This is a genomic window from Collinsella sp. 1033st1_E11_1033SCRN_220408, from assembly GCF_039062465.1.
Lineage (GTDB): Bacteria > Actinomycetota > Coriobacteriia > Coriobacteriales > Atopobiaceae > Parolsenella.
In genome coordinates this window covers 284,533-342,203 of record NZ_JBCLNF010000002.1, presented here as the reverse complement: position 1 = coordinate 342,203, position 57,671 = coordinate 284,533, and the positions used below count along the sequence as shown (strand labels likewise).

At 62.7% G+C, this 57,671-nt stretch carries 41 protein-coding genes and 4 tRNA genes (1 of these 45 running past the window's edge); 42 read left to right on the top strand and 3 right to left on the bottom strand.

From position 1 onward, the window contains the following. From dnaN to gyrA, 5 genes are all read left to right on the top strand, one after another. Positions 1-173 carry the 3' end of a DNA polymerase III subunit beta gene (dnaN, locus tag ABCN07_RS03495; protein WP_293814876.1) on the top strand. Its footprint begins 931 nt before the window's first position, so the window shows 173 of its 1,104 coding nt (coding positions 932-1,104); the start codon falls outside the window, past its left edge; the stop codon is at positions 171-173. A gap of 3 nt (positions 174-176) precedes the next feature. Beyond that, positions 177-1,262, top strand: a complete 1,086-nt coding sequence (gene recF / locus ABCN07_RS03490) for a DNA replication and repair protein RecF (RefSeq protein WP_343005384.1) — start codon at positions 177-179, stop codon at positions 1,260-1,262. Next, positions 1,252-1,857, top strand: coding sequence for a hypothetical protein (locus tag ABCN07_RS03485; protein WP_343005383.1), 606 nt, complete (start codon positions 1,252-1,254; stop codon positions 1,855-1,857). Before recF ends, ABCN07_RS03485 begins: the two co-directional genes overlap by 11 nt. Before the next feature lie 123 nt (positions 1,858-1,980). Then, positions 1,981-4,017: a DNA topoisomerase (ATP-hydrolyzing) subunit B gene (gyrB, locus tag ABCN07_RS03480; protein WP_320678531.1), complete on the top strand. Its 2,037-nt coding sequence runs from the start codon at positions 1,981-1,983 to the stop codon at positions 4,015-4,017. Positions 4,018-4,031: 14 nt separating this feature from the next. Beyond that, positions 4,032-6,764: a DNA gyrase subunit A gene (gyrA, locus tag ABCN07_RS03475; RefSeq protein WP_343005382.1), complete on the top strand. Its 2,733-nt coding sequence runs from the start codon at positions 4,032-4,034 to the stop codon at positions 6,762-6,764. A 262-nt stretch (positions 6,765-7,026) separates the two neighbouring features. On the opposite strand, the gene ABCN07_RS03470 is transcribed toward gyrA, so the two are convergent. Further along, positions 7,027-7,599, bottom strand: a complete 573-nt coding sequence (locus ABCN07_RS03470) for a bifunctional nuclease family protein (RefSeq protein WP_343005381.1) — start codon at positions 7,597-7,599, stop codon at positions 7,027-7,029. 167 nt (positions 7,600-7,766) lie between these two features. Here ABCN07_RS03470 and ABCN07_RS03465 point away from each other — a divergent pair. The 20 genes from ABCN07_RS03465 to ABCN07_RS03370 all read left to right on the top strand — a co-directional run bounded on the left by ABCN07_RS03465 (position 7,767) and on the right by ABCN07_RS03370 (position 33,301). Continuing rightward, a tRNA-Ile gene (locus tag ABCN07_RS03465) sits at positions 7,767-7,843 on the top strand. Positions 7,844-7,905: 62 nt separating this feature from the next. Then, a tRNA-Ala gene (locus tag ABCN07_RS03460) sits at positions 7,906-7,981 on the top strand. 241 nt (positions 7,982-8,222) lie between these two features. Further along, positions 8,223-9,695: a hypothetical protein gene (locus ABCN07_RS03455; protein ID WP_343005380.1), complete on the top strand. Its 1,473-nt coding sequence runs from the start codon at positions 8,223-8,225 to the stop codon at positions 9,693-9,695. A 268-nt stretch (positions 9,696-9,963) separates the two neighbouring features. Then, positions 9,964-17,382 carry an FctA domain-containing protein gene (locus tag ABCN07_RS03450; protein WP_343005379.1) on the top strand — a complete coding sequence of 2,473 codons (7,419 nt, stop codon included), beginning with the start codon at positions 9,964-9,966 and terminating at the stop codon, positions 17,380-17,382. 241 nt (positions 17,383-17,623) lie between these two features. Continuing rightward, complete coding sequence (locus ABCN07_RS03445; protein ID WP_343005378.1) at positions 17,624-18,076, top strand: hypothetical protein; 453 nt, start codon at positions 17,624-17,626, stop codon at positions 18,074-18,076. A gap of 234 nt (positions 18,077-18,310) precedes the next feature. Continuing rightward, complete coding sequence (gene typA, locus ABCN07_RS03440; RefSeq protein ID WP_343005377.1) at positions 18,311-20,149, top strand: translational GTPase TypA; 1,839 nt, start codon at positions 18,311-18,313, stop codon at positions 20,147-20,149. A 95-nt stretch (positions 20,150-20,244) separates the two neighbouring features. Beyond that, positions 20,245-20,335, top strand: a tRNA-Ser gene (locus ABCN07_RS03435). A 43-nt stretch (positions 20,336-20,378) separates the two neighbouring features. Beyond that, positions 20,379-20,469: transfer RNA gene (locus ABCN07_RS03430), tRNA-Ser, on the top strand. Between the two features lie 98 nt (positions 20,470-20,567). Then, positions 20,568-21,884 (top strand): DUF4013 domain-containing protein, encoded by a 1,317-nt coding sequence (locus ABCN07_RS03425; protein WP_343005376.1) that lies wholly within the window; start codon positions 20,568-20,570, stop codon positions 21,882-21,884. Between the two features lie 387 nt (positions 21,885-22,271). Next, the gene (rpsF, locus tag ABCN07_RS03420) at positions 22,272-22,565 is read left to right on the top strand and encodes a 30S ribosomal protein S6 (protein ID WP_293814859.1); all 294 of its coding nucleotides are present in this window, start codon (positions 22,272-22,274) and stop codon (positions 22,563-22,565) included. Positions 22,566-22,616: 51 nt separating this feature from the next. Next, a complete protein-coding gene (gene ssb / locus ABCN07_RS03415) occupies positions 22,617-23,105 on the top strand; it encodes a single-stranded DNA-binding protein (protein ID WP_317286319.1) in 489 nt (162 codons plus the stop codon). Between the two features lie 124 nt (positions 23,106-23,229). After that, positions 23,230-23,496, top strand: coding sequence for a 30S ribosomal protein S18 (rpsR, locus tag ABCN07_RS03410; RefSeq protein ID WP_293814857.1), 267 nt, complete (start codon positions 23,230-23,232; stop codon positions 23,494-23,496). 13 nt (positions 23,497-23,509) lie between these two features. After that, positions 23,510-24,049, top strand: coding sequence for a 50S ribosomal protein L9 (rplI, locus tag ABCN07_RS03405; RefSeq protein WP_343005375.1), 540 nt, complete (start codon positions 23,510-23,512; stop codon positions 24,047-24,049). Between the two features lie 522 nt (positions 24,050-24,571). Continuing rightward, entirely contained in the window at positions 24,572-25,972 is a 1,401-nt protein-coding gene (gene dnaB, locus ABCN07_RS03400) for a replicative DNA helicase (protein ID WP_293814854.1), read from the top strand. 80 nt (positions 25,973-26,052) lie between these two features. After that, a complete protein-coding gene (locus ABCN07_RS03395) occupies positions 26,053-27,339 on the top strand; it encodes an adenylosuccinate synthase (RefSeq protein ID WP_343005374.1) in 1,287 nt (428 codons plus the stop codon). 113 nt (positions 27,340-27,452) lie between these two features. Beyond that, positions 27,453-28,325, top strand: a complete 873-nt coding sequence (locus ABCN07_RS03390) for a DegV family protein (RefSeq protein ID WP_343005373.1) — start codon at positions 27,453-27,455, stop codon at positions 28,323-28,325. Between the two features lie 100 nt (positions 28,326-28,425). Beyond that, the gene (gene purD, locus ABCN07_RS03385; RefSeq protein WP_343005372.1) at positions 28,426-29,727 is read left to right on the top strand and encodes a phosphoribosylamine--glycine ligase; all 1,302 of its coding nucleotides are present in this window, start codon (positions 28,426-28,428) and stop codon (positions 29,725-29,727) included. Positions 29,728-29,729: 2 nt separating this feature from the next. Continuing rightward, complete coding sequence (locus ABCN07_RS03380) at positions 29,730-30,428, top strand: NUDIX hydrolase (protein ID WP_293836929.1); 699 nt, start codon at positions 29,730-29,732, stop codon at positions 30,426-30,428. 112 nt (positions 30,429-30,540) lie between these two features. Further along, positions 30,541-32,238 carry an ABC transporter ATP-binding protein gene (locus ABCN07_RS03375; RefSeq protein ID WP_343005417.1) on the top strand — a complete coding sequence of 566 codons (1,698 nt, stop codon included), beginning with the start codon at positions 30,541-30,543 and terminating at the stop codon, positions 32,236-32,238. A 190-nt stretch (positions 32,239-32,428) separates the two neighbouring features. Beyond that, positions 32,429-33,301: a hypothetical protein gene (locus ABCN07_RS03370; RefSeq protein WP_343005371.1), complete on the top strand. Its 873-nt coding sequence runs from the start codon at positions 32,429-32,431 to the stop codon at positions 33,299-33,301. Positions 33,302-33,384: 83 nt separating this feature from the next. On the opposite strand, the gene ABCN07_RS03365 is transcribed toward ABCN07_RS03370, so the two are convergent. Beyond that, positions 33,385-34,263 (bottom strand): PfkB family carbohydrate kinase, encoded by an 879-nt coding sequence (locus ABCN07_RS03365; RefSeq protein ID WP_343005370.1) that lies wholly within the window; start codon positions 34,261-34,263, stop codon positions 33,385-33,387. Positions 34,264-34,436: 173 nt separating this feature from the next. Here ABCN07_RS03365 and purE point away from each other — a divergent pair, with 173 nt between their 5' ends. The 5 genes from purE to purN all read left to right on the top strand — a co-directional run bounded on the left by purE (position 34,437) and on the right by purN (position 39,256). Further along, the gene (purE, locus tag ABCN07_RS03360) at positions 34,437-34,898 is read left to right on the top strand and encodes a 5-(carboxyamino)imidazole ribonucleotide mutase (RefSeq protein WP_320679973.1); all 462 of its coding nucleotides are present in this window, start codon (positions 34,437-34,439) and stop codon (positions 34,896-34,898) included. A gap of 12 nt (positions 34,899-34,910) precedes the next feature. Next, complete coding sequence (gene srtB / locus ABCN07_RS03355; RefSeq protein WP_343005369.1) at positions 34,911-35,852, top strand: class B sortase; 942 nt, start codon at positions 34,911-34,913, stop codon at positions 35,850-35,852. A gap of 108 nt (positions 35,853-35,960) precedes the next feature. After that, entirely contained in the window at positions 35,961-37,475 is a 1,515-nt protein-coding gene (purF, locus tag ABCN07_RS03350) for an amidophosphoribosyltransferase (RefSeq protein WP_343005416.1), read from the top strand. A 75-nt stretch (positions 37,476-37,550) separates the two neighbouring features. Continuing rightward, positions 37,551-38,627 (top strand): phosphoribosylformylglycinamidine cyclo-ligase, encoded by a 1,077-nt coding sequence (gene purM, locus ABCN07_RS03345; protein ID WP_343005368.1) that lies wholly within the window; start codon positions 37,551-37,553, stop codon positions 38,625-38,627. An 8-nt stretch (positions 38,628-38,635) separates the two neighbouring features. Further along, on the top strand, positions 38,636-39,256 hold the full coding sequence (gene purN, locus ABCN07_RS03340; RefSeq protein ID WP_343005367.1) for a phosphoribosylglycinamide formyltransferase: 621 nt from the start codon (positions 38,636-38,638) through the stop codon (positions 39,254-39,256). Positions 39,257-39,453: 197 nt separating this feature from the next. Here purN and rlmD read toward each other — a convergent pair whose 3' ends face one another. Further along, positions 39,454-40,644, bottom strand: coding sequence for a 23S rRNA (uracil(1939)-C(5))-methyltransferase RlmD (gene rlmD / locus ABCN07_RS03335; RefSeq protein ID WP_343005366.1), 1,191 nt, complete (start codon positions 40,642-40,644; stop codon positions 39,454-39,456). A 118-nt stretch (positions 40,645-40,762) separates the two neighbouring features. Here rlmD and ABCN07_RS03330 point away from each other — a divergent pair, with 118 nt between their 5' ends. The 12 genes from ABCN07_RS03330 (at position 40,763) to ABCN07_RS03275 (ending at position 57,568) form a co-directional block, all read left to right on the top strand. Next, on the top strand, positions 40,763-41,737 hold the full coding sequence (locus ABCN07_RS03330) for an L-lactate dehydrogenase (RefSeq protein WP_343005365.1): 975 nt from the start codon (positions 40,763-40,765) through the stop codon (positions 41,735-41,737). 394 nt (positions 41,738-42,131) lie between these two features. Continuing rightward, complete coding sequence (locus ABCN07_RS03325; RefSeq protein ID WP_343005364.1) at positions 42,132-45,047, top strand: FctA domain-containing protein; 2,916 nt, start codon at positions 42,132-42,134, stop codon at positions 45,045-45,047. Between the two features lie 448 nt (positions 45,048-45,495). Continuing rightward, positions 45,496-47,448 (top strand): InlB B-repeat-containing protein, encoded by a 1,953-nt coding sequence (locus ABCN07_RS03320; protein WP_343005363.1) that lies wholly within the window; start codon positions 45,496-45,498, stop codon positions 47,446-47,448. A 72-nt stretch (positions 47,449-47,520) separates the two neighbouring features. Beyond that, positions 47,521-47,817, top strand: a complete 297-nt coding sequence (locus tag ABCN07_RS03315) for a hypothetical protein (protein WP_343005362.1) — start codon at positions 47,521-47,523, stop codon at positions 47,815-47,817. 258 nt (positions 47,818-48,075) lie between these two features. After that, positions 48,076-48,291 carry a helix-turn-helix transcriptional regulator gene (locus ABCN07_RS03310; RefSeq protein WP_293814827.1) on the top strand — a complete coding sequence of 72 codons (216 nt, stop codon included), beginning with the start codon at positions 48,076-48,078 and terminating at the stop codon, positions 48,289-48,291. A gap of 254 nt (positions 48,292-48,545) precedes the next feature. Beyond that, a complete protein-coding gene (locus ABCN07_RS03305; protein ID WP_343005361.1) occupies positions 48,546-50,603 on the top strand; it encodes an elongation factor G in 2,058 nt (685 codons plus the stop codon). A 351-nt stretch (positions 50,604-50,954) separates the two neighbouring features. Then, positions 50,955-52,277: a hemolysin family protein gene (locus ABCN07_RS03300; RefSeq protein ID WP_343005360.1), complete on the top strand. Its 1,323-nt coding sequence runs from the start codon at positions 50,955-50,957 to the stop codon at positions 52,275-52,277. A 331-nt stretch (positions 52,278-52,608) separates the two neighbouring features. After that, positions 52,609-53,277, top strand: a complete 669-nt coding sequence (locus tag ABCN07_RS03295; protein WP_343005359.1) for an RlpA-like double-psi beta-barrel domain-containing protein — start codon at positions 52,609-52,611, stop codon at positions 53,275-53,277. A 153-nt stretch (positions 53,278-53,430) separates the two neighbouring features. Then, positions 53,431-54,027: a hypothetical protein gene (locus tag ABCN07_RS03290; protein ID WP_343005358.1), complete on the top strand. Its 597-nt coding sequence runs from the start codon at positions 53,431-53,433 to the stop codon at positions 54,025-54,027. A 78-nt stretch (positions 54,028-54,105) separates the two neighbouring features. Then, positions 54,106-54,549, top strand: a complete 444-nt coding sequence (locus tag ABCN07_RS03285; protein ID WP_343005357.1) for a YtxH domain-containing protein — start codon at positions 54,106-54,108, stop codon at positions 54,547-54,549. 104 nt (positions 54,550-54,653) lie between these two features. Next, positions 54,654-55,598: a PRC-barrel domain containing protein gene (locus tag ABCN07_RS03280; protein ID WP_343005356.1), complete on the top strand. Its 945-nt coding sequence runs from the start codon at positions 54,654-54,656 to the stop codon at positions 55,596-55,598. A 35-nt stretch (positions 55,599-55,633) separates the two neighbouring features. Further along, complete coding sequence (locus ABCN07_RS03275) at positions 55,634-57,568, top strand: polysaccharide deacetylase family protein (protein WP_343005355.1); 1,935 nt, start codon at positions 55,634-55,636, stop codon at positions 57,566-57,568. The last annotated feature ends 103 nt before the right edge of the window (positions 57,569-57,671 follow it).

The window sequence follows — 57,671 nt, the reverse complement described above, 5'->3', positions numbered from 1 at the left end:
AGGGTCAGTCGAACTCCATTGGCATGAACTACCGCTACGTCGGCGATTGCGTGAGCGCCCTTAACCAGGAGAGTGAGGTCACGCTCGAGCTCCAGGAGAAGATGCGCCCCGGTGTCTTCAAGAGCTACTCGAAGATCAACTACCTGTACCTGCTCATGCCCGTGCGGATGTAGCTCGTGTCTCTCGTTGTCACTCGAATCTCGTTCAGCGGATATAGGAACCTCGACGGGGTCGTGCTTGAGCCTTCGCCCGGCGTGACGGTCCTTGTTGGACCCAATGCCGTTGGAAAGACGAACACCGTCGAGGCGCTCCAATACCTCACCGCGGGGCAATCGTTCCGCCGCCCGTCTCCGGCAGAGCTTGTCGCCCCCGGAGCTCGGGAGGCGCGTGTGTCCGCACGCCTCGAGGGCGATGGGCGAGTGGTTGACGTCGAGCTCGTCGCCGCCGAAGGCTCGCGCAAGTTCCTGAGAAATGGCAAACCCTGTCGCAGCCAGGACCTGCCGGGAACCCTACTCTCGATTCTCTTCTGCCCCGATGACCTGTCGCTCGTGAAGGGTTCGGCCTCGATGCGCAGGGGAGAGCTCGATTCGTTTGGAGCCCAGGCGAACGTTGGGTATCGCAAGGTCCTCTCGGCATACACGCATTCCGTCGAACAGCGAAATCGCCTTCTGAAGGATGGCTGCGACCCCGTTCTTCTCGACGCGTGGGACGAGTCGGTGGCCCTGGGCGGCGCGACGCTCCTTCACCATCGCCTCAACCTCTTCACGCGCCTTTCCTCACTCGTGGGTGAGGTGTACGCGGATGTTGCCTCCGGAGAGGCGCTCGCTTGCCGCTATGTGCCGAGCGTCGCCGGCGCCGAGGCGGGCATGGGACGCGACCAGCTTCGCGATCTCATGCTCCGGCGCATGGAGGAGAGCCGCGACGACGACCTCCGCCGAGGACAGACTCTCGTCGGTCCTCATCGCGACGACATCTCCTTCGAGATCGAGGGGCGCGACGCTCGGGCGTTCGGTAGCCAGGGGCAGCAGCGTACCGTCGCCCTCGCTTGGAAGATGGCGGAGGTGAGGCTCTGCGAAGACCTTCTCGGTGAAAGGCCGCTGCTTTTGCTCGATGACGTCATGAGCGAGCTTGACGAGAACCGCCGAGCTTGCGTGACGAAGTTCGTCGAGGGCGGGATTCAGACGGTCATCACGACGACCAACCTCGGCTACTTCGACGACAGCCTTCTCGAGGGGATGAAGGTGGTCCGTTATGGCGGCTAGGTACTACGGGCACGAGGGTGGCCGGGCCCGCGCCGCGGCGAGGAGCGTCTATGACCCGCTCGACCCCGCCAAGCAGCACGCCGCCGCCACCGCGGCAGACGTGGTCGCCGCCTATGTCGATAAAAGAGTCGCTCGCGGCGCGTCGGACGTGAACAAGGCCCTGCACGCATGGAGGAAGGTTTGTGGCAAGCGCGCTGCCAAGCACACGGTTGCCGTCTGGCTCAATAAGCCCAAAAGCGGCGTGGGCCTGCCGGAGCTCGTCGTCTACCTCGATGGCAACGCGCTCATGGTCGACCTCACTACTAACGCGGAGCTTTTCGTTGACCGTCTCTCGTACGAGGGCCTCGAGGTCGCCCGCGTGAGGTTCAAGCTGAGTAGGAAGGCGGGCGAGCGTGCCGTAGCGCAAGAGGAACCCTCCCGTGTCGAGGAGGAGCTCCCGCCCCTTTCCACTATTGAGGCAGCGCGTATCGCCGATAAGGTTTCGAGGCTTGACCCTCGTCTGCGCGAAAACGCGTCTAAAGCGATGGAATACTCAATTCGTCGCGCGAAGTTGGAAAGTACGCGAGAAATCAAAAGGGACCCGCAGAACCCCTGACAATCCGCCAGAGCCATATTATGCGTAAGGGTTTTCGTCGATTTAGGTTTAGGCTGTGCCAAATAGGACGCCTGTACTAAACTAGTAAAGATTGACTAGAAACCCTAAGGAAAGGACTGTCGGGTGTCAGAGTCTCCCAATGAACATGGCTACGACGGCGGCGAGATCAAGATTCTCGAGGGCCTTGAGGCTGTCCGCAAGCGTCCGGGCATGTATATCGGCTCGACCAGCTCGAGCGGTCTCCACCATCTCGTGTGGGAGATTGTCGACAACTCTGTCGACGAGGCCATGGCCGGATTCTGCAACGAGATTCGCGTCACGGTGCACGCCGACAACTCCATCACCGTCGTCGACAACGGCCGTGGCATCCCCGTTGACCTGCACCCGGTGAAGAAGATCCCGACTCTCGAAGTCGTCATGACGATCCTCCACGCCGGCGGCAAGTTCGATAACAGCGCGTACAAGGTCTCTGGCGGCCTCCACGGCGTGGGCATCTCCGTCGTGAACGCCCTCTCCAAGAGGGTCGTCGTTCAGGTCAAGCGCGACGGCCACATCTATGAGATGGAGTTCTCGCGCGGCAAGACCGTCGAGAAGATGAAGGTCGTTGGCGAATCCACCACCACGGGCACCACGGTCACCTTCTGGCCGGATGACGAGATCTTCGAGACGTGCGTCTATGATTTCGACACCCTCCACAACCGTCTGCAGGAGACGGCCTTCCTCAACAAGAACCTCAAGATCGTCCTGACGGACGAGCGCGAGGTGACGCCGCGCGTCGTCGAGTTCTGCTACGCTGGCGGCATCATTGACTTCGTCAAGTTCCTGAACGAAGGCAAGGACGTCCCCGAGGGCCTCAAGGATCCCATCTACCTCGCCGGCAAGACCGAAGAGGGCACGCCCGTCGAGAAGATGGGCGAGGTCGAGGTCTCCCTCCAGTGGAATACCGGCTACGGCGAGAGCGTGATGTCGTTCGCCAACGACATCTATACGCCCGAGGGCGGCATGCACCTCGAGGGCTTCCGCACCGCGCTTACTCGCGTCATCAATGACTATGCGCGCAAGCAGGGTCTTCTCAAGGAGAAGGAGCCCAACCTCACGGGTGACGACGTTCGCGAGGGCCTCTCCGCCGTCATCTCCGTCAAGCTTCCGGACCCGCAGTTCGAGGGCCAGACCAAGGCCAAGCTTGGCAGCTCCTACATGCGCTCGCTCACCAACAAGGTTGTCGCCGATGGCCTTGCGGAGTACCTCGAGGAACATCCCAAGCAGGCTCGCACCATCGTCAACAAGGCCCAGCAGGCAAGCAAGGCCCGTACTGCCGCCCGCAAGGCTCGCGAGGCGACGCGCCGCAAGAGCCTCCTCGAGAGCGCGGCACTTCCCGGTAAGCTTGCGGACTGCTCGGTCCGCGACGCCGAGCTCACCGAGCTCTTCATCGTCGAGGGCGACTCGGCAGGCGGTTCGGCCAAGGACGGCCGTCGCCGAGACATCCAGGCGATTCTCCCCCTGCGCGGCAAGATCCTGAACGTCGAGCGCGTCGGCGATCACCGCGCCTTCTCGAGTGAAACCATCCAGTCGCTCATCACGGCCATCGGTACCGGTGTGACCACGGGCAATGGTGAGGGCGGCGATTTCGACATCACCAAGGCTCGCTACCACAAGATCATCATCATGACCGATGCAGACGTCGACGGCGCCCACATCCGCATCCTGCTGATGACCTTCTTCTACAAGTACATGCGCCCGCTCATCGACGCCGGCTACATCTATGTCGCCTGCCCGCCGATCTTCGGCGTCAAGGTGCGTAAGAAGATCCACTACGTCTATCCCAACGGCCGTCAGCCGGAGGAAGAGATCCTTCGTGACACCATCCGCTCCCTGGGATTCAGCCCGGATGAGGACGAGGACACCAAGGACGATTCCGGCAAGCTCAAGAAAAAGAAGAAGGGCTATGACGTCCAGCGCTACAAGGGCCTGGGCGAGATGGACCCGAAGCAGCTCGCCTCCACGACCATGGACCCCAAGACCCGCATCCTCCAGCGCGTGACCATCGAGGACGCCGCCGCGGCTGATCGCGCCGTCCGCGAGCTCATGGGTACCGAGGTCGAGTACCGCCGTGACTACATCGAGCGCCACGCCCATGACGCCCGTTACCTGGACGCCTAAGAGAAAGGCCAGAAGTGGCAGACGATAACAACACCAACAACGAGGTTGGGGCAGACCTGCCTGACGACCTCAAGCGCCTGCTTGATCGCGCCTCTGCCGAGGATGACGGCACTGACGTCTACGTTGAGGATGACGGCGAGGCCGAAGAGGAGGATGACGGCGAGCTCGAGGAGGAGTTTGGCGCCGCTGGCCGTGGAACCGACTCTGGCGAGGTGGACGAGCACGGCGGCGCTCTCCAGATCAGCGAATTTGGCCACGAGATGCGTCAGTCCTTCATCGAATATTCGATGTCGGTCATTACCGCTCGTGCTCTGCCGGACGTTCGCGACGGTCTGAAGCCGGTCCACCGCCGCATCCTCTATGCGATGAACGAGAGCGGCATCTTCCCCAACCGCCCACACAAGAAGAGTGCGTGGACGGTCGGCGAAGTTATCGGCAAGTACCACCCGCATGGTGACTCTGCTGTCTATGACACGATGGTCCGCCTGGCCCAGTGGTTCAGCATGCGCACCCCGCTCGTTGACGGCCATGGCAACTTCGGCAACATCGACGGTGACTCCGCGGCCGCTATGCGTTACACGGAGAGCCGTCTCGCCAAGCCCGCCATGGAGCTCCTCCGAGATCTCCAGAAGGACACGGTCGATTGGCAGCCCAACTATGACGAGTCGCTCTCCGAGCCCTCCGTCCTGCCTGCCCGTTTCCCGAACCTCCTGGTCAATGGCTGCAACGGCATCGCGGTTGGCATGGCGACCAATATTCCGCCGCACAACCTCGGCGAGGCCATCGAGGCCACGTGCATGCTCATCGATAACCCGGATGCGACGACCGACGAGCTCATGTCGGTTATGCCCGGCCCGGACTTCCCGACGGGTGCCATAATCATGGGTATCAATGGCATTCGCGACGCCTATGAGACCGGTCGCGGCTCGCTGACCGTTCGCGCCAAGGCCCACGTCGAGACGACGAAGACCGGCCGCGCCCGCCTCATCTTTACCGAGATGCCCTACCAGGTCAACAAGGGCGCGCTCCAGGAGAAGATCGCCCAGCTCGTCAACGAGAAGCGACTCGAGGGCATCTCTGACCTCCGTGACGAGTCGAACCAGAAGGGCATTCGTCTCGTCATCGAGCTCAAGAAGGATGTCATCCCGCAGGTCGTCCTCAACAACCTGTATAAGTTCACCCAGCTCCAGACCACCTTCGGCGTGATCAACCTGGCGCTCGTGAACGGCGTGCCCAAGCTCCTGACACTTCGCCAGATGCTGCAGCACTATATCGACCACCAGGTCGACGTGGTGACCCGCCGCACCCGCTTCGACCTCAAGAAGGCGAAGGCTCGTGCCCACATCCTCGAGGGCTATCTCATGGCTCTCGACCACATCGACGAGGTCATTCACATCATCCGCTCGTCTCAGACCGACACTGAGGCTTCCCAGCGCCTTATCGAGCGCTTTGGCTTCTCTCCTGAGCAGACCCAGGCCATTCTCGAGATGCGCCTCCGCCGTCTCACCGGCCTCTCTCGCGATCAGATCCAGGAGGAGCTCGACGGCCTTCGCAAGGCGATCGCCTACTACGAGGACCTGCTTGCCAACCCGGAGAAGATCCTCGCCGTCATCAAGGACGAAATGCGCGAGATCGAGCGCAAGTTCGCCGACAAGCGCCGTACCGAGATTTCCGTCCAGGGCACCAAGGAGCTCAACGTCGAGGACCTCATCGCCGACGAGGACATGGTCATCACCGTGACGCACGCCGGCTACGTAAAGCGCACCCCGGTTGCCACCTACCGTGCCCAGAAGCGCGGCGGCAAGGGCGTCCAGGGAGTGAGCCTCAAGGACGAGGACTTCGTCGAGGACCTCTTCGTCGCGAGCACGCATGACTATGTGCTGTTCTTCTCGAACAAGGGTAAGGTCTATCGTCTCAAGGTCCACGAGCTGCCGATTGGCCAGCGCACGGCCCGCGGCACCGCGATCGTCAACCTCGTGCCGTTCAGTGAGGGCGAGCGCGCCACGGCCGTCATTACCTGCCGCACCTTCCCCGAGGACGAATACCTGATGTTCGCGACGGCGAACGGCACGGTGAAGAAGACCGCCATGAGCGCGTATGACCGCACGCGCCACGATGGCATCATCGCCATCAACCTGCGTGACGGTGACGAGCTCGTGAACGTTCGTCGCGTGCGTGAGGGTGACAAGGTCATCCTCGTCTCGACTGACGGCAAGGCCATCATGTTCCCGGAGAGCGATGTCCGTCCGATGGGTCGCGATACCTCTGGCGTCCGCGGCATCACCCTCAAGGGTGACGCGAAGATGCTCGGCATGGAGATCACCAACGGCAACGGCGACCTCTTCGTCATCACTGAGAAGGGTTACGGTAAGCGCACACCCGTTGCTGAGTATCCCGAGCACAAGCGTGGCGGCCAGGGTGTCTACACGATCACTATGACTGACAAGAAGGGCAACCTTGCGGCCTGCCGCGTCGTTGGTCCGCAGCATGAGCTCATGATTGTCTCCACGGATGGTGTCGTTATCCGCGTGAAGGTGAAGGATATCTCGAAGCTCGGACGCTCGACGCAGGGCGTGAAGGTTATGAGCGTGGGCGATAGTGACTCTGTCTGCGCGCTCGCTCGCATGAGGGTCGCCAAGGACGAGCCCGACCAGAACGCGGGCGGCGAGGAATCCTCCGCCTCTAACGAGGACGACAAGGTCGATATCGGTGACGAGGAGATGGACGAGAGCCTGATCGACGAGTAGGCACATCGCCCTAATCAACCTGACGGGCGCCGGCCTCGCGGGTGCACGCAAACATCTCAACGCGCGGTGCGCGTTTCGAAAATGTTTGCTTAGCACCCACGGGGCCGGCGCCCTGTTGTTTACGTTGTCGGGATGTGCACGTCGCTCAGGACTGGGGCGTCCTGAGCTGCTTTCTGCCCACGGAGCTGACGCCCTGTTGTTGACGTTGGGGCGGTGTGCTGCCGTCCAGGACTGGGGCGTCCTGGGCTGCTTTCAGATCGGGCTAGGGCTCGCGGGGAGATTCGAAGTCGGAGGGGGAGAGGGACTCGACGAAGGCGTGGAACTCCTCGGCTTCGCGACGCTTCTCATCGCTTGCGATGGCCTCGAAGTTTGGGAGGCCTGCGCGAGAGAGGACGTCCTCGCTTGCGAGGATGGGCTTGTCACAACGCAGTGCCAAGGCAATGGCATCCGAGGGACGAGCGTCAACGTGGTGGGTGGCGCCGTCTGCCGCGATTACGTCAACCGTAGCGAAGAAGGTCGTGTCCTCAACGCGGGTGATGCTAGCGGAGGAAACCTCACCGCCCAGGACGGTGATAACGCTCGAGAGGAGATCGTGCGTATCCGGACGGCGGTGGGTCTCGCTGTCTGCCGCGCGAGCGATCTGTGCGGCGTCAACCATGCCAACGCTGAGGGGGAGAACATCCATTGACGCTGATCCGATGATATCCTCTGCGTTGAGGTTGTGGTCGATGGCCACCTTGGGGTCTGCCCCCGTATCCGCAGCGGGAGAAAGTACGATTGCGGAGGGGAGGGGCGGATTGCCCACGATGACGTTCGTTATAACCATGCGAACCATATGTTCCACTCCCTCCGAGTGAATGGGAAATCCCGCCTGAAGTAGTAGTTAATCCTACCCAATAGGATGGACAGAAAAAACTCTCAAAGATTTTTAAATTTCTGTTGACCTATGGCATTGGGTTGGCTTATTATAGCCAAGCGCGATGTGAAAGACGCACCGCATGTGGGCCCGTAGCTCAGTTGGTCAGAGCGTCCGGCTGATAACCGGGAGGTCACAAGTTCGAACCTTGTCGGGCCCACCACCTTTTTGCAAATAAACGCCCCAGCGTGAGCCGAGTCGCCGCTGGGGCGTTTATTACTAAAAGGGGACGTAGCTCAGTTGGGAGAGCGCGGGCTTTGCAAGCCTGAGGTCGTGGGTTCGATCCCCATCGTCTCCACCAGTCTGTTTCGCCGGAGTGCTTCTCCGGCGTTTTTTATGCTGACATCCCCTGCTCGACGCCCGCATTCTCAAGGCATCTCTGAATGCCCGCGAAGCGTGAAAAGGCGTAACCGTTATCGTTTCTCCGGACTCCGTCGCCGGCTTCAAAAGCGATGATAATTTGGGACTTTTGTCTCCGTTTTTATAGTCCCCCCTCTCGAATATCATGCGAAGATACATGGTGTGACGAAGGGAGGCGACTCGTGCGCGCAACTAGAAAGCTTCAACATATTGCTCCCTCCCGTTATCTCTCCCCGTCGCTAATCATTGAGGCTGCCTCCTTCTCCCTCTACTTCTTCACCTGGAAGCTCTGCATGTCCGTAACGCTGGGGCGTACTCCTCGTCTTGCGGATCCCGGCGTCATAGGGAACGTATACGCGATTCTGCTCGCCTTTACGGGGCTTGGTTACGTCCTATTCTGGGTTGCGGGAGCCTATCTTCCCGGCTCGATGGAGAAAAGAACCGCTGCCGCTGCCGCAATGTCTCTTTGTGTTACCGGAGCCATTGGGATGGTGGCAACCCTTCGCCTTCCTGGCTTCCTCATCGCGAGCTGCACGACGATTCTGGCTCTTGGCTACCTTGGTGCCGCCGTCCATCATGGGTTTAGCCTCGTGTCGTACGAGAGCGAGGTCTCTGGGCGAGCGCTTGGGATTGGCATGGGCGCTGCCTCCCTGCTCGAATATCTAGCCGAGACCCTCGGGATGACCCCCGCGGTCTTTGTGGTTTGCGTAATTCTGAGCGCGCTCGCCATTTTGTGGCTTGACGGTCGTCCCGCTAGGCGGTGGCTATACGATCACCGGCCATCGCCGCAGGAGGTATCCGGCGTGAGCAGGGGGCCGATCGTCCTTCTTGCAGTTGCTGCCGCCGCCATGACCCTTGACTACGGCCTTCTCGACGGCGTCCTCGTCTGGAACTATGCAAATGGGAATATCCTCAGTACCGGTCTCTCCAAGATCGTCTACTCGCTTTCGCTTCCGTTCGTCGGCGTGTTGTTTGACCTGAAGAAAGGTCGACTTCGCTCCCTCATCACGATATGCGCGATGTTCCTTGTCGCTGCGGCGGTGCCCGCGGCGGAAACGCCGGAGGGAATGCCTGCCGCCGCCTTTATCGCAGGAATTTATGGCTCTTTCTATGTCATGTATCTCAGCGCGAGCTTCATGAGGGTCGCGCCTAAGACGTCTTGCCCAGAGATCGTTGCAAGTATGGGAAGGGCCATCAGCTGTCTTGTGGGCGCCTTGGGCGCACTGCTCGCACGTCTCCTCTTTGAATCGCTGGGCGTGGTCGTGACGGTGGCCTTGTCATGCTTGCTTTCGGTCGTCTGCCTTCTTGTCCTTGTTCGTGACATCGCGTGGGGAATTACGGAGAACCTGGACGAGGCGAAGGCGGGGGTCGGCGAAAACCCCGTCCAGGCACCCGCCCTTCCATCCCGCGAAGAGGCGCTTGCCCTATACGCCGAGAAGATTGGTCTTACCGCGAGGGAAGGGGAAGTGTATACGGCCCTCCTGACGACGGACCTCGGCGTTCAAGAGATTGCGGATGGCCTGTTCGTCTCGCGCCGCGTGGCGCAGAGGCATATTTCCGCCATATACGAGAAAGCGGGAGTTACCACGCGCGTTGGTCTCTATCGAGAATTCGATGCCTGGTTCGATGGGTTCAGGGTCCACGGGAAGGCGTAGAGAGAGCGAGCTGGGCGCTGCTCGTCGATATCAAACGCTCGTTTCGACACTTCCGAACACGATTAATTGCCCTTTTGCATCGACAAATATGCGCCTCCGCAGCCAACGCATGGCTTTGTTTTCCCTTACCGTTCGCGGAAACGGTGAATTATGAAACAAGTTAATCTACCTGCGAGTTTTCAAGTTTGGCACACATGTGACCTATTGAATTGACCTCGATTTACTGACGATAAGCTCGGTTATCTAGCTTTCGTCGGAGGAGGTCACCATGAAGCGGCTAAGGCTTCTGTTGTTGTTTGCGATATTCCTTACGTTGGCGCCTGTCTCGGCCTTCGCTGCCACGGCTGGCGCCGAGACGGTCGCCGACCCCTCGTCCGCGACAACGTGGCGCAACTGGGGTCTCGAGAATTCGACGGAGAACGTCGGCCGTATTTGGACTGACAAGACCGTCTCGGATGGCGACATCGAACTCACGGGTGCCGGCGACCCCATAAAGATTGAGAAGGGTGACTCGGACTTCCTGACGTCACTCTCCGCCATCTCCTCGACGTCGAACCTGACGACGACGTCCACGACGCCCTTGGACATTGTTCTCGTTCTCGACGCCTCGGGCTCCATGAAGGAGAACATGGGTTGGAGCGGCACCACAAAGATGGACGCTCTTAAGGCTGCCGCGAATGCCTTCGTCGATGAGATTGCAAAGGCTAACGAGGGAATTGACGACCCGGCGATGCAGCATCGGGTCTCCGTCGTGAAGTTTGCAAGCGACGACGCTGGCGATCGTATCGGTAATGATTTCACTCGCAGTGGTTACAACTACAGCCAGCGCATGATTGGCCTTACGGCCTGCACGCAGGATGGCAAGGGGACCATCACCTCCCAAATCAATGCTCTCAAGCCCTCTGGAGCCACCCGAGCCGACTACGGCATGTCCCAGGCGCAGAAGGCTTTGAACGACGCTCACCCTGGTGTTAAGACGGTTGTTGTGTTCTTCACGGACGGTACGCCGACTAAGAGCAATGAATTCAGCGAGAGCGTCGCCAACCGTGCTGTCTCCACCGCCAAGGCCCTTAAGGACGGCGGAACCACCATCTACACCGTTGGCATCCAGAGTGGCGCCAATCCTTCCGCCGACCCAAATAAATGGACCACTACGGATGAGAACAAGTTCCTGCACGCCGTGTCCAGCAACTATCCCGCCGCAACGAAGTATGACAGGCTTGGTGCGCGCGCGACTGACTCCGACTTCTATAAGACGGCGACAAGCGCCGACGGCCTCAAGGATGTCTTTAGCGGAATCTCGCAGGAAATCGCGAACGCGGCGGGACATCCTACTGATGTCGTTGAGGGTGCCGAGAACACGTCTGGCTACGTGACGTTTACCGATCAGCTGGGCGACTACATGAAGGTAGACAACTTCGAGAGCATTGTCTTTGCCAGCCAGGTCTTCTCCGATCCCGATTTCTCCACCTCCGGCAATGTTGATACCTACACGTTCCATGGCGCGGCCGGTAACGTGCTCTATCCCACGGGCGACCTTGCCGATGTCATCATCCGCGTCGAGCGCTCCAATGATGCCCGGACTGGCGACAAGGTGACCGTCTCCATTCCGGCATCTCTCATTCCGCTTCGCCATTTCAACGTTGACGAGGATGCGGGAACCGGTGACGTGACGCTGACGTTCCCCATCCGCGTGTTCTACGGGTCGAGCCTCAAGGAAGAGGCGATTGACCTCCTCGCGAACCCCGACGAGGCCATGGTGAACTACATTGCCAGCCACACGGATGAGGATGGGAAGGTCTACTTCCTCGCGAACGCGTACTCCGGTGGGGCGGATGGCGACACGATGTTCGCGTTCACTCCCGCGACGGGTAACAGGTACTACTACATCACCGAAGATAGCCCGCTCTATCTCGATGTCGAGTGCACCCAGCGCGCCCGTGGTCCGCTGAGTAGCTCTGCGACGTATTACTACGAGCAGTCTTGGTATGACATTGCTGGCGGAAAGGCCACCAGGGCCTCGAGCGTGGCCTCCTTCCCCGGTAGTGTTGCCGAGGGTATCACCGGCGGAATTGGCACCGATGAATCTGGATATCTCGTTCTGAAGAAGGGTGCCCGCCGTCTCACCTATATCAACGAGCTGCGTACCGACAAGAATTCCAACGATACGGACACTGCCTCCACCATCATCAATCCTCACTGGAATGGCAAGACGATCAACGTCGCCCTCGGCAACAATGGTCGCATCTCGCTCGAGCAGCCCGGGACGCTCGCGATTTCCAAGACGGTCGCCGTTCCTGCTGGCTTCGACGAGGCCCACTACAACGACCTCGACTTCACGTTCAACATCTCGATCCCCAACGCCGCCGGCAAGACGTCCAAGGCAACCGTCAAGGGTGAGGACGGGACGGTCCACGGTGACGAGTCCTGGAATCTTGCATTTGATGCCGCCGGCAACGCCACGCACACGCTCAAGCATGGAGAGACTCTCTACGTGTATGGCCTTGCTCGGGGAACTGCCTATACCGTGACCGAGGAAGCCACGCGGGGCTTCGAGACTTCGCCCTCCGCCGCGCAGGAAGGTAGGATCGAGGCCGGGCTCGAGGCTAAGGCGGAATTCACGAACACCTATTCCGCTACGGGAACGCTCTCCGGTGGAGAGAACCTCGTCGGCGAGAAGATCCTCAATGGCCGCGATTGGCTTGCGAACGATAGCTTCACCTTCATCCTCCAGGGTCTCGACGGTGCTCCCATGCCGAAGGGTGCCGAGAAAGACATCTCTAGGGTGGTCGTGACGAGCCCCGAAGGCACGGCCTCCGGCACGCCTGTCACCTTCAACTTTGGTGACATCGCCTACGACGCGCCTGGCACCTACACCTATCAGATTTACGAGCCCGCCGAGGAAGCCACGACGCCCGGTGTGTCGACCTCGCTTGCCCTCTACACCGTGACCGTCATGGTCGAGGACAACCACGACGGAACGCTCGCCACCTCCTCCGAGATCACGCGCGTCCGCGACGACCTCGGTGCCGCCGTCGCCGCTGATGCCGCCGCGACGAACGCCGCGAGGTTCACGAACACCTTCGACGCCACTTCACAGGGGTGGGCGCCCATCGCCACGAAGACGCTGCACGACGCGTCTGGCGCGCTGTCTCTCCAGGCTGGAATGTTTGACTTCTCCCTGACGCCTGTCGATAACGCTCCCATGCCCGACGGCATGACCGAGCTCGTTGGCCGCAACAACGCCAATGGCGTCGTGGGCTTCGAGGGAATCACCTTCACGAGCGAGGACGTGGGCAAGACCTACCAGTACAAGATTTCCGAGAAGGTCCCCGCCGACCGTCGCCCCGGCATGACGTATGACACCACGGTCTGGATCGCGACCGTGACTGTGACCCACGAGACCGTCGACGGCGAGAACCTCGTCAAGGTTTCCGCCACTTATACCCGCGAGGGCGAGAGCGAGAGCCATGGAGAGGCTGCGTTCGAGAACTCTTATACGCCCCAGGCGTTCACTGGGTCCGGTGTCATCAAGGGTGAGAAGCACCTTGTTGGCCGAGACATGCTCGATACGGATAACTTCAACTTCTCCCTGAGCCTCGTCTCTGGCCCCGAGAACGGCGTCGCCTCTGACATGGCCCTCGAGCACAAGACCAACGGCAACGTGGTCAACTTTGAGTCCGGCGAGATGACGTTCAACAAGCCTGGCGAGTACGTCTTCGACATTCGCGAGAACGCCCCTGCCGAGGATAGCGCGGGTATCACGTGGGACCGCCACGTCGCCACCGCAACCGTCACCATCGTTGACGACAATGGCAAACTCGCCCTTGGGAACGTCTCCTACGACAACACGACCTCCGCGATCGACACGGACAAGGCCGTTACCGATCATGCGGCCTTTACGAACGTCTACGCGCCCACCGAGGTTGCCTACTATCCCGGGCTTACTGTGAGCAAGGTCCTCACCGGCCGTTCTATGGATATGGGCATGTTCTCCTTCACCATTACGGGCAAGAATGCCACCGCCGAGAACGGAACCGTCGCGGCGACGGCTGACGAGGCGAATGCCCTTCTCGCCGATTCCGACAAGAGCTTCTCCAACACCCAGGAGCGCGCAAGCGGCATCGCCGAGGACATGGCAAAGCTGTCTGACGTGGTCTTTAGCGCGGAGAACGCCAACAAGACCTACGCATTCGACGTGGCGGAGGTCATCCCCGCCGTTGAGGACAAGGTCCCTGGCGTTACCTATGACGAGCGCACGCACGAGGTAGTCATCTCCGTCATCGATAACCTTGACGGTACGCTGACGGTTACGACGAAGATCGACGGCCATGTCGTGAGCGATGACAGCCGTAGGGTCCTGTTCGGGAACACGTACCATGCCGAGGACGCCAGCTTCGCCACGGCGGATTTCGGCCTGACGAAGGTCCTTGAGGGCCGCGACTGGCAGGACGGCGACAGCTTTACCTTCCTGCTCGAGGGCGTCAACGGCGCTCCCGTCCCCATGGGTGACGATGGCGCTTCCTCCACGAGCGTCGCCGTCGGACCCAATGACGTCGTCGACGGCGCGGCCAAGATCGACTTTGGCTCCATCGCGTACACGCAGCCTGGCCAGTACGACTACAGGGTCACCGAGGAGCGCGGAAACGCCGGTGGCATGAGCTACAGCAACAACGTCGCCACCTTCCGCGTCACCGTGCGAGACAACACGGAGACCGGCAAGCTCGAGGCGACCGTCAGGCTCATCTCCGGTGACAGGGAGTTCGTCAACACGTATGACTCCAGCATCCCGACCGACCAGCTCGTGAACCCCCATTTCTCCAAGGTGCTCAAGGGCCGTGAGTGGCGCGAGGGAGACAACTTCACCTTCACGATCAGCGCCAAGACCGAGGGTGCGCCGCTACCCGTTGATGCCAATGGCGAGGAAGTCACCAGTGTGACCGTCAGGAATGCGGACGAGGCTGCTGACTTCACGTTCGGCACCATCCCGTTCATGTATGACATGGTGCGCGATGGCGCCCGCACGTTCGTCTACGAGGTTCGCGAGAACGCCTCCGGCATCCCCGGAATCTCTGACGACAAGCATGTCGCGACGGTGACCGTAACGGTCGCTGACCAGGGCACCGGCACGATGAGCGTCGTCGTGGAGAACAAGAACAACGTCTTCACGAACACCTATAGCTCACAGCTCGACTACACGGCTGCCGGCGGCCTGAGCGTAACGAAGACGATGAACGGCCGTGCCATGCGCGCGGGAGAGTTTGGATTTGACGTTGTCGCCACCGGTGATGGCGACAAGCTCGGGATTGCCGGCGAGCACGCCAGCTCCGCAGCCCCTGACGGGGACGAGGCTCTTGTGGTGAGCTCTCCCGCGGGCGTCACGTTTACCCAGGAAGACGTGGGGAAGGTCTACTCCTACACCATTACCGAGAAGGGTGGCAATCTTGGTGGCGTCATCTATGACGCAACGAGCTACAACGTCGAGATCACCACGGCTGATAACGCCTCTACCGCCAGACTCACGGTAACGACGCACATCACGAGCACGTCTGGTGTCGACAACACGTACACCTACGTTGCCGGTTCCGACGCGAACGCCGCTGCGAAGGTCTCCTTCGTGAACTCCTATGCCGCCAGCGGCAAAACTGATTCCATCGTTGGCACGAAGTCTATGACGAACGGCCTCATGTTCGACAACGACTTTAACTTCCGCCTGGTTTACGGCAAGGACGCCGGCAAGGTCGTTTCCACTGCCACGAACGTCTCCGGTCAGGTGAACTTCGGAGTCCTGTCCTATGACAGCGCTATGCTCGCGGGCCTTGTTGACAAGGGCCTCGCTACTCGCACGGGCAACACCTGGACCATCCCGTACGTCGCCTACGAGGTTACCGACGGTCTCAGCGACAAGGGTGTGACGGCCACGGCGTCGAGCTTCTCCTTCAACGTGACCGTTGTGGATAACGGCGACGGAACGCTGACTTGCACCGCGGACCTTCCTAACGGCGGTCTCGCGTTCCTCAACACGTACGCGACGGGCGAGCCCGTTTCCATCGGTCTCAAGGGCTCCAAGCAGCTCGGCGTGCCCAAAGGCCTTGATGGCACCGATATCACCGGGAAGTTCACCTTCATCGTCGAGGGCGAGGCTGGTGCCCCCATGCCCACCCGCACCCGGACCACGAACGATGCGAATGGCGACGTCGACTTTGGCTCGATCACGTTTAAGCTCGATGACCTTCTGAAGGCCCTTGACGAGAACGGCGAGACCAACGACGCCGCCGGCGAGGCGGAAGGTGCGGGTGCCGTGACTGGTGACGCCGCTGCCCTGGGCGAACCCTCACCCACGCCTAACGCGCAGTTCAACGAGCCTGCGGTGGGAGAGACCGGGAACTCCGTTGTCGATTCCGAGCCCGACGCTGCTCCTCCCGCAACTCAGGAAGCCGCTCCCGCGCCGTCTGAGGGTGCTGTGTCTGAGTCCGCTCCCGAGCCGGCACCTCAGGCCCTTGCCAACCATGACGCTGAGGCGGACACCGTTGCCACCGCTTCCTGGCGTAGGTCTCGCAGTCTGATGCGCGTCGTCTCCGACACCGCTGCTGCTGCCGCGACCGATGGCGAAGCTGGTGCCGAGCCCGTTCGCGAGCGTTCCCACACCTACCGCTACGTCATCACCGAGAGCGGTTCTGCGAAGGGCGTCACGAATGACGCACAGTCCACACGTGTCGTGTACATCAGGGTTACGGATAATGGCCTCGGCAAACTCACTGTTGCTCGCGTCGACGCGAACGGCAACGAGCTCGATGGCCCGGCCTTCACCTTCACGAACTCCTACAGCGTCACGTCCACTACTTCTAGCGTCACCGATCAGATCAAGGTCCACAAGACCCTGACCGGACGCACCCTCGATGAGAACGAGTTCACGTTTGACCTCCTCGAGGATGAGCGTATCGTCGCAACTGGTAAGAACGACGCGTCCGGCAATGTGGTTCTGAGCGCCATTGAGTACACCGCTCCTGGCGTCCACAACTACACGATTCGAGAGCATGGCCACGGGACCACCGCGAATGGCGTTACGTATAGCGATGCAACCTACCGTGTGACGACGACCGTCGTGGACAACGGGGACGGAACCCTCGGCGTTACCCACAAGCTTCTGGATGCGGATGAGGCTGAGTTCGAGAACGTCTACACCGCCAAGCCCACCAAGCTCGCGCTCACCGCGGCCAAGGTGCTCGAGGGCGCAGACCTCAAGGCCGGCCAGTTCACCTTCAAGCTCTCCGGTGGCGGTGTCGAGCTCACCGCGACGAATGACGCGAACGGTCAGGTTACGTTCTCTGAGCTCTCCTTCACGCAGGCCGGCACCTACACGTTTACCATCTCCGAGGTGAACGATGGCCAGCAGGGCGTCACGTACGACGAAGCGGAGCGTAAGGTCACCGTCACGGTCGAAGACGATCGTCAGGGCAACCTCATCGCGAGCATGAACCAGGAGGAGCTCGCGGCTTGCGTGTTCCGCAACACGTACACCAAGCCCGAGGAGCCCGCGAAGCCCTCGACCCCGGCGCCGCCCACGAGGTTCATCCCCCAGACGGGTGACCCCATCGAGTCTGCACCCATCGTGGTTAGCGCGGTTCTCGGCGTCGCCATCCTCGCCGTCGCCCTTGTCGTGAGCAAGAGGGGCAAGAGGAGTTAGGGGACCAAAGAAACCTAAGCCGGCGCGGCTCCTCCCATTGCCGCGCCGGCGAGGGTCTGCTCCTTTCCACCGGGCGGATTCGTCAAGCTTCTCCCGTTCTCCTTTCGCAATCCCCGCCCGGTGCTCTGGGAGCCGAGGTCAATTGGCCTCGGCTCCCTTCTCTTTTGGCGCGGAGCGCGCAACCTCGTGCGCGGATGCGTTACCATCTTTTCGATATCACGTCGAACGCGGAGGGTGACACATGGCGGACAATCACGGCAACGGCGGCGTTTCCGCTCAGACCGACGAGCTCGGTAGCACCCTCATGGGCGAGGTCCTCGATCGCCTCGCTACCGGCGAGGACTTCTCCGTTGTCGCCACCGCCGCGGATTCCCAGGGCCAGCGTATGACCTGCGAATTCGACGATGATTCCGCCGAGCAGTGCCTCGAAGCGGCCCGCACGTGGGTTCGCAACGGTGCTCGTGGTGAGGACAACGCTCGAGTCATTGGCAAGCCCGCCTGCTATGCCATCGCGTACCTTGGCGCGGTTGCGGATGAGGATGACGTCTTCCGAGATGCGCTCATCCTCGAGTTTGGCGAGCGCGGCGCCGAGTGCGGCTACTCCGCCTTCTCGCTCGTTGAGGGGATTGGCGCGGGCGATGACCTCGCCTGGAGCGATCCCGCCCCGGCTGGGGAGACCCCGAGCCTGCTGTAGGACTCGCCACGGCGGTTTTGAGACTGTCCCTCGACAAGCCCATAAGCCCTCGCGCCATTCTCGGCGCCTGCCCATCCGAGTGAGACCGGTCTCAACCGTGATACCTCGATGGATGCGCTTGTGAGGAAAGCAACCTACCGTCCACCGCGCTAAACTAAGCCGTTGGCCGAGAATTCGGCCCAAACATGCCATATCGCGCGTAATCCGACGCGCCGCACGAGATTGAGGATAAACATGCGCCAGGAACACCTACGCAACATCGCCATCATCGCCCACGTCGACCACGGTAAGACGACCATCGTTGACAAGCTCCTGCGCGCCACCGACGCCTTCCGCGAGAACCAGCAGGTCGAGGACCGCGTGCTTGACTCCAACGACCAGGAGCGCGAGCGCGGCATCACCATCCTCGCCAAGAACATCTCCATCGAGTACAAGGGCGTCAAGATCAACGTCCTCGACACCCCGGGCCACGCTGACTTCGGCGGCGAGGTCGAGCGCGTCCTCAAGATGGCCGACGGCGCCCTGCTGCTCGTCGACGCCTTCGAGGGCCCGATGCCCCAGACGCGCTTCGTGCTTCGTCACGCCATCGATGGTGGCCTCTCCATCATGATCGTCGTCAACAAGATCGACCGCCCGGGCGCAAACCCCGAGAAGGCCTACAACGACTGCCTCGACCTCATGGCTGACCTTGGCGCCACGGACGAGCAGCTGGAGTTCGCCATGGAGCACGTCGTCTACGCGAGCGCGATGAACGGCTACGCTCGCCTCGATCCGTCTGACGACAACAACGACATGTACCCGCTCCTTGACATGATCATCGACGACATGCCCGCCCCCGAGGCCGATGTCGACGCCCCGCTGGCCATGCAGTGCGTGACGATCGACCACTCCGAGTATGTGGGCCGCATCGGCATCGGCCGCATCTACTCCGGCACCATTCACGACGGCGATCGCATCCTCGTCGTCAAGAACGACGGCTCGCGCGCCGAGGCCACCGTCAAGCAGCTCTTCACCTTCGACTACCTCGGCCGTACCGAGTGCCAGGAGGTCAGCGCCGGTGACATCGCCGCTGTCGTGGGCATCGACCGCACCGACATCGGTGACGTCTACACCGATCCGGAGAACCCCGTCGAGCTCGACCCGATCGAGATTGACCCGCCGACCCTCGCCATCGTCTTCGAGGCCAGCACGAGCCCGCTCGTCGGCCGCGAGGGTGACATCGTGGGCGCTCGCCAGCTCAAGGAGCGTCTCATGAACGAGGCCGAGAACAACGTGACCATGCACATCGAGGAGCTCCCTGACAAGACGGGCGTCGAGGTCGCTGGCCGAGGCATTCTCCACCTCTCCGTCCTCATGGAGACCATGCGCCGCGAGGGCTTCGAGTTCCAGGTTGGCCGTCCGCGCGTCCTCATCAAGAAGGACGAGAATGGCAACCGCATCGAGCCGATCGAGCAGGCTGTCGTCGAGTGCCCGGGCGAGTACTCCGGTAAGGTCATCGAGCTTTTCGGTAATGCCTCCGGCACCCTGACCAACCTCGAGCAGGGCGATACCATCTGCCACATCGAGTTCAAGATTCCGACCCGTGGCATCATGGGCCTCAAGAACCGCATCCTCAACGTCACCCACGGCGAGGGCGTCTTCTATCACACCTTCCTCGAGTACGGCCCGTTCGCCGGCGAGATTGGCGTGCGCAACAACGGCGCCATGATCTCCATGACCACCGAGAAGGCCGTCGCCTACGCCCTCGGCACGCTCCAGGAGCGCGGCCAGCTCTTCGTGGGCCCTGGCGATGAGTGCTACGAGGGCATGCTCGTGGGCGAGCGCTCCAAGCCTGGTGACATGGTCGTTAACATTGCCCGTTCCAAGCAGCTCGGCAACCAGCGTAGCTCCACGGCAGACATCGCCGTTCAGCTCACCCCGCCGCGCACCTTCTCCCTCGAGGAGGCGCTCGAGTACATCATGGACGACGAGCTCGTCGAGGTCACGCCGAAGAGCATCCGTATGCGCAAGCGCATCCTCAACGCGATCGAGCGCAAGAAGGCCAACGTGCGCGCCGGTCTCGTGAACAAGTAAGCCATTTTCTCGTCTTGAGGATCGCCTTTGAGAATCTGAGAAATTTCTCTTGTGCTTGGCAATATTTTTAGGTTAGAATAGTCGCCGCGCTTAATGGAGAGTTGGCCGAGTGGTCGAAGGCGCACGATTGGAAATCGTGTAGGCGTCTAAAGCGTCTCCGGGGTTCAAATCCCCGACTCTCCGCCAGAATCTTTCGCGGCGTCCTATGCGGGCGCCGCTCTCATATTCTGGAGAGGTGGCAGAGCGGCTGAATGCGGCGGTCTCGAAAACCGTTTAACCACTTTGTGGTTACGAGGGTTCAAATCCCTCCCTCTCCGCCAGAAAATGTAGGGTCCGGTTCGCTTGTGAGCCGGGCCCTTTTTTGTTTGTGCTGTGCCCGGTTATACTCATGCGCATAACACGTGCGTAGGAGGTAGCCATGGCATACGGCGCAGATGGAAAGGCACATTACATTTCGAGAAGCTGGGACATGCTCACGCGCGACAAGGGCTGGATCAAGGTCATCCTGTTGCTTGCTCTCGCGAGTTTCGTTCCGTTTGTGGGGCTGATCGGTCTCGTAGGCTATGGCCTTGAGTGGGCGCGTCTCACGGCGTGGGGTATTGACTCTTCGCCGAAGCAGCGCGGCGTGCGCATTGGGGAGTGCCTGGCGTCCGGCTGGCGTGCCCTCGTGGTGACTTTCGTGTGGATGTTTGTTTGGATGCTCGCAGCTGGCATCGTGAACTCCATTGCGGATGTCTTGCTCCCAGATGCCCTGGCGAGCTTGATCGGTTCCCTGCTTGTGCTTGCCCAGCTCTTCTACATCCTCGTGGTGTATGTCGCCGTGCTCCGTGCCGCGATCTACACCAAGATTTCTGCTGGTCTCAACCCCTCTCGCGTCCTTGAGATGGTGAAGCGAGCGCCGGGTGACCTGTTCTTCTTCGTCCTCATTCCGATCGTCGGCGGACTTATCGTCAGCGCTATCTGGATTTTCTTTATGCTGCTGGGAGGCGTCTCTGTCCTGCCCGAAATCATCAAGATGGCCCGAGCCGCCACGGGTAGCTTTGATGACGCCATGTTTATCAGGCACCTTACCGCGATGCTTCGCATCGTCATGCCTATTGCTGCGATTGCCGGATACCTGTCGGCCGTCGTGAATGCGGCGACCTCGCTTCTCTCGTACAACGCGGTTGGTCTCTGGATGAGGCAGTTCGACGTTGCCCGCTGGGGCGGCCCGAGCGACCCCCTTCCACAGGCCGCCTCTCTTCCCACGTCTACGGTTCCGCCGACCACGCCCGGTGCTGGTGGTGGTTACCCTGCCCAGCAGCCGCCTGTGACGTATGCGCCGCCTGCGAATCAGACCTATCAGGCACCCGCCGAGCAGCCGTATCAGCAGACGACGAGCCAGCCATACCAGGCGCCGGCGGCCCAACCGTATCAGGCGCCGGCGGGGCAGGCATGTCAGCAGACGACGGCTCCCGCGACCGTTCCCGTGCCATCGCCACAGGACCCCGAGGCGTCAATGCCCGCCTCCGCCCAGATGGGAGCCGCCCCGGCTCAGGTTCCCATGCCCACCCAGGCGCCGGCTCCCACCGTCGCCTCGACGAACGTGACGCCTGTCCCGACCGCAGCGCCGGAGACGGAGTCTCAGCCGAGTGGCGAGGTCATCGTTCCCCTCGTGCGCCCAAGAGCCGAAGAAGGAACTGGGGCCTCGGAATCATCGCCTACGGATAACCCCACCAATCCCTCGCAGCAGTAGCTATTTCTAGAGCGTTTGGCCCAAGGCCCCCGGATGGATGAACCATTCGGGGGCCTTTCTTTGTGGCGAGCGGTATGAATCTGATTACGAGAGGTCATCAAGAACGTCTCACGGTTTCAGTCTCGGCTCCTAGCTGCGGTGTCAGGTATCTGTCGGTTTGGATGCCCATATTTGTCAGGTTCGGCTGTTAGCCTTGGCCCAAGAAAGGGGTCAGCGTGGGCCAAGTTAAAAGCTGGACATGTGTGCGCTGTGTGCGGACAAACGGGCGTTTTGCGCCCGCACCTAACAGTAGGCGGCGCAGACGTGGTATGATTCCCCACCGAACCTTTCCTGTCTCGGGCGCAAACCTTCACGACCCGAGGCCACATGCCCAGAGGAGGTGACCACATGAAGGCTTATGAACTGCTGTTTTTTGTCGACCCGACGATCACTGATGAGACTCGCGCTGGTGTTATGAAGCGCATCGAAGTCGCCATCACCGAGAACGGCGGCGCCGTCGACAACGTCGATAACTGGGGCAAGCGCAAGCTCGCCTACGAGATCGACAAGCTCACTGAGGGTGATTACACCCTCGTCAACTTCCACGCTGACCCCACGCAGATCGCCGAGCTCGATCGCGTTCTCCGCATCAATGATGCTGTGAAGCGCCACATGATCGTGCGTCGTCCCGAGAACGAGTAAGTCAGTCATGGAAGCGGGCGTACAGTCCGCACGTGGAAGGTAGTGAGTATCGTGAGCATCAACCGAGTGAACATTACGGGCAACCTGACCAGGGATCCCGAGCTGCGCAGCACACAGGGTGGCACGCAGGTGCTGCACCTGGGCGTGGCGGTCAACGATCGTCGTCGCAATCCGCAGACCGGCAACTGGGAGGACTACCCCAACTTCATCGACTGCGTGATGTTCGGCACCCGTGCCGAGGCGATTCAGCGCTACCTTACCAAGGGAACTAAGGTAGCCATCGAGGGTCGTCTGCGTTACAGCTCTTGGGAGCGTGACGGTCAGAAGCGCTCCAAGATCGAGGTCGTCATCGACGAAATCGAATTCATGAGCTCTCGTCAGGGCGGCAACGCCGGTGGTTACCAGCAGCAGGGTGGCTATGCCCCCCAAGCTCCGCAGGCTCCCTACCAGGCCCCGCAGGCTCCGCAGTCCGCGCCGGCCACCGTCCCCGTCGCCGCACCTCCCGCTGCGGATGTGTACGACGCGGACATCCCGTTCTAGGCCACCCAGGCCGGGCATCGTCCCAGCACCAGGTGGCTGGCGTACCCGCATCGCGGGTCACGTCGCCGAGAGAACCGGCGTCCGGCCGCAAGCCGGCCGCACGCCAACAGAAAGGTTTTGAGACATGGCTACTGAGTACCAGCGTCAGCCGCGTCGCAAGTACTGCCAGTTCTGCAAGGAGAACACTGAGTTCATCGACTACAAGGATACTCAGCTCCTTCGCAAGTACATGACCGACCGTGGCAAGATCAAGCCCCGTCGCGTCACTGGCGCCTGCACGCAGCACCAGCACGACATCGCCAACGCCATCAAGCGCGCTCGCGAGATGGCCCTTCTGCCGTACACCGTTTCCGTGGTGTCCAGCCGTGGTGGCCGTCGCGACCGCAGCTAAGTAAGGAGTGTCCATGAAAGTCATCCTTCTGGGTGAGCTCAAGGGCAAGGGCGGAGAGGGCGACGTCGTCGAGGTCGCCCAGGGGTTCGCTGAGAACTACCTGTTCCCCAACCGCATGGCCCTGCCGGCCACCAAGGGCAACATGAAGCAGCTCGAGGAGCGTCGTCACAACATCGCCAAGCGCGAGGAGAAGCGCATTGCCGATGCCGAGGCCCTGAAGGCCGCCCTCGACGGCAAGACCGTCCTCATCGACGCCAAGGTTGGCGATGAGGGCCAGCTCTTCGGTTCCGTCACCAACGTGATGGTCGCCGACGCCGTCAAGAACGAGCTCGGTGTCGAGGTCGATCGCAAGCGCATCGAGCTCAACCGCGCCATCAAGACCTCCGGTCTGCACACCGTCAAGGTGAGCCTGTACCGCGAGATCACCGCTGAGCTTAACCTCCAGGTCGGCAAGCCGGCCGTCGAGGAGGTCGTCGAGGAGGCTCCCGAGGCTGAGGTCGTCGAGACCGAGGCTGTCGAGGAGAACCCCGAGGCCACCGAGGCTGCCGAGTAGGCGAGCCTCCCGCGCACCTTGGGTGCGTTAACATGCCTTCGCATGAGCAAGGACCCGCAGTTTCGACTGCGGGTCCTTTTTTCGACAGCAAACGTGCAGGTATTCGTTCTGTTGTTGGGCGCGATTGAGCAATCAATTACAAAAGCCCAGTTGAGCGCAGTGGCACCTTCCAAATAGTGTAAATAAGATACATGCATCTACCTGCGCAATTACACAAAACACGAGGAAGAAGGCCTAATTCCTGACATCTTGTTCGTTTTCTGCCCGCAAAGCGAACACGTGTCCTGCAATGTTGATAACCTTTCGCCGAATCACGATAAATTTGTTGAAAAGTGTGAAAACTCGCATTCGTAGGGGTAAACGCCGGAAGCTCTCAACAATGCCCTGTTCATAGACGTTATGGTGTAAAAAACATGCTGCAAGTATTGTGATCATGGGCTAAGATGCACGGGCGCAACCGCTATGAACGTAACTTAATGGGCGCACCGTTGTGAACGTAACTTGAGATGACAGGGGAGGACCATGGACGAGATCGTGTATGACGCAGCGCCGTCACCGGCCGCGTTCGCCTCTATCAAGACAATGCCCTCAGACGTCGCTGCGGAGCGTTCCGTTCTCTCCGCAATGCTCCTCTCGCCCGAGGTGCTTGAGAACGCCCTTGTCGAACTCACGGAGGAAGACTTCTTCCTCGACGCAAATCGCATTATCTTCTCCGCCATGCGGACGATGTTCGAGCGCAGCAACCCCGTTGACCCCATCTCCCTCGCAGACTACCTCACTTCGACTGGCGAGCTTGAGCGTGCCGGCGGTCTGCCCGCCCTCGCGCGCCTTGGCGAGGACTCCTTCTCCATCGCGAGCTGGCGCCACCATGCGGAGATGCTCCACCGCGACTCGACGCTTCGCCTGATGATCGATGCCTCGGCCAAGATCGCGACGCTCGCCGCCAATGCGCCGGAGGATACCAAGGAGGTCGTCGACAGTGCGGAGAAGATGCTGCTTGACGTCACTAATCGCGACATCAAGACGAGCTACGTCAAGATTGAGGACGCGATGGTGTCCCTTTACGACGAGCTCTCGCGTCTCTCGCAGGTTGGTAACGAGGCGGTTGGCATCCAGACGGGCTTCCCCGCGATGGATCGCATGTTCCTCGGCCTCCGCGCCGGCCAGATGATCGTCGTCGGCGCTCGCCCTGGTGTCGGCAAGACGTCGTTCGCCCTTAACCTCGCCGTTCAGATGGCGCAGGGTGGCGCGTGCGTCTGCTTCTTCTCCCTCGAGATGAGCTCGGAGGAGATTGCCCAGCGCCTGCTCTCCACGTATTCGCAGGTGCCCCTCCAGAACATCCGCTCCGGCAAGATCGCGCCCGAGCAGTGGAACGACATCCTCCAGGCCACGCAAGACCTCTCGCAGCTCGATTTGCTGATTGATGACACCCCCGGCACCACGGTGACCGAGGTGCGCGCCAAGGCCCGTCGCATGCTCCGCAACAAGGAGAAGGGTGTCGTCATCCTCGACTACCTGCAGCTCGTCTCGCCCCCGCCCAACCGCCGCGCGGACTCGCGTGCGACGGAGGTCTCCGAGATGAGCCGTGGCATCAAGATCATGGCCAAGGACCTCGGCATTCCCGTCATCGCGCTGTCTCAGCTTTCGCGTAAGAACGAGGACCGCACAGGTCACCATGGCAAGCGCCCCCAGCTGTCTGACCTTCGCGAATCGGGCTCCATCGAGCAGGACGCAGACATCGTCATCCTGCTCGACCGTTCGATGACGGAGGACGAGGGCGCTCGTGAGGACCGCCCGGACTACGGCATCACGCAGTTTGTCGTTGCCAAGAACCGTTCCGGCCCCCTTGGCATCATCGACATGGCCTTCTTTGCCGAGAAGACGAAGTTCCTCGAGGTCGATACCCATCACGACGACGTGTAGAAGAAGGACCCCGCTTAGCCGGGGTCCTTTTCTGTCGTATACTTAGCAAGTTGGCTAAGCCGTAAGAGAAGGAGCTCTTCATGTCGGCAACTGTTCTGGTTGGTTCCCAGTGGGGCGACGAAGGCAAGGGTAAGGTCACCGACCTCGTCTCCGGTGATTTTGATTGCGTCTGCCGCTACCAGGGTGGCGCGAACGCCGGTCACACGGTTGTCGCCAACGGCCACAAGCTCGCGCTTCACCAGATTCCCTCTGGCGTCATGTATGACGGTGTTCTGTCCGTCATCGGTAACGGCTGCATTGTCGATCCCTCCGTCATGCTCGAGGAGCTCGACACGCTTCAGGGCCAGGGCATTGACTGCGCCGGTCTGCGCGTCTCCGGCAACGCCCACATTGTCATGCCCTACCACAAGGACCTCGACGGTGCCCACGAGAAGAAGCTCGGCAAGAACCTCATCGGTACCACCAAGCGCGGCGTCGGTCCCTGCTACATGGACAAGATGAACCGCACCGGTCTTCGCGTCCAGGACATGCTCGATGAGAAGATCTTCCGTGAGAAGCTCGAGGCTGCTCTCGAGTACACGAACCCGATTCTCGAGAAGGTCTATGAGCTGCCCACCTATACCGTCGAGCAGATTTGCGAGACCTACCTCCCGTATGCCGAGCGCATCCGCCCCTACATCGTCGAGAGCTCCAAGCTCCTCAACGAGCTCCTCGCTGACGGCAAGAACATCCTGTTCGAGGGCGCCCAGGCCACGATGCTCGACATCGACCACGGCACCTACCCGTTCGTGACCTCCTCCAACTGCACCGCCGGCGGCGCCGTCACCGGTTCGGGCGTTGGTCCCACCAACATCGATCGCGTCCTCGGCATCGCCAAGGCCTACCTCACGCGCGTTGGCTCTGGCCCTTTCCCCACGGAGCTCTCCGAGGACGAGGGCGCTGGCAAGTACCTTCTCGAGAAGGGCCACGAGTATGGCGTGACCACCGGCCGCAAGCGTCGTTGCGGTTGGTATGACGCCGTCGTCGTCAACTACGCCGCTCGCGTCAACGGTCTGACGGACCTCGCGATCACCAAGCTTGATGTCCTCGGCGGCCTCGACACCATCAAGATCTGCACCGCCTACGAGTGCGATGGCGTCGAGTACACCACTGTTCCCGAGCACCAGAGCGTCTTCTATCACGCCAAGCCCAAGTACATCGAGGTTCCCGGTTGGCATGAGGACATCTCCGGCTGCCGCAGCTTCTATGACCTGCCGCGCGAGGCTAAGGATTACATCGACCTCATCGAGCAGCTCTCTGGCGTGAGGGTTTCCCTCATCGCCGTTGGCCCCGATCGCGAGCAGACGATCAACCGCCACTGGAAGTAAGCATTCCGGGCCCGCCAATCGTGGCGGGCCCTTTTTTATGTAAACACCGGACAGCGAGCCCTCGTGCCGCCACTCGGCTGCGCTGCTCGACTCGGTTGATGGAAAGGACCAGCATGGACCACCAGTTCGAGATTGTGACCGATAGCACGTGCGATCTCCCCGTTGAGGAGCTTGCCGAGCTCGGTGTCGAGATGGTTCCTCTGCACGTCTTCGTTGGTGACGGTTGCTACCTCGACCAGATCGAGATCAAGCCCAAGGAGTTCTACGCCAAGATGGCGGCGGCGGAAGAGCTGCCGCACAGCTCCCAGCCGTCCCCCTCGGCCTTTGCCACTGCCTTTGCGAAGCTTGCCGAGGCGGGCGCCAAGCAGGTCCTGTCCATCCATATCTCCGGCGCGCTTTCCGGAACCGCGAACTCGGCCGCGCTTGCCGCTCATGACAGTTCCGTACCCGTCCACGTGTGGGACACCAAGATCGGAACGTCCATGCAGGGTATTTACATCAAGGAGGCTTGCCACATGCGTGACGCCGGCGAGACCCTTGAGGCAACCCTTGCTCATCTCGAGAAGCTGCGCGAGCAGTCCTCTCTCGTCTTCGTGCTCGACACGCTCGAGAACATCGTCAAGAACGGCCGCTGCTCCCGCGCCAAGGGCCTCATGAGCGCGGTTCTCAACATCAAGGCTGTCCTCCACGTCACTGACGAGGGCGCCCTCGAGCCCATCGCCAAGGGTCGCGGCATGCAGCGCGCGTACCAGGCCCTTGCGAAGATCGTCGAGGCCAAGTACGGCGCGGGCGCTAGACTTACCGCGGCTTTTGCCACCTCTGACAACGAGGAGGGCTGCAAGGAGTGTCTCGAAGCCATCGAGAAGCGCGGCATCACCGTCGACCTCCAGGGCACCTATAGCGCCGGCCCGGTCATCTCGACGCATACAGGCATCGGTCTCGTGGCGTTCTCCTGCGTTCCCACCGAGATGCTGTATCGCGGCTAACGAAACAAGACGGGCTAGAAATGGAGCGGCCGGGGCTATGTACCCGGCCGTTCGCGTTACGATAAGAGAGTTAGAACACTTACCAGGAAAGAGGAGCCCCATGTCCGGTACTGACACGATCGACATCCTGCTACTTGGTGCTGGCGGTCGCGAGCACGCGATGCTTCGCAAGCTCGCCGAGAGCCCGCGCGCGGGCAAGATCTGGGCGGCGCCCGGCAACGGCGGCATCCTCGCCGAGGCCGAGCTCGCGAGCATCGACCAGAACGATCCCGCCGCCGTCGCCGCTTTCGCGACCGAGCACGGCATCGGCCTTGTCGTGATTGGCCCCGAGGCTCCGCTCGTCTCCGGTGTCGCTGACGCCGTCCGCGCTGCGGGTGTCGCTTGCTTTGGCCCCTCCGGCGAGGCGGCCCAGATGGAGGGTTCGAAGGTCTTCGCCAAGGAGGTCATGGAGCGCGCCGGCGTTCCCACTGCCCGCTATAAGAGCTTTACCGAGGCCGCTCCCGCCGAGGAGTACATCCGCGAGCTCAACGGTCCCTGCGTCGTGAAGGCCGATGGCCTCGCTGCCGGCAAGGGCGTCATCGTCGCCCAGACGGTCGAGGAGGCCCTCGAGGGCGTTCGCGAGTGCTTCTCTGGCACCTTTGGCGAGGCTGGTTCGACCGTCGTCGTCGAAGAGATGCTGAAGGGCCCCGAGTGCTCCCTGCTTGCCCTCACTGACGGCACGACCGTCATCCCCCTTGCGAGCTCCCAGGACCACAAGCGCGCCCTCGAAGGTGACCTCGGCCCCAACACGGGCGGCATGGGCGTCTACTCCCCGGTGCCGTTCGTGACGCCCGAGGAGCACGAGGCCATGGTCGACATCGAGCGCCGCGTCGTCGCCCAGCTCAAGGCTGATGGCATCAACTACTCCGGCTGCCTCTACGGTGGCTTCATGCTCACGAAGGACGGCCCGAAGGTTCTCGAGTTCAACGCCCGTTTTGGCGATCCGGAGACCCAGGTCGTACTTCCGCGCATGAAGGCCGACCTCGTTGACGTCTTCTGCCGCTGCGACAACGGCACGCTCGACCAGGCTGATGTCAGCTGGGATGACGACTGGGCCGTCTCCGTCGTTCTCACGAGCGCCGGCTACCCCGGCTCTTACGAGAAGGGCAAGGAGATCACCGGCATCGAGGCCGCCGAGGCCCTCGAGGGTGTGACCGTCTATCACGCCGGTACCAAGCTCGAGGACGGCAAGCTCGTCACCAACGGTGGCCGCGTGCTCAACGTCACCGCCGTTGCCGATAGCTTCGAGGGCGCTCGCGAGCTCGCCTACAAGGCCTGCGAACTCATCGACTTCGAGGGCAAGACCCTGCGCCACGACATCGGTGCCCGCGCCCTTCGCGGTCGCGACGCGTGGGAGGTGTAGCAATGGGCGAGAAGGAAGAGGGCCTTAACGAAGCTGTGGAGGCATTCACCTTCGACGGCGCCCGCCGTACGCACGACCACACGAGCGGCGAGCCTGAGACGCGCCACTTCGTCTGCGGCGATGACGATCCGCGCGACGCTACCCTTGCCGAGGTGCCCCTCAGCGAGGAGACGACCTGGACCGGCCGTATCTTCTCGGTGAGCCGCCTGCACGTGAAGCTTCCTGACGGTCGCGAGTCTGTCCGCGACATCGTGCGCCACCCGGGTGCCGTGGCCATCGTCGCCCTCACGAACGACGGACGCATCTGCCTGGTGCGCCAATACCGCACGGCCCTTGGTCGTGTGACGGTCGAGATTCCCGCCGGCAAGCTCGACCCGGGCGAGGACCCGCTCGACGCCGCCCATCGCGAGCTGACGGAGGAGACGGGCTTCGCCGCGGGCAAGATGGCCTACCTCACGAGTATCGCCAGCTCGGACGGCTTCACGGACGAGGTTATCCACCTCTACATGGCGACGGACCTCACCTTCGTCAAGAGCGACCCGGACGATGACGAGTTCATCAACGTTGACATGGTCGAGCTCGGCGAACTCGTGGACGCCGTCCTCGACGGTCGCGTCGAGGACGCGAAGACCGTCGTTGGCGCGCTCGCGTGCGATGCCGTCGCTCACAGGCTCACTCCCGAAGTCAAAACGGAGGACTAACGCAATGCAATCAACTGACGACGTGACGCGCGCCTCTGGCGACCACGCCGCATGTGAAAAGGACACTACCAAGGGCCTCTTCGCACGCTTCCTCTCTTATTACGAGGGGGAGATGCACCTCTTCGTGGCAGACCTCGTCTGTTCGCTGGCGGTAGCCGCGATTGACCTGTCGTTCCCCCAGATTCTGAGGATGGTTTCGAGGGGCCTTTTCCGTGAGGGGTCCGATGCCATCCTCGCCGCGCTTTGGATGCTCGCCGCGGGTCTCGTCTGCATGTACGCCATCCGCTTCGCGTGCCGCTACTTCGTGGCCTTTTGGGGTCACGTCATGGGCGCGCGCATGGAGAGCCGCATGCGCGAGGACCTCTTCGATGCCTACGAGCGCATGAGCTTCTCGTTCTTTGACAAGAACAAGTCAGGCGACCTCATGAGCCGCCTCGTGTCGGACCTCTTCGACATCTGCGAGACCGCGCACCATGGGCCGGAGTTCCTCCTCATCGGTGTTGTCGAGGTCGTGGGTGCCTTCGTGATCCTGGCGACCATCAACGCGCCGCTCACGCTCGTCCTTGCCGCGATTACGGCCGTCCTCGTGGCCTATAACGCCTGGGCTAACGCGCACATGAAGGCGGTCTTCACCAAGAACCGCGTGGGCATCTCGAGCGTGAACGCCCGTGTCGAGGATTCCCTCGGCGGTATCCGCGTGGTGAAGGGCTTCGCCGCGGAGGACGTCGAGCGAGATCGTTTCCGCAAGAGCAACGACGCGTATCTCGTCACGAAGGTCGACATGTATAGGGCGATGGGTCGCTACCAGGCCTCCATCTCCTGCATGATGGGCGGTCTCAACACGCTCGTCCTTGTCTATGGCGGATGGCTGATCGCGCAGGGCCAGATGCAGGCCGCCGACCTTGCGACCTACGCGCTCTATATCTCGATGCTCACCACGCCCATCGAGAACATCCTCAACTTCACGGAGACCTTCCAGAAGGCCATTGCGGGTTTCCGTCGCTTCGTCGAGATCCTCGAGACGGTGCCCGACATCGTCGACGCGCCGGACGCCAAGCCGCTCGAGGTGAGTGCCGGCCACATCCTCTACTCGGGCGTCCGCTTCTCCTATGACGGCGAGGAGGAGGTCATCCGCGGCCTCGACCTCGATATCGCTCCGGGCGAGACCATCGCGCTCGTGGGACCGTCCGGTGGTGGTAAGTCGACTACCTGCAGCCTTCTCCCGCGTTTCTATGACGCGGAGGCAGGTTCGATCGAGATTGACGGACAGGACGTGCGTTCCGTCACGCAGAAGAGCCTTCGCGAGGCGGTGGGTATCGTTCAACAGGACGTCTACCTCTTCGACGGCACCATTGCGGAGAACATTGCCTATGGCAGGCCCGGAGCCACGGCGGAGGAGATTCGCGAGGCGGCTAGGCTCGCGAATGCGGACGCCTTCGTGAGCGCGATGCCCGACGGTTATGACACCCAGGTGGGCGAGCGCGGAGCCCGTCTCTCCGGCGGTCAGAAGCAGCGCATCGCCATCGCACGCGTCTTCCTCAAGAATCCGAAGATTCTCGTGCTTGACGAGGCCACGAGCGCTCTCGACAACGAGAGCGAGCATGCCGTCCAGGAGTCCCTCGCGCGCCTTGCGAGCGGGCGCACCACGCTGGTCATCGCCCACAGGCTCTCGACCATCCGCGACGCGGACGAGATCGTCACCATCGCGAACGGCCGCGTGGCGGAGCGTGGCACGCACGAGGAGCTCATGGCCCTCGATGGTACGTATGCGAGCTACTATCGCATGCAGTTTGGTTCGAAGGCCGTGTAGATAGTGGTGCTACGGCCACATAGATGCGTTTGAGACGCGCCGGATCCCGTTCGGGTTCCGGCGCGTAGCTTTTGTCCTCCCTTCCGCCATATGTAGCTTGAGGGGAATTTGCCCGGCTAGATGGGGGTCTGCCTATACTGGTTGCCACTGACTCGCGCCGCCCGGCGGCGAACCAAGCGGAGATGGATTCATGGCAAAGAAGGACAACAAGCAGACTGCTCCCACCCCGGACGAGGTCGAGGCCCTGTTCGCCGACGTCGACGAGACGGGCCACACCAACGCCTCCAAGGCTCGCAAGGAACATGGCCGCCGTCGCCAGAAGAAGGCTGCCGTCGATGTCGACCCGCTTTCTGGCGATGACCCCTCCGGCTCAAACGTTGGCAAGACGATGTCCCGCGCGGCGTTCTTCGTCGTCGCGGCGCTGCTCGCCGTCGTGATCATCGCGCAGGTCTCGTGTGGCGTCATTCGCCGTGCCGGTACCGCACAGCTTGCCAACAAGGTCGATAATGCCTCGGTCACCTCGGCACTTCGCAACGGCGTCGAGTGGGGTGACGGCTTCACCCAGTTCCCGGAGGACTTCACGGTCCTCGAGGCTAACGAGGAGAGCGGCCGCATCGAGGTCACCGTCGTTGACACCGCGAGCAAGGATGAGCTCGCCTGCCTCGCCGGCTCCCAGATCCAGGCGGCGGCCCTCTCGGTCAACGCCTTGCTCAATCCCAACATCACGCAGGTGGTCTATCACGTTGACGTGCACGTGGGCGAGAACGGCAAGTTCCAGCAGTCTAGCTTCTTCGGTTTCCTCAAGCCCACGGGCAACGTCAAGCGCTTTGCGACCTTCATCTGGACGAAGAGCTCGTCGCCCAATGGCGGCTTCAACTTCAACTGCATGATCACCGGTCTTGACGAGGCCGCCGCCGAGAATCTCCGCGACAAGGTGACGGTCCAGGGCAACCTGCTTGACGCGGTGCTTGGCAACCCGGCGACGACGGAGGCCGCCGCGACTGCCGAGGCATCGACTGAGGCCGCCACGACGGAGGCCACCACCGAGGCTGCTAGCAAGTAGCTCCGGCTCTCATAGACACGAGAAGGCCGCCAGCGGGATGATTCGCTGGCGGCCTTGTTTGTTAGCGCGGGCGATCCTCGACGTTAATCGAGCAGTGCGGTGACCTCACCGAGGACAGATTCGAAGCTGACGCCGCGCAGCTCGTAATCCGGCTGCGCCGGGGTGATGCGCATGGCGTCCCTGACGAGCGTGCCGGCGAACCGCACGGCCTCGACCACGGGCTTGCCGGCGAAGACCGCCGCCGTGAGGGCGCTCGCGAAGAGGTCTCCCGTGCCGTGGATCATGTAGGGGAGGAGCTCGCAGGTCACCTCGACGGGAGTGTCATCAGCATCGCAGGCGACGTAGTTCCTGATGACGCTCTCGCCCTTGCGCACGATACCTTTGATGACGACGCACTTCGCGCCCATCTCGAGCAGGGAGGACGCCATGCGAGCCACGAAGTCCTCGTCGACGTTCTGGCCCTCGTAGGGAAGGCCCGTCAGGATGGATGCCTCCGTGAGGTTGGGCGTGAGCAGGTCCGCGCCGGCGACGAGCGCCCGCGTGGCCTCGCACATCTCGTCCGTGTAGGTGCGGTACTTCTTGCCGCCATCTCCCATGACCGGGTCAACGATGCGGAGCGCGCCCGGCTGCTCGCGCCAGAGCCTGCGGACGTAGGAGACCTGCTCCGCCGATCCGAGGAATCCGGAGTAGATGCCGTCGAGCTCGATGCCCTCCTTTGCCCAGGCGTCGAGATAGGCGCCAAGCAAGGGCGTGGTGTCATGCATGTAGAAGCCCGCGAACTTCGTGTGTGCCGAGAGAAGCGAGGTGGGAACGGCGCACACGTCGATGCCTGCGCAGGAGAGCACGGGTATGGCGATGCCGAGGGAACACTTGCCGTAACCGCACAAGTCGTGGACGGCGGCGACGCGGGGGAGGACGGGGCCTCGACGTTCATAGAGGACAAGATCGCGGGCGCAGGTCATGGACTCTCCAGGTAGGTCGCGTGCGAGATTGGGCGACGCGCCGCAAATCTCAGATAAATGATGCCATCACAGGATAGCCCTTCACGCTGCTTGTCCGCTATCGGGCTTATCGTGGTTATACTAGTAATTTGCGGCAAGCCCGCATCACATACAACCAACCAGAGGAGCGACACATGGCAGTGCAGCCACTTGTTGGAATCATCATGGGATCGAAGTCTGACATGCCGGTGATGGAGGCATGCACCAAGCAGCTTGAAGAGCTTGGCGTCCCCTATGAGCTCGTGATCGCGAGCGCCCACCGTACGCCCGACAAGGTCCACGAGTGGGCCTCGAGCGCCGCGGACCGCGGAATCAAGGTCATCATCGCCGCGGCCGGCAAGGCCGCGCACCTGGGTGGCGTCGTCGCCGCCTTCACGCCGCTGCCCATCATCGGTGTCCCTATGAAGACGAGCGACCTCGGCGGCATGGACTCCCTCCTCTCGATGGTGCAGATGCCCTCTGGCGTCCCCGTCGCGTGCGTCGCCATCAACGGCGCGAAGAATGCCGCCATCTACGCCACGCAGATCCTCGGTGCCACCATGCCCGAGTGGCGCGAGAAGATGGTCGAGTTCAAGCGTGCCATGGCAGAGGCCTAGGCGGTAGTCTTCGTGTCTAGAGACGCATCGAGGGGAAAGCACTTCAAGACTGACGCGCAGCCCACGCAGGCTCGTCGTCATGCCGCAGTCCAGCCGCTCCCGGCTGGTCCTAGGATGTCATCCTCACGACGCACGGCAGCTCCCCGGCAGCAGAGGAAACCAAAGCGCAAGGGCCGCAACGTGCTCTCCACGGTGCTGCTTGTCGTGGGCGTGGCCCTTCTCGTTACCGCCGGCGTGCTCTACGCGCGCGCCCAGGCGGAGTACGCCGCGAACGCCGCCAACAACGAGAAACTCGCCGCATATGCGACCGTCTCGGATGATCCGGCCGACAACGGCTGCCCGGTGAGTGTCGACTGGGATGGCCTGCGGGCCGTGAACGACGACATCACGGGCTGGCTGTACATCCCGGGCACGCATGTCGATTACCCCGTCTACCAGGGCGATACCAACAACGAGTACCTCCGCACGACGGCGTCTGGCGAGTATTCCGTCGGCGGTCAGATCTTCATGGACTGCGACAACGCCCGCCCTGGTCTCGTTGACCGCCAGACCATCATCTACGGGCATCACCTGAACGACGGGTCGATGTTCGCGGATATCGACGAGTTTGCGAACCAGGACGGCCTGAATTCCTTCTCGTCTATTTGGTACGTCACGCCTGACGCCGCCTACGAGCTGGAGCCCCTGCTCTTCTACAAGGCTGCGGCAACCGAGGCCGAGGCACGCTCCATCGCCTTCGCGTCTGACGATGACTTCCACACCTACCTCAAGGGCCTCCTCGCCCGCGCGAGCGCGAGAGCGACGGACGCCGACTCGGCGGTGAATTCGGTCACGAAGGTGCTTACGCTCTGCACGTGTGACTACGAGAACAACTTTGGCAAAGGCAATGGGCGCGGCCTGCTCGTGTGCGCCCTCAAGAGTGAGATCCACCCCAACCAGAACAGCGAAAGCTAGCGAAGCGGAAGGTAACGAATGTCTGACTGCTCCATGATCGACGTCTGCGAGGCGACCCACGTGGTCGGCGTCGACTCCGGTGACAAGCCGGCGGGTCTCGAGGCGACCATGGGGGATGACTCCCTCCACGACGAGTGCGGCATCTTCGGCATCTGGGCTCCTGGCCGCGACGTCGCGCGCATGACCTACTTTGCGCTCCACGCCCTGCAGCACCGCGGCCAGGAGAGCGCGGGTATCGCCGTTGGCGACGGCAAGAGCGTGTTCGTGCGCAAGGACCTCGGCCTCGTCACGCAGGTCTTCACGGACTCCGACCTCTCCGCCCTTTCCGGTAAGGTTGCCGTGGGCCACGTCCGTTACGGTACCGCGGGCTCGAAGGGTTGGGAGAGTGCCCAGCCGCACCTTTCCGCCATCAACGAGGTCATCATCGCGCTGGCACACAACGGCACGCTCGTGAACTTCGACCAACTTCGCGTCGAGCTCATCAACATGGGCGTTCCCTTCCGCACCCAGACCGACTCCGAGGTCGCCGCGCGTCTCATCGGCTTCTTCACGGAGAAGAAGCACAAGCTCCGTAGCGGTATCGCTCATGCGATGGCCATGATGGAGGGCGGTTACGCCATGGCGCTCGTCCGCGAGAACGCCCTCTATGCCTTCCGTGACCCCCGCGGCATCCGTCCGCTCTGCCTCGGCAAGCTCCCTAACGAGCAGGGTTGGTGTGTCGCCAGCGAGACCTGCGCCCTCGACATCGTGGGTGCAGAGTACGTCCGCGACGTTCGTCCCGGTGAGATCATCCGCATCTCTGACGACGGCATTTCTTGCGAGCAGGTGCTCGATCCCGAGCCCCGCGCGGAGTGCATCTTCGAGCACGTCTACTTTGCGCGCCCTGACACGCGCTTCCACGGCAAGAGCGTCTACTCGATGCGCTATCAGATGGGCGTCCAGCTCGCCCGCGAGTGCCCGGTCGACGCGGACCTCGTCATTGGCGTGCCTGATTCCGGCCTGCCGCCCGCGGAGGGCTTCGCTCACGAGCTCGGCCTGCCCTTTGGCGAGGGCCTCATCAAGAACCGCTACGTTGCCCGTACCTTCATCCAGCCCACGCAGGAGCTGCGCGAGATGGGCGTCCGCCTCAAGCTCAACGCCCTTGCGGACAACGTCGCCGGCAAGCGCCTCGTCGTCATCGATGACTCGATCGTGCGCGGCACCACGTCCAAGCAGATCGTCCGCATGCTGAAGGACGCCGGCGCCGCCGAGGTCCACATGCGCATCAACTCGCCCGAGGTCATCTGGCCGTGCTTCTACGGCATCGATACGGACACGCAGGACCAGCTCATCTCCGCCCGCAAGGACGTCGATGAGATCTGCGAGTTCATCGGCGCGGACTCCCTCGGCTTCCTTTCTGTCGACGGCCTGCGCGCCTGCGTCCCGTCTCTCGCGGGGTGCGAGGGCTGCGGCGAGGGCTGTTCCGGCTACTGCGAGGCATGCTTCACCGGCTGCTATCCCGTCGAGATCCCCGCGAGCTTCTCGAAGGGCAAGTTCCTCGAGGGCTATAAGCCGCGCAACCTCAGCCGTGCGAGCGAGGCCTCACAGATGGATATCCAGGACGTCGTCAAGAAGGAAATGTAGACAAGCCGCCCTCCCGGCAAGGTGCCGGGTGTGCGATCGAAGGCTCGAGGGTCCCAGGCCCGCGAAAGGACAGACATGAGCAACGAAAAGCACGTGACGTACGAGGACGCCGGCGTCTCCACCGCTGAGGGCGCTCGCGCGGTCGACGCCATCAAGGCGGCCGTGAAGGAGACCAACCGTCCTGAGGTCATCGGTGGCCTCGGCGGCTTTGGCGGCTGCTTCTCCGCAGCTGCGTTCAAGGACATGGAAGACCCCGTGATGGTCTCCGGCACCGATGGCGTGGGCACCAAGCTCGCCATCGCCCAGCTGCTCGATCGCCACGACACCGTGGGCGAGGACCTCGTCGCTATGTGCGTCGATGACGTCGTGCCCATCGGTGCCGAGCCGCTGTTCTTCCTCGACTACGTTGCCATTGGCAAGCTCCGCGCCGAGCACGTCGCCAAGATCGTTAAGGGCATCGCCAACGGCTGCAAGAAGAGTGGCTGCGCCCTCGTTGGCGGCGAGATGGCCGAGCACCCCGGCGTCATGAACCCGGATGACTATGACCTCGCCGGTTTCGTCGTGGGCGTCGTCGACCGACCGAAGATGATTGGTCCCGAGAAGGTCAAGGCCGGCGACGTCATCCTTGGCCTCGCCAGCTCCGGCATCCACTCGAACGGCTACTCGCTCGTCCGCAAGGTTGCCATCGAGGGCAAGACCGTCGAGGAGCTCGAGGCCTACAACGAGGAGCTCGGCGAGTCCGTGGCTGACGCCGTCATGCGCCCGACCACCATCTATGCCGGCCAGCTCATCCGCGCCCTGCATGCCGGCGCGCCCATCCACGCCATGGCCCACATCACCGGCGGCGGCATCACCGAGAACCTCAACCGCGCGCTTCCCGCGGACGTCGACGCCCTGGTCTATCGCGGCGGCGAGGCCGGCCCCGCCTGGAGCATTCCGCCCATCATCGGCTACGTGAGCCGCCTTGCCGGCCTCTCTCTCGACGAGGCCTACAAGACCTTCAACATGGGTGTGGGCATGAGCATCATCTGTGCTCCCGAGGACGTCGACGCCGTGACGGCCGCCCTCAAGGCCGAGGGCCTCGACCCGTTCCTCATGGGCGAGTGCGTCGCCGGTTCCGGCGAGGTCCTCTACCGCGACGACGCCGAGTAGGGGGTAGCATGAGCGATCCCCTCAAGATCGGTGTCCTCATCTCCGGTAGCGGCACGAACCTGCAGGCCATCATCGACCGCATCAATGACGGCAGCCTCAATGCGAGCGTCGAGCTCGTGATATCGAGCCGTCCCGACGCCTACGGCCTCAAGCGCGCCGAGGCGGCGGGCGTCGAAGCCTTCACACTCTCCAAGGAGTTCTACAAGGAGAACGACGATCCTGACGAGTTCATCGCCAGGATGTTCCGCGCGCGTGGCTGCGAGTACATCATCATGGCCGGCTACATGCGTATGGTCCATGCGTCGCTGCTCGACGCCTTCCCCAACCGCGTCGTGAACCTGCATCCGGCGCTCCTGCCGAGCTTCCGTGGTGCGCACGCCATCCAGGACGCGTTCGATCGCGGCGTGAAGGTCACGGGCGTCACGGTGCACTTTGCCAACGAGGAGTACGACAAGGGCCCGATCATCGCGCAGCGCGCGCTGGCGGTTGAGGAGGGCTGGGACGTCGACACCCTCGAGGCCCACATTCACGAGATCGAGCACGAGCTCTATCCCGAGGTCATCGGTTGGCTTGCGGACGGCCGCGTCCACGTGCGCGAGAACAACACCGTGGCGATTGACCCGGCGTAGGGTCCTCCTCGCTGAGGTCACGCCGCCTGTATAGAGTCCTCTTTGCTGCGGCCACGCCGCCCTTGGTTTGAAATAGGTCCCGGCCACTCCTCGCTCGAGGGCGGCCGGGACCTTCTGTTTAACGCTGCGTTTGGCGCTTGGGCGAGCTTTCGTCGAGGGAACCCCGCGCTTTGGCGGGTGGCTGCCGGGTTCGCCCCCTACTTGTGCCTGAGTACCGCGACGGTCTCCGCGTGCTTGGTGTGCGGGAACATATCCACCACGTCAAGCCGCGCCACCTCATAGCCGCCTGCGAGGAACTGCTCGAGGTCACGGCGCTGGGTCACGGGGTTGCAGCTCACATAGACGACGCGCTCTGGTGCGAGCCCCAGCACACCGTTGATGAACGTGGGCGTCGAACCCGCGCGGGGCGGGTCCATGAGGACGACGTCGAAGCCCACGCGGTCGCCACGGGCGACGTCTTTCATGTAGGCGGTCGCGTCCGCGCAGACGAAGCGGCAGCGGTCCTCAAGGTTGTTGCGACGGGCGTTCTTGCGCGCGTCGCCGACGGCGCCGTCCACCTGCTCCACGCCCACGACCTCGAGGCCCTCGACCTGGCGTGCCGCGCACATGCCGATGGTGCCGATGCCGCAGTAAGCGTCGAGCACGCGCATGCCACCCTCGAGCCCGGCTTCCTCGATGGCGAGGGAGTAGAGCACCTCGGTCTGGGCGGGGTTGGTCTGATAGAACGAGGTGGGTCCGATCTCGAACTCGCAGCCGAGGAGTTCGTCGACCATCTTGCCGCCGCCAAAGAGCGGGCGGGACTCGTGGCCGAGGATCGCGTTCGTGCGGCGCTGGTTGACGTTCTGCGCCATCGCCGTGACGAAGGGTGCCCTCGCGCGGACGCGCTGGACGAACTCCCTCTCATGCGCGATGCCCTTGCCGTTGGTGACGACGGTGAGCAGGCACTCGTCGGTCGCGTAGCCCATGCGCACCACGGCATGGCGGAGGAGCCCGCGCCCGCGGTCCTCGTCATAGGCGGGAATGCGCATGTCCTCCGCGGCGCGAGCGACGGCGTTCAGCGCCTCACGTGCGTGCGGGGCCTCGACCAGGCATTTGGCGCATGGGACGATGCGGTGCGTGCCACGCGCGTAGAAGCCCGAGCGCACACGTCCGTGCGGGCCGGGGGCGAAGGGCGTCGCCGCCTTGTGACGATAGCGAACGGGCTTGTTGCCGTCCGCGTCCATGCCGTAGACTTCGAGGCCATCGATGATGTCCGCCGGGAGGATGTCCGAGAAGAGCCCGGCCACGGCCTCGCGCTTGCGCTTGAGCTGGATGGGGTAGGGCACTGCCAGCCACTCGCATCCGCCGCAACTCTTGGCGATTGGGCAGGTGTACGTCTTGAACCCCATGCGTCTCCTCATCTTGCAATTCGCCCTGATGGCGAAGTGGTTACATTCTGGCAAAACGGGAGTGTTACCGTAGCTCCCTAACTTGGGCGCGCCCGCGCCCTCTACGAAAGGATACGACATGGCATACATCCGCAAGGTCGGCGTCATCGGTCAGGGTCACGTGGGCGCGCACGTCGCGAACGCCCTTCTCATGCAGGGTCTTGCGGACGAGCTCTATCTCTGCGACATCAACGAGCAGAAGCTGACGAGCGAGGTCCAGGACTTCACGGACGCCCTGTCGTTCTACCCCCGCAACTGCAAGATTGTCGCCTGCGGCGCCGAGTACGAGAAGCTCGCCGGCTGCGACGTCATCGTGAACGCCGCCGGTGACGTTTCCGCCGCCGCCAAGGACCGCGACGGCGAGCTCTTCATCACCTCCGAGATCGCCCGTACCTTCATCGCTCGCGTTGCCGATGCCGGCTTCAAGGGCGTCTGGGTCTCCATCTCCAACCCCTGCGACGTCATCTGCACCGAGATCTGGCGTCTCTCCGGCTGCGACCCCAAGCGCATCGTGGGCTCCGGCACCGCTCTGGACTCCGGCCGCCTGCGCAACGCCATCTCCAAGCGCGTCGGCCTCGACCAGCACTCCATCAACGCCTATATGCTCGGCGAGCACGGCGCGTCCCAGTTCGCCGCCATGTCCTGCGTGAGCTTCGGCTGCAAGACGCTCGCTGACCTTGCCGCCGAGCAGCCCGAGCGCTTCGGCTTCGACCAGGCCGAGTGCGAGGCCGAGGCCCGTCATGGTGGCTACGTCACCTACGCCGGCAAGCAGTGCACCGAGTACGCGGTCGCCAGCGCCGCCGTCCGTCTCGTCCAGGCCGTCCTTGGCAACGAGCACTACGTGACCTGCTGCTCGACGCTGCTCACCGGCGAGCACGGCGAGGAGGGCATCTTCTCGTCCATCCCGTGCGTCGTGGGCGCGAACGGCGTCGAGGAGACCTTCGAGCTGCCGCTTAACGAGCGCGAGCAGGCCGCCTTCCACGCGAGCTGCGAGCACATCCGCGGCAACATCGCCCAGCTCGGCAGCTGGTGGAACGACGAGGCCCGCGTGTAGCTAGGCGTTCCCGGTGCGTCGCCGTGACGCCCGTGCATGCCTTGCGATAACTGAAGAGATGTGGGTTGCCCGGCAGGCTTGCGTCTGCCGGGCTTTTCTTTTGCGTTGGATTTTGGCGTTGGCGTGGGCCTTGCGGCAAGAGCGCCGCGCCGTTGTGCGTGGGCCTTGCGGTGCGATCGCCGTGCCGTTGTGTGTGCCCCATCATCCGTACCACGCATGACTGCGGGCGGCATTTTGTCCCCAAATATGCATATAAGCTATATTTCCGCAGGTAGATAGCTTCTTTTAGCAAACTTAAACCGGAGCTGTCTATTTGACGCCCTTCGGGGCCACCGTAAATGTAGTTTGACAGCTCCGCGCGATCGGCGCGCAAGCGCTGGGGAGAGGAGCTTGTATGAAATCGAACGGCCACGCGAGCCGCTCGTGGCGTCGCCGTCTGTTTGCGGCAGCCGCTACGGTCATGCTCGCGCTTGGGATTGCGACGCCCACCGCGGCGCTGGCGGAGAACGCCGGCAGCGTGGTTGATAGGGCGCCCGCCCACAGCAAGACCATCACGGACAACAGGGACGGCACGTATGACCTCACGCTGTCCGTGACCGGCGACACCGAGCAGTCCTCGTCCGCCAAGCCGGTGGACGTCGTGTTCGTTGTTGACGTGTCTTCGAGCATGAACGACAAGGTGGACGGCTGGTTCGGCAAGAGCCGCATGAAGGCCGCGCACGATGCCGCTGCCACCCTTGCGAACAGCCTGCTCACCGGCGAGAACGCCAACAAGCAGATTCAGGTCTCCGTCGTGACGTTTGGCACGAACGCCCAGGTTGCCACGGGCTTCACGAGCGACCCGAGCGTCGTTGCCAACGCTGTCCCGGAGAGGGCCAAGGAGAACCAGGGTACGAACTGGGAGGGCGGCCTCAAGCTCGCGAACGCCCAGACGAGTGGCCGCGAGGGTGCCGAGAAGCACATTGTGTTCCTCTCCGACGGCAACCCGACGTACCGCGTGAGCCCCATGGGCTATACGAGGTGGGATGAGGGTGGCTTCTTCCATCCCCAGGTCGACCGCAAGGAAGACGACAATCTTTACGGGCTTGGCAATAGAGACACCAATGACGGCCGTTGCTACGCCGCCGCCAAGGCTGAGGCCAACCGCCGTAACGGCGCCAACATGTTTGTCGTGAGCGTCGCCAAGGACGCCGACAAGATGCAGTCCTTCGCGACTGATACGAACGGCACCTTCCTCGACGGCACCACGGCTGACAACCTCGCCTCTGCGTTCTCTCAGATCGGCCAGGTCATCACCAAGACTGCTGGCTACAAGGACGTCAAGATCGTCGACCAGCTCACGCAGTATGTCGAGGGCACGGCCGCGGACGGCTCCATCGAGAAAGTCCGCTATGCCAAGAACCACGCGGCGTGGGACGACGCTCCTTCCGCTACTACCATCACCATCAACGGCGGCAACCTCAGCTGGGATCTTTCTAAACTCGGTACGCTCGAGAAGGGTGTCACCTACTCCGTGACGTTCACCATTCGTCCCAGTAAGACGGCCAAGGATGAGGTCGCCGCGGCTGGCGAGGCTAAGACCTTCGAGACGAACGTGGATGCCGCGAGCTACGTCCAGTACAAGACCGTCCAGACGCAGACCGGTCAGGGCGGCGGCATCGAGTCCGATGTCAAGACGGCCAGCTTCGCCGTTCCGACGATTACGCTTGCCGCTCCCAAGGCCGTCACTGTTGACGGTGCCAAGAACCTCGCTGGTCAGAAGACGCTCAAGGGCCGCGCCCTTGCTGCCGGCGAGTTTAGCTTCACCATCTCCGCGGCCGATGGCTCCGCCGCCGACACCCCGCTTCCTGCCGAGACGACCGTCTTCAACGAAGCGGACGGCTCGTTCCACTTTGGTAACATCGCGTTCGCCAAGACGGGCACCTACCTCTATGACGTGGCCGAGGACACCTCCGCGCTCCCGGAGGGCGTCAAGCCCGTGACCCAGGGTGCCGAGCGCGTTAAGGTCGACGTCACCGTGAACGAGGCTGGCGAACTCGTCGCCAGCGTCACGGCTCCCGAGGGCGGTCTCTCCTTCGTGAACGAGTACGGCACGAACAACGCCACGGTTTCCCTGTACGGCCACAAGTCCATCGATGCCGCCCCCGGCCTCACCGCCCCGGCGCTCAATGGTGATGACTACCAGTTCACCCTCACCGCCAAGACTGTCGGCGCCCCCATGCCCGCCAACCAGACCGAGGCGGTCGTCTCCAACGACGCCGCCGGCGACTTCCACTTCAGTGACATCACCTTCACCAAGGATGTCCTCGGCAACGAAATGAGCAAGACGTTCGAGTACACCGTTACCGAGAGCGGCTCCAAGCCCGGCGTTACTAACGCCGAGCCCCACACCGTCAAGGTCACCGTCACCGATGACGGCGAGGGCAAACTCACCGCAACCACCGAGGGCGACCTCAACTTCGTGAACAAATACTCCGCCAAGGACGTCTACTTCAACGTGTTGCAGAACGTCTCCGTCACGAAGAAGCTCGATGGCCGTGACCTCAATCGGGGCGAGTTCAACTTCGAGCTCGTCGAGGGCAATCAGGTCGTCGACACCGCCACCAACGGGGCCGATGGCTCCGTGGTCTTTAAGGCCCAGCAGCACTACACCGAGCCCGGCACGCACGTCTACACGGTTCGCGAGGTCCAGGGCGACGTCGCCGGCGTCAGCTATGACGCGAATACCTACACGGTTACCGTGAACGTCAAGGACAACGGCGAGGGCCAGCTTGTCGCGAGCACCGAGGGCGCGAGCGAGATCGTGTTCAACAACACCTATGCCGCCGCTCCCGCAACCGTGAACCTTACGGCCACGAAGGTCCTCGAGGGCGCCGATCTCTCCGATGGCCAGTTCACCTTCGATCTCCTCAACAATGGTGACGTCATGGACCGTGCCACCAACGACGCCAAGGGCAACGTCGCCTTCCGCGAGCTCACCCTCAAGCAGGCCGGCACCTACACCTTCACCATGCGTGAGGTTGCGGGCGACGTCGAGGGCATGACCTACGACACCGCCGAGCACACGATCAAGGTTTCGGTCGCCGACAACGACGGCAATGGTCAGCTCGAGGCCACCGTCGAGGGCAATAACCCGACCTTCACCAACAGCTACACCGCTCCCGCCGCTAAGCCTAGCGAGCCCGAGCAGCCCGCGAAGCAGCTTCCCCAGACGGGTGACACCAACAACGCGACGCTCCCCATCGTGTTCGCCGTCGCCGCCGTTGTCTGCATTGTTGCTGGCGTGACCGTGAGCCGCAAGAGGAAGTAACCTCGAAGCTCGCAAATAGCGTTTGAGCCACGAGCCCGGTAGGCATTTCGCCTGCCGGGCTCTCATTTTGCGCTGAGTTGAGCCTCATAAATCGAGGGATAGCGAAGGTGAGCAGCCAATCGAGTCGCGGGTGCGTAGCGCTTGTCCAAGCATCATCTCGCGATGGGCCGCGACGCGCTTGTTCACGATGTCGCGAGACCGCAACGCCCGATACTCTGCAATCTATAAATAGGCATGTCGCGCATTGTGAGCATGCGTTCATGCGGCAGGAAAAAGCGGGTACCCGGGCTATCACTCCCTAAATATGCATATAAGCGATATTTTGCCTGGTTACGCGCGGATATACCTAATTTTGACTGAGGGGATGCCCTTCTTTCTTTCTCATAACGCATGAGCATGAGTAGCGCGACGCAGGCATCCGCCACCTAATGGGTGAGAGGAGCCTTAAATGAAGATGAACAAACCACGCCTCGCTGTGGGATGCGGTCGCGTGGCCGCAGCCGTGGTCGCGGCTGGCCTTGCAGCCTCTCTCGGCGTGCTCGCGCCTTCCGTCGCCGTTGCTGATGAGGCGGCCGCGACTACGCTCGAGGCGACCACGCAGCAGGATCCTGCCACCCAGGCCGCCGATGAACCTGAGGCTGACACGGATGTCGTCGCCACTGCGCCCGTCGCGCCTGCAACGGAGGACGCCGCTGACGATCAGCCCGCCGCAGGTGCGGAGACGCCGGTCGCCAACCCCGTTGCCATGATTGACAAGACTGGCTACGCGACCCTGGATGGCGCCCTCGCCGCCGCCAAGGATGGTGACGTCATCGAGCTCAAGCGCGACGCGGAGACCGAGAAGGGCTTCGGCATCAATGGCATCGCCCTCACGGTCAACGGTAATGGCCACGTCATCACCGCCAACAAGCGCGGCGTGTATGTCCTCAAGGACGGCAAGCCTGCGTCGCTCACCTTCAACGATGTCAAGCTCAACATGGCTCCCGTGGAGGGCACCGCCGTGGCGGCTGGCAACGAGGCGAATTGGGCTGCTGTCATCCTCAACTACGGCTGCGAACTCGTCTTCAACAACTCCACCGTTACCCTCTCGCCGGCGGGCAACTTGAACACCGCCGTCCATTTTCACAGCGGTAGGCTGACGCTCAACAACTCGAAGATGTCCGTGAAGGGATTCTCGATCAACGGCTTCTGCACCGACAGCGCGTCGACGACGACCTATACGACGGAGATCAACGTCCTGGGCGACTCCGAGCTCGAGGTCTCGGGCAACGGGAGGGGTATCACCTCGGCGATCCAGGTCACGGTCGATGGCTCTAGGCTCACGAATTCCAAAAACCGCGGTAACGGCTCGAACGGCGCGGATTACATCGTGCGTAACGGTTCCGTCGCGGACGTGAGCAGCAACGGCAGCCATGGCATGTCCGCTCGCAACGTCACCATCGCCGGCTCCTCCACGGTCACCTGCAACGACAACGGGTATGCGGGCGTCCATTTCACCGGGAACCTGGATATCGATGGCACGTCGAGCCTGACGGTCGACCGCAACGCCCGAAAGGGTGGCGGCGGCCTCCGCGCGATGTCGCCTTCCGCCAGGGGCCACGTCGCCAAGGGTGCGGTGGTCGAGGTCTGCGACAACCAGCGCAACGGCCTCGAGAACAAGGGCACCTTCACGTTCGACGAGGGCTCCAAGCTCACCATCATGGGCAACCACGAGACGGGCAACGGCGGCGGCGTCTACAACTACGCCACCGGCACGCTCACGCTTCCCTCCGATGCCCGCATCTACAACAACCATGCCGACAAGTCCGGCGACGATATCTGCAGCATGGGCTCCATCAGCTTTGGTGCCACGGGCGCCGACTGGGTTCTCGATGACTGCAACCACGCAATCGACGGCTGGTACGTCGACGCCGCGGATGCCCGCTGGTCTGCGCATGGCGAGACCAAGCACGTTGTGCTCACCCAGCAGCGCGGCACGATCAAGGGTGCCATCGCCCTCAAGGCCGCCCATGGCCTCGTGAACGTTGACTACAAGTTCGTTGGCGATGCTCCCGAGGGCGCCAAGGTTCCCGATGCCGATGCTGACCTTGAGCTCGGTGCCGCCTACGCGGCCAAGGCTTCGGAGTCCGTCGATGGCTACACCTTCGATGGCTGGTACACCGACGAGGCCTGCACCGCCAAGTGGAATGACGGTGACGCCCTGCCCGGCTCCATGACGCTCTACGGCAAGTGGACTAAGAACCCCGCGGCCCCGACAACCCCGGATGCGGGCAACAAGACGCCTGACAAGAAGCTGCCCCAGACCGGCGACACGACGTCTGCGGCACTCCCGGCCCTTCTCGCAGGCGGCTCTCTCGCCGCACTTGGCGCGGGTATCGCGCTGCGCCACCGCGAGCACTAGAGATCTTGTGGCCGTCGCCTGGATATGTGGGCGACGGCCTTTTTCAACGAGCAGAGATTGGATGGAAGCGAGATGACAAAGAGGGCCAAAGTGAGTGCCGCCGCGGGCGTGCGTCTCAATGAGCGTGAGCTGGCGATCCTCAAGCGAATTGCGCATGGCGACGGGACGCATGTCCTGAGCATCAACGGGCTGGCTCGCGACTTCTCGTGCAGCGAGGGGACCGTCAGGAACTCCATCCACTCTCTTGAGGGCAAGGACCTCGTCTCGGTTCGGGCACGGTATCTGCGCAACGGCGGCCAGCTCGAAAACGAGTACCAACTCACGAGTGAGGGCGAGCGCGTTGTGAAGGTGGACTCCGAGTTGGATTGAACGTTTGGCCGACACATGGGCGCCCTTTATAGATGTCCGCTACCGCTGCTACGCTGCGTTAAGTATCGTAAGGATAGCGAGTGGGTCCGTAAGCGAAGTGCCTGCTTGTTAGTGCGGTTTAGAGGCTCATTCAAAAAGTGCGGGGGGGGGGCGTCGCTGGCCAAAGGCCTTGCGCTCCCCGAAGCAAGCCGGTCCTCAGCACCAACGAGAGGCTGGTGAGTACCGATGAGCCAAAAAAGTTACAAAGAAGATGAACTGATGTACAGGGTCGGGCGAACCTTTGCTGAGGCTCGCGCCGAGGCGAACCTCACGCAGGGGGAGGTTGCCAAGATTTGCGGCATCCATCAGTCCAGCCTGAGCCGGCTCGAGCAAGGCAATGGCAACGCAACCATCGCCACGCTCGAGTCCGTTGCCAATGCCCTCGGCTGCCGCATCGAGGTGAGGTTGACCCACCCGACGGTTCACAAGGAGTAGGGCCGCTCATTGTCGGGTACTCCTGCGACGGAGATGCCGTTGTTTGTGCCATTCGCCACGCCTCACGCCCCGCTCGCCAGACACGCTGGCGGGTGGGGCTTTTTTGTCCAGATGTTTGGGTACGGTAAATCCAACGAATGCCGTGGCGTGCGTATGGGCACCCCGACGCCCATCCAGCCAACGGTCAGGGTGGGTCGCGTGCGGCGATTTTCCCTCTCCGTTGGGCCACGTGGACCTCAACGGAGGGAGTCATCATGAGCGAGAAGATCAGGAACGTTGCCCTCGTGGGCCAAGGTGGCGTGGGCAAGACCATGCTCGCGGAGGCCATGCTTCACCTTTCAGGCGTCACCAGCCGCCTGGGTGGCCACAAGGGCACCAAGCCCACGCTCGACTACGATCCAGAGGAAGAGAAGCGCTCCTTCTCGATCAAGCTCGCCATGGCGCCCGTCTCTTGGGGCGGCGCTCGCCTGAACGTCATTGACGCCCCCTGCTATCCGGACTTCATCGGTGACGCGTACGCTGCCATGTCCGCCGTCGAGACGGCTATCTTCGTCGTCGACGCCGCCGGAGACCCGGGTGCCGTTACCACCCGCCTGTGGTATGCCGCCGAGGACCTCTCCCTCGCCCGCGCCGTCTTCGTCAACCGCATCGACCGCTCCGAGGCCAAGTACGACGCCACGCTTGCCGCGCTCCAGGAGCGCTTTGGCCAGCGCCTCGGTGCCGTCACGCTGCCGTGGGGTGTTGGCGAGGATTTCAAGGGCGTCATCGACGTCATCCGCATGAAGGCTCGTCACCTTGATGACACGGGCAAGCCCGTCGAGTGCGATATCCCCGCGGAGTACGCGGACGCCGCCGAGGAGGCTCGCGCCCACCTGTGCGAGCTTGTCGTCGAGGCGGATGACGAGCTCATGCTCAAGTACCTCGAGGGCGACGGCCAGCTTACCCAGGAGGAGCTCGAGGGTCTGCTCGCCAAGGCCATTGCGGAGCGCATCTTCGTACCCGTCTTCGCCGGCTCTTGCACCGCCGAGGAAGGTGTCACGAGCCTGATGGATGACATCGCGACCTACTTCCCGAGCGCGAGCGACTTCGGCTCCGTGCCCCTGGTGAACGGTGACTACCTCGACATCGACGAGGGTGATGACCGTCCGGTCGCCTTCGTCTTCAAGGTCCTGAATGACCCACAGAACGGCCGCCTTGCCCTGGCGAAGGTGCTCGCCGGCACGGTCAAGCCGGGCCTCGAGCTCATCTGCGCTCGCACCCGCAAGCCCGAGCGTCTGGCCCACATCTATCGCATGGTTGGCCGCGACATGTCCGAGGTTCCGTCTGCCGCCGCAGGCGACATCGTCGTCGTGCCGAAGATCGCCGCCATGGCCGGTGACACCCTCTCCGTCACGGGTAAGGTCGAGGCTGCGGCCTTCCGCTTCCCCAACTCCCTCTATCGGGTCGCCATCGAGCCGGACAAGCGCGGCACGGAGGACAAGCTCTACAGCTTCCTCGAGAAGAGCTGCGACGCGGACCCGACGATGTCCGTCTCCCGCAACGAGGACACCGGCCAGACCGTCATCTCCGCCATCGGAGAAGCCCAGGTCTCCGTCCTGCTCGATCGCATGGCCGCCCGTGCGGGCGTCACGGCCCACATCGTGCCGATGCGCGTGCCCTATCGCGAGACCATCCGCCGCACCGCGAGCGCCCAGGGTCGCCACAAGAAGCAGACTGGTGGCGCCGGTCAGTACGGTGATTGCTGGCTGCGCCTCGAGCCCAATCCGGGCGCGGGCTACGAGTTCGTTGACGAGGTCGTCGGTGGCCGCATTCCCAAGGGGCTCATCCCCGCGGTCGACAAGGGAGTCCAGGAGACCATGCGCGAGGGTGTCGTCGCCGGTTACCCGATGATCGACGTGCGCGTCGCTTGCTATGACGGCAGCTATCACTCCGTTGACTCGAACGAGATGGCCTTCAAGTCCGCCGCTCGTCTCGGCTTCCTGAAGGCTGCGGAGCAGGCGGAGCCCGTCGTGCTCGAGCCCATGGCCAAGCTCATGGTGACCGTTCCGGAGGACTACGCGGGCTCCATCATGGGTGACGTCTCGGCATCTCGCGGGCGCGTCGAGGGCATGGAGGCCGGCGAGCGCGGCACCACTGTCATCCAGGCCCGTGTTCCGTATGCGGAGGTCGTGGATTACGCCACGCGCCTGCGTTCGCTCTCTCGCGGCACGGGCGAGTTCACGCTCGAGATCGATGGCTACGAGCAGGTTCCGTATGACGTCCAGGCAAAGCTCGCGGAGGAGTGGCAGAATCGCCGCAACGCTGGTAGGTAGTCCCTAGCTTCCAGGGGGCGCTGTGTAAGGCGAGGTCGTAACGGGGGTTGCGGCCTCGCCTTTTGTTAGCAGATGCGATGCGCTGGCTGCACGTTGTCCGCCGTAACGGGGGTTGCGGCCTCGCCTTTTGTTAGGGGTTGGCCATGCTCCAAGCATAAGTGCCCAAGCTGGGTATACTAAAAGGACTGTGCCGGCCGTTGCCGGTATAAGTGCCGGGACGGACCCGGCACCTGCCGGAGGCGTCCGGCGAATTAAGAGCGAGGAGCCCATGAACGCCAAGAGTGATACCGGAGACTGCCACAGTAGCAGTTCCCTTTCCTGCCAAACCTCCAGCTTGAGGGAGGTGGGATCATGGGCGTAGCACTCAGCATCATCCTCACGCTGCTTCTCACGCTCGCGAATGGTTATTTCTCCATGTCAGAGGCGGCGCTCGTTGCCGCGAAGCGTGCCGTGTTGGAGCATGACGCTGACGAGGGGGACCGTAAGGCGAAAGTGGCGCTCGAGCTTTCGGGCGATTCCAGCCAGTTCCTCGCGGCAATCCAGGTCGCCATCACACTCGTGGGGTTCTTCTCCGCGATGGTCGCCTCCACCACGCTGTCTGATCCGCTGGCGTCGTGGCTCATCTCCCTCGGCGCGCCCGCTGCCCCCACGAAGGCCATCGCGCCGATCGTCATCACGGTGATCGTCTCCTATGTCTCCGTCGTGATGGGCGAGCTCGTTCCCAAGCGCATCGCGCTCGCGAACGCGGAGGAGGTCTCGAAGAGCGTCGCGCCCTTCCTGCGCACGTTCTCCAAGGTGGTCGCACCCCTCGTGTGGCTCACCGCCAAGTCCTCGGACGGCCTCTCCAAGATCTTGGGCATCAAGTCCGCCGACGACCGCCAGGATGTCTCCGAAGAGGAGATTCGCTATATGGTGACCGACACCGACGATCTCTCTGACAAAGAGAAGTCGATGATCCACGAGATTTTCGACCTCGGCGACACCATCGCCCGCGAGGTCATGGTCCCGCGCGTTGACCTCACTGCCGTCGAGGACACCGAGACCCTGTCTGACGTCCTCAGGCTTATGCGCCGCACCGGCTATTCCCGCATTCCCGTCTACCATGAGGATGTCGACCGCATCGTGGGCATCGCCCACATCAAGGACCTTCTCGCGCCCATCGTCGACAAGGACGAGGCGGACCGCGCCGTGGGCGCCTACGTCCGCGCCCCGATCTTCGTGCCGGACACGAAGGACATCATCCCGCTTCTCTCGGAGATGCAGAGCAGCCATGACCAGATGGCCATCGTCGTGGACGAGTACGGCGGAACCGCCGGCGTCATCACGATCGAGGACATCGTCGAGGAGGTCGTGGGCGAGATCGAGGACGAGTTCGACCCGGACAACAAGTACCTCACGCGCCTCTCCGAGCGAGAGTGGCTGGTTGACGGTCGCTTCTCGATCGATGACGCGCGTGACCTGGGCTGGCCCATCCCTGACTCGGACGAGTTCGAGACCGTTGCCGGCTTCGTGCTCGACCTCGCGGATTCCGTGCCCAGCCCCGGTGAGGTCTTCACTGTCGACGGCTATACCTTCCGCGTCCAGTCCCTGCGCGGCCGCCGCATCGCGCTTCTCCGTGTGACCGCGCCGGAGACCCCTGCCGAGGACGACGAGGAAGAGGCCGGGGAGGACTAGCCTTGGCGCTCTGGGGCCCGCGGCCGTCCGGTGTGCCACCAAGGTCCTCCGCCGTTCGCGGATGCATAGAATCGGCAAGCAAACGCATACGTCTGTGACCTGCGAATTTATGGGGATTCTTCATTAACGCTTCATAAAACGGGTGCCGTTCGCCAGCGGGCGGGCGGCGCCTTGCATATTTAAGATAAAATAGCCCTCTGATGTCGCACGTGGGCATCAAAGCTTGCGGCCGGATGCTGCAGCGTCGGGGTATTGAACACCAAACACGACCACGCCTCGATCATACGCAGGGATGCTGTTCTTTCGAGCTCCCCCGAGGCGGAGGACGCGCTTGGCAAAACGCGTGAATAAGACGAGGCGCTTTAGGGTTGTGCCGCTCACGGTGACGTTGGGCGTCGCAATCATGGTGGCCGTCGTCTTTGCCGTCACTCACGTTGGCCCCGCCCGCGCGGCGATTGGCACTGATGACGTGGCGGCCATCGGAGTCGGCGACCTGTCCTCGACGGCGCAGCTCTCCAGCGATGCCGCGGGCAAGTTCGCTGAGGCGGAGACTCCCGCCACCACCACTGATCTCACCAGCTCTTCCACTCGTACCGGCTATGTGGTCAAGACCATTGGCCCTTCTGAGGCCGGATCTGTCTCCGCCGGCGTCGCCATGGACGGTGACAACGTCGTCGTCACCCGCGACGAAGGCTGGCAGCAGGGCACCGCTTCTGCATACACGCTCGCCTGCAACGATGGCTATGACGCCACGGCCTCCGGCACCAAGCTTACCGAGACCAGCATGACCGTCGCCGTCCCCTCCAGCCGCTCCGATCTTCTCGGCCGCACGGTCGAGATCTATTACAACGGCATGACCGTCACCGCCAAGGTCACCGATACGGGCGGCTTCGCTCCTCTCGGTCGTGATCTTGACCTCGCAGGTGGCGTTTGGCGCGCTTTTGGCGCAACCTCCACGGATAACTGGGGCGTTCGCACCGTCAGCTATCGTTTCCTGTAGGGGAGATGACGCCAGGGCTCTTTCTGCCCGTCGGCCTCACAAGAGTCATTAATCCGTGCCATCCGCCTGACGCCGTCGGGCGGATGTCTTTTTATCGGCTACCATTGCAGCATGGGCGCGCCGCAGGGGCGCGACAACGGAGGGAACCAAAGCATGGCTCAGCTCATCGAAATCAAGCGCGTTGCGGTTTCGCCGCAGCACTTCACGGCCCGCGTGCGCATCGCCAACGGTGGACCGCTCACCACGGACGAGGACCTGATCGGCACCACCCACGTCTATAACCTCCTGCCGGAGATCATCAATCACGCGTGCCTTGGTGACGCGGGGGAGACCTTCAAGGAGGCCATGGGTGCCACCGAGGTCGCCCACCTGCTTGAGCACGTGACCATCGAGCTCATCGCTCGCACCGGCCTCGCCGGCGACATCTCGTGCGGCCGCACCTGGGAGGTCACGGGCGAGCCTCGCACCTATGACGTGCAGCTTTCCTGTCCGGATGACGTCCTCGTTGCCTCCGCTCTTTCGAGTGCGGCGTGGATCTTGCAGTGGGCCTATGCGGGCGCGGTTGACCCCAAGCCTGACATTGAGGCCATCGTCTCCGGCATTCGTGAGCTCGTGGAGCATGCCGAGGAGATCGCCAGCCGCGAAGCCGCGGAGGATGCCGCCGCCAAGGAGGCCGCTGAGCCCGAGGGCGTTGCCGATCAAGAGGGCGATTGTGCTGATACCGCGTCTACCGAGAACGAGGAAGCATAACCGCCTGCGTGGGTATAATCGCCTAGAACGACCGAATAGCCGTGCGTCCGCGTGTGCGGAGCGCCTAAGGAGGCAACAATGAGCAAGGGTGCAGTTGGATTTGTCCTTGGCAGCGTCTTTGGTGCTGCGGTGGGTGCCGCTGCCGGCATGATGCTGGCTCCGCGCTCCGGCGCAGAGAGCCGCGCCATGGCTGCGGATGCCATGAATGACGCGTGGGATGCCGCCGCTGACGCTTACGAGAAGGGCGGCAACGCCGTCGCCGATCGCCTGAACAACATTCGTCCGTCCGTCGATGCCACGACCGACGAGCTCCGTGCCAAGATCGATCTTGCCCGCGAGCGCATGGATCAGCTCCGCAACACCATCTCTGACAACGTCGCCGTCGCCGCTGACAACGTGACCGCCGCCGTCTCTGATGTCGCCGAGAAGGTTGGCGCCGCCGTTCCTCAGGCTCCCGCTGCCGAGGCCGCGGACGTCCACGTCGAGGACGCCGCCGAGGATGCTGAGGGCACCGAGGAGTAGGCCTCGGTCATAGAAGTAAGAAGACACGGGGCGCCGGCGGTCAACCGCGGGCGCCCCGTCGCGTGCTTGGGCTCAGGCGCGCCCATAGATAGCCGGGGGTATTGATGGCAAAGCAGATGATGGCCAAGCTCGTTGGCTCACGCGTCTACGTGCGCGGAAAGCAGACCAAGAAGCAGAAGAAGAACGATTTGCCAGCTGATCCCAAGAAGATTGGCAAGGTGCACAACCTCGTCTTCTCCGCGGATAGCCGCGTCGTTGTTGGCGTGATGCTCAAGCGCCCGGACATCGCGGGCATGGTCAAGCAGGACGACCGCTTCATTCCGCTTGACGCGCTCAAGTTCGTCGACGCGGGCGTCATCTGCCGTGGCGAGAAGGATGATTTCGACAAGGACGCCTGCAAGCGCCTGAGCCTCGACCTCGACCATTGCATCATCTGGGGTGGTGCGGACGTCTACTGCGAGTCCGGAAAGTTCCTCGGCTATGTCATGGACGCCAGCGTCGACGTGGAGACGGGCGAGGTCGATTGCTTCTGCGCCCAGGAGGGCTCCACGGCATCTTCGCTCGTGGGCACCTTTGACATCCCGGCGGCGTGGGTTGTCCGCTATGACCGTGGGCGCATGATTGTGAAGGACCAGGCTGCGAAAATCGAGCTTTCCGGTGGCCTCGCCGGCAAGGCGGGCGAGGGGTATGCGGTCGCCAAGGAGGGTGCGAAGCAGGCTGCTTCCAAGGCCGGAGCCGCCGCTTCGGTCGCCGTCGACAAGGGAAGCCATGGGCTTGGCAGGGTGATTGGCAAGGCCAAGGTTGGCGTTCAGCATGCGGTGGAGGACTTCCAGGAGGCTTCCGGTGCGGACGGCGCGGCGCAGGCCGGCAAGGCTGCGGCAAACACGGCTGCAGGAGATGCTTCGGCAGCCGCCGGAAATAGGGTAGCGCACGCCACGCCCACGTCCGATAATGGTCAGAAGGCTGCTCGCGTCGTTGGGGAGCAGCTTGGCAAGACCAAGGGCATGTTTTCCGGCTTTCTGCGCGAGTTCAAGGACGCGAGCAAGTAACGGCGTGCCCGCATTCCCGAACGAACGGAAACGACATGTCCTATGACCAGAATCCCTACGGCGATCAGCGCCGCGGCGACGACCGGCGTCGCGCTCGCGACTCGCGCGCCGGTGGTTATGACTCGTATCAGCGCGCCGGTGGTGAAGGCTACCGTGGCCAGCGTCCTGCCGGCGGCCACCGTGGCCAGAGGCCTTCCTCTGATGCCTATGGCAGGACGGGGAACCACGGGGCTGGCGCCGGCGCTCGTGGCTACGCTGGTGACCCTCGTCTCTCGCGCGGTTACGCCGCCGGCTCTCGCTCCTCTCGCGAAGACGCGTATGCCCGCGACCGCCGAGCCGGAGGCTATTCATCGGGTGTGACCTCTTCGCGTACGGGTGGTTCTTCTCGTAAGCGGAGCGCGTCTCAAGACGGGCGGCCTGCGGCGTCTCGCCAGCCTGGCCGCTATCAGGATGCCCCGCAGCTGGGTGGCGGGGATCGCCGCCGTGCGTCTGGCTCGTATGCGCGCCAGGGCGCTGGCAACCGCTATTCCACGCCGGCAGGCGGGCGCTCGAGCTCGCGCGGTCATGGCCAGGCGGGCCGCCGGTCCGCGAGCGGCCGCGGCGGCGCACCCAAGATCGGGATGCCCAGGCTTACTACCAGCGCGTTTAGCGCCCATAGCCGCGGCGGTATGCCCGCCGGTGGCGGGCGTCGCGTTGACTTCGCCGGTGCCCGCCCTGCAATCATCGGCATTGCCTGCGTTGCCATCTTTGCGATCGTCGGCATCCTTTTGTGGTCGAATCGCAAGGTCGACATCAAGCTCAACGGCGAGGACTTTAGCGTCCGCGTGAACAGCACGTGCGAGCAGGTCATCTCTGCCGCCGAGCTCTCGCCCAAGGCGGGCAACCTCGTCTCGGTCTCTGGCAAGAACCTGGAGGACGGCGCTGGCTATGCCTTCACGGCGACCCTTGGGGGCAACGAGCTCTCCTCTGAAGACGCCGCGGCGTATCGCGTGGCCGGTGGCGACGAGCTTGAGATTGCTGATGGCGGGGACCGCATGGAGGATTATGACGTCGAGGTGATGCAGGAGAGCCCGCAGCTCGAGATGGGCGGTGACGCCTGGGGCAACATCACCTATATCTCCCAGTGGCCGAAGCCCGGCTCGTACGAGATGCGTACCGGTAAGCGCTCGGGCGAGAAGGCCCGCGGCGACACGCTCGAGGAGACTCAGAACGCCATCATCACCGTGCACCAGATTGCGCCCGATGACGGCAGGAAGCTCGTTGCCCTCACCTTCGACGATGGTCCCGCGGAGAAATACACCGAGGCCTACCTCGACATTCTTGACAAGTACAACATTCACGCCACGTTCTATAACCTTGGCCAGAACATCGAGGCGTATCCGGATATCGCCAAGAAGGTCATCGATCAGGGCAGTGAGATCCAGAGCCACACCTACCAGCACGCACAACTTACCAAGCTCGATGCCTCGGCGTTGCAGAGCGAGTTCTCAAGCGCCTTCCAGGATATTAAAGACAACGCTGGTGCCGATACCACGGCGTTCCGTCCGCCTTATGGCGACTTCAACGAGAATGCATGGCTCAACTCGGGTGGTCTCGCTAGCGTGAGCGTGCTGTGGAACCAGGACTCGCTTGACTGGAAGCGTCCCGGCGCGGATGCGATCGTCCAGAACTCCCTCAAGGGCATTACCTCGGGAAGCATCATCCTCATGCATGATGGCGGCGGCAACCGCGACCAGGACGTCGAGGCGCTCCCGACTATCATCGAGACCCTCCAGGGGGAGGGCTATGAGTTCGTTACCGTGACGGAGCTCATGAAGAGCGACAGCTCCATTCCCGAGGACATCGCGTCCGGTAACGCGACGATGCCGGAGGGCTGCGTCTGGCCCACGGAGATCAAGGGCAATGACGACGATGCGACGACTGCCGCCACCACCGCGGCGGCAAGCGGAGACGGCTCGGGCGAGGACTAGGAGCTGTCGGTGCTCGGGCGGCTTGGACGCGTGCCGGGCGGATGCGACGGCGTGCGGAGGAGCTGTATGTGGGCGTGCCTGACTGGGAACGAGCCGCTCACGG

Bases quoted from the DNA above. Each gene is read 5' to 3' on its own strand.
- ABCN07_RS03485 (WP_343005383.1), top strand. From the start codon at position 1,252: ATGGCGGCTAGGTACTACGGGCACGAGGGTGGCCGGGCCCGCGCCGCG.
- ABCN07_RS03470 (WP_343005381.1), bottom strand. From the start codon at position 7,599: ATGGTTCGCATGGTTATAACGAACGTCATCGTGGGCAATCCGCCCCTC.
- ABCN07_RS03450 (WP_343005379.1), top strand. From the start codon at position 9,964: ATGAAGCGGCTAAGGCTTCTGTTGTTGTTTGCGATATTCCTTACGTTG.
- ABCN07_RS03445 (WP_343005378.1), top strand. From the start codon at position 17,624: ATGGCGGACAATCACGGCAACGGCGGCGTTTCCGCTCAGACCGACGAG.
- typA (WP_343005377.1), top strand. From the start codon at position 18,311: ATGCGCCAGGAACACCTACGCAACATCGCCATCATCGCCCACGTCGAC.
- ABCN07_RS03425 (WP_343005376.1), top strand. From the start codon at position 20,568: ATGGCATACGGCGCAGATGGAAAGGCACATTACATTTCGAGAAGCTGG.
- rpsF (WP_293814859.1), top strand. From the start codon at position 22,272: ATGAAGGCTTATGAACTGCTGTTTTTTGTCGACCCGACGATCACTGAT.
- rpsR (WP_293814857.1), top strand. From the start codon at position 23,230: ATGGCTACTGAGTACCAGCGTCAGCCGCGTCGCAAGTACTGCCAGTTC.
- rplI (WP_343005375.1), top strand. From the start codon at position 23,510: ATGAAAGTCATCCTTCTGGGTGAGCTCAAGGGCAAGGGCGGAGAGGGC.
- dnaB (WP_293814854.1), top strand. From the start codon at position 24,572: ATGGACGAGATCGTGTATGACGCAGCGCCGTCACCGGCCGCGTTCGCC.
- ABCN07_RS03395 (WP_343005374.1), top strand. From the start codon at position 26,053: ATGTCGGCAACTGTTCTGGTTGGTTCCCAGTGGGGCGACGAAGGCAAG.
- ABCN07_RS03390 (WP_343005373.1), top strand. From the start codon at position 27,453: ATGGACCACCAGTTCGAGATTGTGACCGATAGCACGTGCGATCTCCCC.
- purD (WP_343005372.1), top strand. From the start codon at position 28,426: ATGTCCGGTACTGACACGATCGACATCCTGCTACTTGGTGCTGGCGGT.
- ABCN07_RS03380 (WP_293836929.1), top strand. From the start codon at position 29,730: ATGGGCGAGAAGGAAGAGGGCCTTAACGAAGCTGTGGAGGCATTCACC.
- ABCN07_RS03375 (WP_343005417.1), top strand. From the start codon at position 30,541: ATGCACCTCTTCGTGGCAGACCTCGTCTGTTCGCTGGCGGTAGCCGCG.
- ABCN07_RS03370 (WP_343005371.1), top strand. From the start codon at position 32,429: ATGGCAAAGAAGGACAACAAGCAGACTGCTCCCACCCCGGACGAGGTC.
- ABCN07_RS03365 (WP_343005370.1), bottom strand. From the start codon at position 34,263: ATGACCTGCGCCCGCGATCTTGTCCTCTATGAACGTCGAGGCCCCGTC.
- purE (WP_320679973.1), top strand. From the start codon at position 34,437: ATGGCAGTGCAGCCACTTGTTGGAATCATCATGGGATCGAAGTCTGAC.
- purF (WP_343005416.1), top strand. From the start codon at position 35,961: ATGGGGGATGACTCCCTCCACGACGAGTGCGGCATCTTCGGCATCTGG.
- purM (WP_343005368.1), top strand. From the start codon at position 37,551: ATGAGCAACGAAAAGCACGTGACGTACGAGGACGCCGGCGTCTCCACC.
- purN (WP_343005367.1), top strand. From the start codon at position 38,636: ATGAGCGATCCCCTCAAGATCGGTGTCCTCATCTCCGGTAGCGGCACG.
- rlmD (WP_343005366.1), bottom strand. From the start codon at position 40,644: ATGGGGTTCAAGACGTACACCTGCCCAATCGCCAAGAGTTGCGGCGGA.
- ABCN07_RS03330 (WP_343005365.1), top strand. From the start codon at position 40,763: ATGGCATACATCCGCAAGGTCGGCGTCATCGGTCAGGGTCACGTGGGC.
- ABCN07_RS03325 (WP_343005364.1), top strand. From the start codon at position 42,132: ATGAAATCGAACGGCCACGCGAGCCGCTCGTGGCGTCGCCGTCTGTTT.
- ABCN07_RS03320 (WP_343005363.1), top strand. From the start codon at position 45,496: ATGAAGATGAACAAACCACGCCTCGCTGTGGGATGCGGTCGCGTGGCC.
- ABCN07_RS03315 (WP_343005362.1), top strand. From the start codon at position 47,521: ATGACAAAGAGGGCCAAAGTGAGTGCCGCCGCGGGCGTGCGTCTCAAT.
- ABCN07_RS03310 (WP_293814827.1), top strand. From the start codon at position 48,076: ATGTACAGGGTCGGGCGAACCTTTGCTGAGGCTCGCGCCGAGGCGAAC.
- ABCN07_RS03305 (WP_343005361.1), top strand. From the start codon at position 48,546: ATGAGCGAGAAGATCAGGAACGTTGCCCTCGTGGGCCAAGGTGGCGTG.
- ABCN07_RS03300 (WP_343005360.1), top strand. From the start codon at position 50,955: ATGGGCGTAGCACTCAGCATCATCCTCACGCTGCTTCTCACGCTCGCG.
- ABCN07_RS03290 (WP_343005358.1), top strand. From the start codon at position 53,431: ATGGCTCAGCTCATCGAAATCAAGCGCGTTGCGGTTTCGCCGCAGCAC.
- ABCN07_RS03285 (WP_343005357.1), top strand. From the start codon at position 54,106: ATGAGCAAGGGTGCAGTTGGATTTGTCCTTGGCAGCGTCTTTGGTGCT.
- ABCN07_RS03280 (WP_343005356.1), top strand. From the start codon at position 54,654: ATGGCAAAGCAGATGATGGCCAAGCTCGTTGGCTCACGCGTCTACGTG.
- ABCN07_RS03275 (WP_343005355.1), top strand. From the start codon at position 55,634: ATGTCCTATGACCAGAATCCCTACGGCGATCAGCGCCGCGGCGACGAC.